General features: G+C 41.1%; 37 protein-coding genes (1 of these 37 running past the window's edge). 9 read left to right on the top strand and 28 right to left on the bottom strand.

What is annotated here, in order from left to right; all coding sequences use genetic code 11:
* The 9 genes from ACIQ0H_RS02870 to ACIQ0H_RS02830 all read right to left on the bottom strand — a co-directional run.
* On the bottom strand, positions 1-120 hold the start of the coding sequence (locus ACIQ0H_RS02870) for a Gfo/Idh/MocA family protein (protein WP_403410628.1). The gene continues 879 nt to the left of window position 1, outside the view; 120 of the gene's 999 nt are visible here — the first part of the coding sequence; the start codon lies at positions 118-120; its stop codon lies off the left edge, out of view.
* Positions 121-204: 84 nt separating this feature from the next.
* Positions 205-1,263 (bottom strand): Gfo/Idh/MocA family protein, encoded by a 1,059-nt coding sequence (locus ACIQ0H_RS02865; RefSeq protein WP_403410625.1) that lies wholly within the window; start codon positions 1,261-1,263, stop codon positions 205-207.
* 286 nt (positions 1,264-1,549) lie between these two features.
* On the bottom strand, positions 1,550-1,723 hold the full coding sequence (locus ACIQ0H_RS02860) for an S-layer homology domain-containing protein (protein WP_403410622.1): 174 nt from the start codon (positions 1,721-1,723) through the stop codon (positions 1,550-1,552).
* A 348-nt stretch (positions 1,724-2,071) separates the two neighbouring features.
* Positions 2,072-5,011 (bottom strand): endo-beta-N-acetylglucosaminidase, encoded by a 2,940-nt coding sequence (locus ACIQ0H_RS02855; RefSeq protein WP_403410619.1) that lies wholly within the window; start codon positions 5,009-5,011, stop codon positions 2,072-2,074.
* A gap of 147 nt (positions 5,012-5,158) precedes the next feature.
* A complete protein-coding gene (locus ACIQ0H_RS02850; RefSeq protein WP_403410616.1) occupies positions 5,159-6,262 on the bottom strand; it encodes a GntR family transcriptional regulator in 1,104 nt (367 codons plus the stop codon).
* A 528-nt stretch (positions 6,263-6,790) separates the two neighbouring features.
* Entirely contained in the window at positions 6,791-12,355 is a 5,565-nt protein-coding gene (locus ACIQ0H_RS02845; protein ID WP_403410613.1) for an S-layer homology domain-containing protein, read from the bottom strand.
* A 330-nt stretch (positions 12,356-12,685) separates the two neighbouring features.
* Positions 12,686-13,873 carry an MFS transporter gene (locus ACIQ0H_RS02840; protein WP_403410610.1) on the bottom strand — a complete coding sequence of 396 codons (1,188 nt, stop codon included), beginning with the start codon at positions 13,871-13,873 and terminating at the stop codon, positions 12,686-12,688.
* A complete protein-coding gene (locus tag ACIQ0H_RS02835) occupies positions 13,860-14,297 on the bottom strand; it encodes a MarR family winged helix-turn-helix transcriptional regulator (protein WP_403410607.1) in 438 nt (145 codons plus the stop codon). The genes ACIQ0H_RS02840 and ACIQ0H_RS02835 overlap by 14 nt, the downstream gene beginning before the upstream one ends.
* Before the next feature lie 248 nt (positions 14,298-14,545).
* Positions 14,546-15,103, bottom strand: a complete 558-nt coding sequence (locus tag ACIQ0H_RS02830) for a helix-turn-helix domain-containing protein (protein WP_403410604.1) — start codon at positions 15,101-15,103, stop codon at positions 14,546-14,548.
* Positions 15,104-15,248: 145 nt separating this feature from the next.
* On the opposite strand from ACIQ0H_RS02830, the gene ACIQ0H_RS02825 reads away from it, so the two are divergent.
* Positions 15,249-16,475, top strand: a complete 1,227-nt coding sequence (locus ACIQ0H_RS02825; protein ID WP_403410601.1) for an MFS transporter — start codon at positions 15,249-15,251, stop codon at positions 16,473-16,475.
* Between the two features lie 89 nt (positions 16,476-16,564).
* The gene (locus ACIQ0H_RS02820; RefSeq protein ID WP_403410599.1) at positions 16,565-17,788 is read left to right on the top strand and encodes an ABC transporter permease; all 1,224 of its coding nucleotides are present in this window, start codon (positions 16,565-16,567) and stop codon (positions 17,786-17,788) included.
* A 124-nt stretch (positions 17,789-17,912) separates the two neighbouring features.
* Here ACIQ0H_RS02820 and ACIQ0H_RS02815 read toward each other — a convergent pair whose 3' ends face one another.
* From ACIQ0H_RS02815 to ACIQ0H_RS02795, 5 genes are all read right to left on the bottom strand, one after another.
* Complete coding sequence (locus ACIQ0H_RS02815) at positions 17,913-18,290, bottom strand: SET domain-containing protein (protein ID WP_403410596.1); 378 nt, start codon at positions 18,288-18,290, stop codon at positions 17,913-17,915.
* 82 nt (positions 18,291-18,372) lie between these two features.
* The gene (locus ACIQ0H_RS02810) at positions 18,373-18,810 is read right to left on the bottom strand and encodes a disulfide oxidoreductase (RefSeq protein WP_403410593.1); all 438 of its coding nucleotides are present in this window, start codon (positions 18,808-18,810) and stop codon (positions 18,373-18,375) included.
* Positions 18,810-19,484 carry a DsbA family protein gene (locus ACIQ0H_RS02805; protein ID WP_403410590.1) on the bottom strand — a complete coding sequence of 225 codons (675 nt, stop codon included), beginning with the start codon at positions 19,482-19,484 and terminating at the stop codon, positions 18,810-18,812. Before ACIQ0H_RS02805 ends, ACIQ0H_RS02810 begins: the two co-directional genes overlap by 1 nt.
* Positions 19,485-19,517: 33 nt before the next feature.
* Positions 19,518-20,612 carry a copper resistance D family protein gene (locus ACIQ0H_RS02800; RefSeq protein WP_403410588.1) on the bottom strand — a complete coding sequence of 365 codons (1,095 nt, stop codon included), beginning with the start codon at positions 20,610-20,612 and terminating at the stop codon, positions 19,518-19,520.
* Positions 20,613-21,167: a copper resistance CopC family protein gene (locus ACIQ0H_RS02795; RefSeq protein WP_403410585.1), complete on the bottom strand. Its 555-nt coding sequence runs from the start codon at positions 21,165-21,167 to the stop codon at positions 20,613-20,615.
* 247 nt (positions 21,168-21,414) lie between these two features.
* Between ACIQ0H_RS02795 and ACIQ0H_RS02790 the strand changes: the two genes are divergently transcribed.
* Both ACIQ0H_RS02790 and ACIQ0H_RS02785 read left to right on the top strand, forming a co-directional pair.
* Entirely contained in the window at positions 21,415-21,735 is a 321-nt protein-coding gene (locus tag ACIQ0H_RS02790; RefSeq protein WP_403410582.1) for an ArsR/SmtB family transcription factor, read from the top strand.
* Between the two features lie 13 nt (positions 21,736-21,748).
* Complete coding sequence (locus ACIQ0H_RS02785) at positions 21,749-24,313, top strand: heavy metal translocating P-type ATPase (protein ID WP_403410579.1); 2,565 nt, start codon at positions 21,749-21,751, stop codon at positions 24,311-24,313.
* 339 nt (positions 24,314-24,652) lie between these two features.
* On the opposite strand, the gene ACIQ0H_RS02780 is transcribed toward ACIQ0H_RS02785, so the two are convergent.
* From ACIQ0H_RS02780 to ACIQ0H_RS02765, 4 genes are all read right to left on the bottom strand, one after another.
* A complete protein-coding gene (locus ACIQ0H_RS02780) occupies positions 24,653-25,375 on the bottom strand; it encodes an anti-sigma factor (protein WP_403410576.1) in 723 nt (240 codons plus the stop codon).
* Positions 25,372-25,917 carry an RNA polymerase sigma factor gene (locus ACIQ0H_RS02775; RefSeq protein ID WP_403410573.1) on the bottom strand — a complete coding sequence of 182 codons (546 nt, stop codon included), beginning with the start codon at positions 25,915-25,917 and terminating at the stop codon, positions 25,372-25,374. Before ACIQ0H_RS02775 ends, ACIQ0H_RS02780 begins: the two co-directional genes overlap by 4 nt.
* Positions 25,918-26,013: 96 nt before the next feature.
* Positions 26,014-26,487, bottom strand: a complete 474-nt coding sequence (locus tag ACIQ0H_RS02770) for a hypothetical protein (RefSeq protein ID WP_403410570.1) — start codon at positions 26,485-26,487, stop codon at positions 26,014-26,016.
* 38 nt (positions 26,488-26,525) lie between these two features.
* The gene (locus tag ACIQ0H_RS02765; RefSeq protein ID WP_403410567.1) at positions 26,526-27,329 is read right to left on the bottom strand and encodes a substrate-binding domain-containing protein; all 804 of its coding nucleotides are present in this window, start codon (positions 27,327-27,329) and stop codon (positions 26,526-26,528) included.
* 347 nt (positions 27,330-27,676) lie between these two features.
* On the opposite strand from ACIQ0H_RS02765, the gene ACIQ0H_RS02760 reads away from it, so the two are divergent.
* The gene (locus tag ACIQ0H_RS02760; RefSeq protein ID WP_403410564.1) at positions 27,677-29,044 is read left to right on the top strand and encodes an alkaline phosphatase; all 1,368 of its coding nucleotides are present in this window, start codon (positions 27,677-27,679) and stop codon (positions 29,042-29,044) included.
* A gap of 81 nt (positions 29,045-29,125) precedes the next feature.
* Positions 29,126-29,767 (top strand): DUF4352 domain-containing protein, encoded by a 642-nt coding sequence (locus ACIQ0H_RS02755; RefSeq protein WP_403410561.1) that lies wholly within the window; start codon positions 29,126-29,128, stop codon positions 29,765-29,767.
* Positions 29,768-30,001: 234 nt separating this feature from the next.
* On the opposite strand, the gene ACIQ0H_RS02750 is transcribed toward ACIQ0H_RS02755, so the two are convergent.
* From ACIQ0H_RS02750 to ACIQ0H_RS02725, 6 genes are all read right to left on the bottom strand, one after another.
* Complete coding sequence (locus ACIQ0H_RS02750) at positions 30,002-31,249, bottom strand: helix-turn-helix domain-containing protein (protein ID WP_403410558.1); 1,248 nt, start codon at positions 31,247-31,249, stop codon at positions 30,002-30,004.
* Between the two features lie 807 nt (positions 31,250-32,056).
* A complete protein-coding gene (locus tag ACIQ0H_RS02745) occupies positions 32,057-36,094 on the bottom strand; it encodes a S8 family serine peptidase (RefSeq protein ID WP_403410556.1) in 4,038 nt (1,345 codons plus the stop codon).
* Positions 36,095-36,542: 448 nt separating this feature from the next.
* Positions 36,543-40,586, bottom strand: coding sequence for a S8 family serine peptidase (locus ACIQ0H_RS02740; RefSeq protein ID WP_403410554.1), 4,044 nt, complete (start codon positions 40,584-40,586; stop codon positions 36,543-36,545).
* Between the two features lie 641 nt (positions 40,587-41,227).
* Entirely contained in the window at positions 41,228-45,250 is a 4,023-nt protein-coding gene (locus ACIQ0H_RS02735; protein ID WP_403410551.1) for a S8 family serine peptidase, read from the bottom strand.
* 624 nt (positions 45,251-45,874) lie between these two features.
* Positions 45,875-46,588, bottom strand: a complete 714-nt coding sequence (locus ACIQ0H_RS02730; protein WP_403410548.1) for a VCBS repeat-containing protein — start codon at positions 46,586-46,588, stop codon at positions 45,875-45,877.
* Positions 46,589-46,823: 235 nt separating this feature from the next.
* Positions 46,824-48,152 (bottom strand): S-layer homology domain-containing protein, encoded by a 1,329-nt coding sequence (locus tag ACIQ0H_RS02725; protein ID WP_403410545.1) that lies wholly within the window; start codon positions 48,150-48,152, stop codon positions 46,824-46,826.
* A gap of 378 nt (positions 48,153-48,530) precedes the next feature.
* Here ACIQ0H_RS02725 and ACIQ0H_RS02720 point away from each other — a divergent pair, with 378 nt between their 5' ends.
* The 3 genes from ACIQ0H_RS02720 (at position 48,531) to tatC (ending at position 50,807) form a co-directional block, all read left to right on the top strand.
* Complete coding sequence (locus ACIQ0H_RS02720) at positions 48,531-49,721, top strand: metallophosphoesterase family protein (protein ID WP_403410542.1); 1,191 nt, start codon at positions 48,531-48,533, stop codon at positions 49,719-49,721.
* Between the two features lie 96 nt (positions 49,722-49,817).
* Positions 49,818-49,997: a twin-arginine translocase TatA/TatE family subunit gene (gene tatA / locus ACIQ0H_RS02715; protein ID WP_403410539.1), complete on the top strand. Its 180-nt coding sequence runs from the start codon at positions 49,818-49,820 to the stop codon at positions 49,995-49,997.
* Between the two features lie 63 nt (positions 49,998-50,060).
* A complete protein-coding gene (tatC, locus tag ACIQ0H_RS02710) occupies positions 50,061-50,807 on the top strand; it encodes a twin-arginine translocase subunit TatC (protein WP_403410536.1) in 747 nt (248 codons plus the stop codon).
* A 150-nt stretch (positions 50,808-50,957) separates the two neighbouring features.
* Here the strand turns inward: tatC and ACIQ0H_RS02705 are convergent, their stop codons facing one another.
* From ACIQ0H_RS02705 to ACIQ0H_RS02690, 4 genes are all read right to left on the bottom strand, one after another.
* Complete coding sequence (locus ACIQ0H_RS02705) at positions 50,958-51,650, bottom strand: hypothetical protein (RefSeq protein WP_403410533.1); 693 nt, start codon at positions 51,648-51,650, stop codon at positions 50,958-50,960.
* Positions 51,651-51,815: 165 nt separating this feature from the next.
* Entirely contained in the window at positions 51,816-55,343 is a 3,528-nt protein-coding gene (locus ACIQ0H_RS02700; RefSeq protein WP_403410530.1) for a S8 family serine peptidase, read from the bottom strand.
* Positions 55,344-55,602: 259 nt separating this feature from the next.
* Positions 55,603-56,118, bottom strand: a complete 516-nt coding sequence (locus ACIQ0H_RS02695) for a hypothetical protein (protein ID WP_403410527.1) — start codon at positions 56,116-56,118, stop codon at positions 55,603-55,605.
* Between the two features lie 54 nt (positions 56,119-56,172).
* The gene (locus ACIQ0H_RS02690) at positions 56,173-57,561 is read right to left on the bottom strand and encodes an IS1096 element passenger TnpR family protein (RefSeq protein ID WP_403410525.1); all 1,389 of its coding nucleotides are present in this window, start codon (positions 57,559-57,561) and stop codon (positions 56,173-56,175) included.
* Between the last annotated feature and the right edge of the window lie 110 nt (positions 57,562-57,671).

Raw genomic sequence — 57,671 nt, 5'->3', positions numbered from 1 at the left:
TTCTTGCAATTTCCCTGGATCACGACCGACAATTCCTACGATTTCAACACCTTGTAGTTGCGACCAAATCGTCAAATGCCTTTGTCCCAACTTCCCTATCCCTATTACTGCAATCTTCACTTTTCCCATCCCCCTCATCATTCATAGCTATAAAAGAAAAGAAAGTCGACTAGCTGACTTTCTTTCTTTTACAACAGCTATTCGTTATTCAAACATGATTTCTTGTTGTTTCTCTGCAGATTCATAAATAGCTGTTAATATTTTCATCATTTCAACACCATCATCGATGCCACCAATCGGTTCTTCCCCCGTCAGACAGCAGTTGACAAAATGATTGATTTCATTTTGGAAACCTTCTGAAAAATCAAATGACGGGTGATCTACCTGCGGAGAGCTATTAAGAATAATATCATTCGCTTCATGAATGATTGTTAATTTCGGTTCTACTTCCGCCCCACCTTTATCACCAAAAACCGCCACACTACTTTGATCATTTTTTAAATGTAAAGCAAAACTGACGTCAACCATAAGTGATGCACCATTGTCAAAACGGATCAAAGCATTTGCTAAATCTTCTACATCATTTTCCGGGGAATAGTCGGCTGCTTTATAAAATGATAATGATTTAATGTTCGAGCGGTTTCCTAGCTTCGAGTATGTATTTGCACTCACTGACTTCACTTTTGGTCTACCCATCAAATACCATGATAAGTCAATGACATGCACACCGATATCAATCAAGGGTCCACCACCAGAACGTGACTTATCTGAGAACCAACCACCGGGATTTCCTAGTCTTCTTAAAATCGATGCTTTTGCATAATAGATGTCACCTAAAGTCCCTTTATCGATAAAGTCTTTTAATATGACTGCATTTGAAGCATGACGGCGAACATACCCTACCATAAACTTTTTATCACTGCGTTCTGTAGCCGCTTTAATTTCTAAAGCTTCCTCATGATTCATACATAGCGGCTTTTCGCAGAGAACATGTTTCCCAGCATCCAGCGCTGCTACAGAAATCTCTTTATGTGAATTATTCCAAGTAACAATGCTAATTGCATCTAACTCAGGATTTTTAAGCATTTCATGATAATCCGTATATACATGCCCAATATTGTAAGTTTCAGCCTTCGCTTTTGCTCGTTCCTCGATCAAATCACAAATAGCGACCAACTCTACATTAGGATTTTGCTGATAAGCTCCTAAATGACTTTCTGATAATGACCCTGCGCCGATGACACCGACTCTAAGTTTTTTCATTTCTTCCACTCCCATTAACTTTATTTTATGGTGCTTTCTAATCTCCTTCTAGTAACAAAGTAGATTGATTTATTATTATAAAGGAGAAGTATTTATAATAATAGTTAATAATTAAGAATTTATCGACTAACCATCTATTCTTAATAGAAAAATAAAGGAATTAGTATAAGCAAAGAAGTCAAATTTGTGATTATAAAATTAATCTCATACGGTACATTCAACGTAAGTAGGTTGACATACATTACAGCAAAAAGGCTTCCCCAATTGCAGAAGCCTTTTCACATTGTTATTTTTCAGCAGCGTCCAGTTTGTCCAACATGCGATAGAGCACAACCGCAGTTTCTACTCTTGTCGTATGCTTTTTAGGATCGAATGTTCCGTTTGATCTACCATGGAATAAGCCCAGTACGACTGCATTGTTTACTAGTTGTTTCGCATAATCGCTAATTTTTTGTGTCATCCTTAAATTTGTCTTGTTGAGGCAAATTCAAAGTTGAGAAATGTATCAGGTTCTAAGCAATTCGAAATTCAATAATAACCTGATACCCCCAAATATCATTATTCAGCTATTTCATAGCCATTGGTATTTTCAATTATATTATTTTTTTTGCAATACGCTCTTTCTTGCCGTGTAGGAAATAGTAAAGGACGGAACCTCACAATACCTGCACTAACAGTCAGCTCTACATTTCCGCCACTTACGGCATGTTAAGGACTTTCACCCGTTAGAAAAAAGCGCTGCCAAGCGCACAAGAGTCCAGCATTTAAAAACGCTGGACTCTCACATTAAACCAAGTTATTAAGCAAATTATTTCTCATCTTGATATTTCGCTATCAATTTTTTAGCCTGTTGTGTTAAAAGTTGGTGTGCCTTTTCTGAAATCTCTTCATTGTCCAACAGACCGTTCAACAGTACATTAAAACTATTCAAGTGCTTTATTACTTTATCCCACTTTTCTTGATTATCAAAATGTTCTATTGCGGTAACATGCAATTTCAAAGCCTGAACAGTCTTTCCATCAGCAATATCACCTTTTTCATTCAGTCCCTCTATCATTGGAATTAAATTCTTTAGCTTTACATTATCATCATGATACCCATGAATTTCAAATTCATATATTCTTGCGGCTTGGTCCCCACCTTGTGTAGGCTTGTCGAGCATTAATCTTACATAACGTGCATTAGTTAAGTTTATGCTGCGATCCGTAACCGCATCTGTATTATCAGTCACTTTGACAGCTTCTGACCAGTTTTCCCCGTCATCGCTTATTTCAATTCTAAATGCTCTTGTATTAAACGGTTGTGGCTCTCCACCAGCTTGTGCATGGTGAACTACAAATTTTGAAATTGCATATTTACCGCCAAGATCAACCTTTAACCAATGGGGGGCGTCTCCTAACGCACACCATTTACTATTTACGTTACCATCAACAGCATATTTTGCAGCTTCACCTGGGGCACATTGCCCGCTAGCGGTGGCAACCTTATTCAAAGCAACATTTTCAATATCTTTAACTGCTTCAGAAATGGTAATCATCGCATCTTTTGTAAGAACAGTTTCACCCTCACTGTTTTTTGCAATCAAGGTAACAGAGTAGACGCCTTCTTTTTCATACGTCACAATTGGATTGTTCTCATAGCTGATAGATGGAGTCCCACCTTCAAAACGCCACTCTACTTCCTCCGTTACCTCCGATGAATCATTGAAAAATTGAATTTCCCCACCAGGTGCAGCCACCGTTTGATCAGCACGGAAGTTAGCTACCGGTTTTGGATAGGCCGGCCAGTCAAAAGTAACCATGCCTGGCTTGCTTCGTTCAAACCCTGTATTTACTGCAACAATTTCCAAATTGGTACTGCTTTCTTTACCTTCTCGTTTTAAATCTGAAATATAGTAAACATGGTTTGGTGTAGCGCCAACAAACTCTTTTTTATCGTTTGATAATTTTCGGTAAATTTCATAGTGGCTTACCTCGGAATCAGATGGCTCCCAGGAAAGTGCTATGCCAGCGTTGATGCCTTCGGTAAATGTAACATCGCTTACCGCATTTTCCGGAGAATCAACGAAATTATCTTGCTCTTGTTTGTTGTAAACCATAATTTCTCCAATATTTGTCGTAAAATCCTTCACATCTTGTTCACTATCTACCAGTAGCGAGATGGCTGCAATTTTTTTATCACTGTACTCCTTCAGTTTAACCGAATCGGTTACCCACTGATGTTGGCCTTCGCTTTTCACATCGAAAAAGACAAATTGATCAGGGTTGTCTGTAAAGCTGACCCCAAGCTTCAGATTTGGATTTTCCAAATCTGTTTTGTATGTCAATGAGACTTCAGTATCCTCCTGAATTGGTAGATTGGTTTTATAAAGCTTAATATGCGTTGGATCATTTGCATCAATTCCACCAGAAAGCTTTAAAGAATTACCTCCGTAAAAAGCGTTTTCCCAATCAAAATCAACGTTTACAGCTTGTCCGCCCTCTATTAGCCAGCGCCAAGTTGGTAGAATATCCTGTAGGCTACGGTTATTCCAAGACTGTTCACTTACCACATTCCCATCAACAGAGAAAAACTCTCCGCTTCCGGTATTAAAGTGAGTGACGAAAGGCAGTTTCCCAATAGCCGTTTTGGCGGTGAAATAATGTGCCATTCCCTTCCAAGTACCATTTTCGTTTGTTTTTGCAGGGTTTCCGGACTTCCCAATCCAAAATTCATTTTCTTTTTGGTAAAACTGTTCCATGTTTTCAGAGGTTTTAAAGGCCCAATCCGGGCGGTAAATCCCTAAAGAAGCTAGTGGTTCTTCACCCTTAGGAAAGATCCCTTGCCAAGGAATATTTGTATTTATACCATTCGCCTCTACATCAATCCCAGCATATAAATCATATGGACTTCTGCCAAGTTCCTTAGCTTTGTTATAGGAAGATTGCTGATTGTTCCACCAAAAGTTTAAAAACATGCTATCAGAAACGCGTGTCCCATTGTCTTGTAAAAAACCTTTGTTTCTATCTGTCAAATGGTTTTGCCAACTGATATACCCATCATCCGTCATCGAATCGTACCACATGATCTCCATACCTTCCGGCTTATGTTGCTGAAGATAAACAAGGAAATCCTTCATCTTTTGGGCAGTTTGTTTATTTCCGCCTGCCGTTTCTTGGTTGATAAACCAACCATCAAACCCGTAATAGTCAGCTACTTCGAGGAGCTTGTCAGCCGCTGGAAAGGAACCGTCCTCTCGCTGGGTCAACATTTGATCTACCCACTCAAACTTACCTCCATAGGCAGCAGGAGGAAAGAAAATGTTTCCTACAATTGGGACGCCATTTTTATGAGAAGCATCAATCACATCTGCACTTGGCGGTACAATGATACCCTCACCTGCAGAACCTGCCCAATACACCATCAAATCAACGTATTGCCAATAGCTGAACGTGTTCGCATAAAAATCCTTCCCCCCCTGAGAAGGCACCCCACTTGTAGTTGGGTTAAGTGCGGACAATGCTACCAATTTACTCTTTGATTGTGCATTGTCATTTACTTTGTATAATACTTCCCGTTCGGCTAACGGGATTTGGCTACGGTTAAACACAGCGTTTGGATCGTTGTTTGGAGACCAGTTCAATAATTGCTCCGGGTACCAATAGGAAGATTCTGGTTGCTCCGCTGAACCGATACCTGGCCACAACAGCATAAAACACAAACCAAAAAAAACAGCCTTTAACCAGTGGTGCTTTTTCTCAACATTCATTTCCCCACTTCTCCTATTCTATTCTTTTATTTCAGGGCTTAATGCGTACTCCCTAATACTCTTTACGTCCGCATTTTTTTGTTACCCTATTAAAAAAAGGTTATAAATTTTGTTTTTGTGATTTTTAGTTTCGCGAATATATCCCCCTTAGTTATTTACTGATTCTTCTTGTATTCTTGAAACCTGAACAGGAAGAACCACTTTTCTCTGAAAATTATTCGGAGTATTTTGTGTCAATTGTGCATGTAAAAGTTCAACTGCTTTCTCTCCCAACAGACCTGCATCCTGCCTAGCTGTATAAATGGGATAAACGCCAAGCTCATGTTCCTCGTCAAAAGATGCAATTTCAAATTCATCCGGCATTCGCTTTCCAAGGTACTTTGAAGCTTGAAAAGCAATTTTTCCTGCGAAGGCATTCATTGCGAATATACCTGATATATCTGGATGTTCCTGCAAAAATCGGATCGCCCGTTCTAAGGGATTTTCATGCAGCAACTCCGTAAACCACAGCGACCGATCAATCGGAATATCTTCTTCATCATGAGCTTTCTCAAATCCCTTAATCCGGTCACATACCGTAATTGTTTCAAAATTAGGAGCGGTAAATAAAGCGACTCTTTTTCCTTTTTCTAATAAACATTTCGTTAATTGATAGGCCCCTTGCAAATTATCCGAATAGACAGCCGGCGTATCAATCCCACTCAAATAGCGATCAACTAAGACAATCGGAAAATGGTCTAGTGTTAGTCGAAGAATTTCTTCATTATAAGTCTCATCATCAACTGGAAAAATGATAAGACCTTTCGCTCCATCCTTGATCATGGTTTGTATTGCCTGCTTTTCTACGTCTATATAATGGTGAGATTGTTGCACCATTAGCGCATAACCGAGTTGGGTGGAAACGCTTTCAATTCTAGATAAAATTCGCGCTGTAAAATAATCCTCTATTTCTGGAACGATAAAACCTATGAAGGGTCTTCCTCCAGATAAAATGGATGCGCCAACTTCTTTAGAAAAATTAGCCTCATTTTGATCTGTGACAAATGTCCCCTTACCTGGTATTCGATAGACTTTACCTTCCTCTACCAGCTGAAGGATTGCATTCTTCGAGGTGATACGACTAACATCAAATTGTCTTGCTAATTCAACCTCTGAAGGTAATTGATCATGCGCCTTATAAGCACCCTTTTTAATCTCGCCCTCCAAAAACTGCTTCAACTGCAAATATAACGGTAGATTACTATCTTCCACATATCCCCCTCCTTAAAAATCCGCATATATCAGGATATATTTTATAATACTGGTTATATATCCAACATATCACTAATAAATAATTCAGTCAATAGAATCATTCGAATAGTACGACTTCACGAAAAAGGACTTTTCAAAGGAACCACTGGATTAAATGGGCGGGAGCAGAAATAGTTTTCGACCAACAGGTGAATCGGTTTTGGAAATTCTGGATACAGTGGATATCGTAAACTTTAATTTTCAGTACGAGTACGTTTTTTCGGACATGATTATACGTGTGTTAACGGTCTTCTTTCGTTCTATATACTCGATTATTAGGGGGGCATCTTCTTTCGTTTTTTATTAATCACGCGCTTTTTATCTATCGCGACTTTGAAAAGAGTACTAGTATTGTCTATTTTCAAAACCACTTTTTAGATGATTAACCTCGGAAGAAGTAACCGCCCTTTTTATGTGTAGGAATTGCCATAGTGTATGCCCAAAATCACAGAAAAAAGGCTTCCCAATTGCAGAAGCCTTTTCACATTGTTATTTTTCAGCAGCGTCCAGTTTGTCCAACATGCGATAGAGCACAACCGCAGTTTCTGCTCTTGTCGTATGCTTTTTAGGGTCGAATGTTCCGTTTGATCGACCATGGAGTAAGCCCAGTATGACTGCGTTGTTTACTGGTTGTTTCGCATAATCGCTAATTTTCGCGTCATCCTTGAATTTGTCTTGTTGAGGCAAATTCGACGTTAGTTTTGGATTTGCATAGTCAACAGCACGCATCATCATGGCTGCCATTTGCTCACGTGTAATGTCTGCATCCGGATCGAAAGACCCGTTTGCCTTTCCGCTTACGATACCTGTGCGATAAGCGGCTTCAATTTGTTGAGCTGCCCATTTTTTCGAAGCTGGGACATCCTTGAATGTTCCTTTATAGTCTTCCACAGGCACTTGCAGGGCTCTTACGAGAAGAACTGTGAATTCAGCGCGCGTCAATTTTTGTTCCGGTGCAAATAATTCAGTTGTTTTTCCTCCTGTGATAAAGCGTGCAGCTATGGAGTCAATCTCATTTTTAGCCCAGTGTTTAGTCGTATCCTTGAATGCAATATTGGCAGACATGACTGTAAATAGGGATGGATTTTTGGTCGAAACGATCCAATAACCATTTTCTTCTTTCCCACCTGCGTAAGTCCATGCATTCACCGTGTCATCGTAAAGAATTGCCGTCGTCATATGGTGATTAACCGTTTGCGTTAACTTCAGTTTTAGTTCGATTGGATAGTCGAGTGCTTGTATTTCTTTATCGTCTGCCCGTAATGAAATATCCACAATCTCACTATATCGGTTGCCAGCTGGAAGAGCGGATCCTTTTTCAGCCATCACATTTGAAACAATAGAGATGTTGTCTTGATGCTGTTGCTGCAATTGCTTCGCTGCATTCACTGGCAATACGATTTCATGACCATCCTTCGCTAAGAATCGAAGTGGTTTGTCCGCTACGATTGCCTGAGATAGTACTTGTTTTGGGATTACCCATTTCGTACTGTTGGAAGTCGGTGTTTGGTTAACCGTCCAAGATTCCTCGGATTTCGTTAGGAGACCATCCGTTACGTTAATGACTTGCTCCCCTGTAACTGGCGGAAGCGGAGCAGGCGGAATGACTTGCTCACCATCATTTCCAGTATTCCCTTCATTTCCTTCATTTCCTTCATTTCCTTCATTTCCTTCATTTCCACCGTTCTCAATTCCTTGGTTACCTGTAGTGAACACAGAAACATCAGAGCGCATTTCTCCCTCAAACGCGTCCTCCACTTGAACATACCATCCATATTTAGTGGAGCGCTCGAGATTTTTCCAGTTCACTTCCGCAACGGAACCATCCGTGATGTTTTCCACTTCCCCAATCTGATCATTTGAAAATACTTCAACTTTGAACATATCTGTCGCAACGACTTTTTCTTTCGGCGTCAAATCTGTTTCAATCGTGAATTCATCTTTTCCAGGATAGTCTACTGGATTGTAGTAGTTATACTGATCCAAATAGGGTGAGTAGGTTTGCATTTGGATGGTGTTTTCAACCGGCTTTACTTTCATAACGCGCAGGAAGCCTTGCCCGCCTTCTGGTCCCCCTTGGTAATCGGCTAACATTTGGTATACTTTCCGATCAGCTTTTCCGTCCATGTCATCGTCGATTTCGTCAACCAGTGTTTCAGCATCATGGTAATGACCCGACAGGACCGCTATCACATTTTTATTCGTCGTGACGACTTCTTGGAATATTTTTTCACCGATTGGACTTCTGTTACCCGATACCAACAAGTATTCATGGAAAGAAAGAATGGCTTTCTTTTCAGGATATTTGGCCAGGATTTCATTCATCCATGCGATATCCTCATCGTTCACTCCCCAACCCATATACATCATAATGAAATCATTACCGTTTGAACTGATGAGATCATAATGGCCACGATTGTTTTTATATGATTCACCATAATAATCTTTTTCGCTGAACCGTTGTTCCCCAAAATATTTACTATATTCATCATAGTCCCCTGTTTTGTGGCCGACATCATGATTTCCTGCCAATACGCCGTAAGGAATGGCTGCATTGTCAAGCGTCCCCATGAATGTGTCAGCACGTTCCCATTGAATCGATTGATCGGCTTTATCGACTAAATCGCCTGTATGGAAAACGTATTTCAAGTTCAGGTTTTCTTTCTCTTCAGCCATCCAAGTTGTCATTCTATCGAAGATATGTGGATAACTTTCGGAATAATATTGTGTATCCGACATCCAGATGAAGGAGTAGTCAAATTCCGTCGTGGATGCAATTTCATCCTGTACCATCACTTGCACTTTTCCGTCCTTGACAAACTCTTTTCCGCTGACAGTACCATGTAAAGTGAAGTTCTGATCGTCTTTTGCCACTTTCCATTCCTGTAGTTCCCATAACGCATTGACATGATTCCATACGTACATGGATACTTTACGGCCGATCAAAGATTTCCCTTCCCAGTTCAGTACAATTTGGTCATCTTCATTGACTTCTTCCCCGACTGCGACTTCAAATCTGTGATACGGGAATTTATCCAGCGAAGAAGTTTCAATATATTCGCCGTCCACTTTAGCCATTTTGGCTTTTTCTGTGACGATCGATTCACCTGCAGGAATCAGCTCTTTTGGCGGTTCCCGATCTGCGCTATTTTCAAATACCGTGATTTCTTCAGCATCTGCTTCAAACTTATAGCCTTTATAGAAAGAAACATTCAAGTCGTCTTTGGTTGGATCCGTCACTTTCACTAGTAGTTTCGCTTCATCCGGATGTACATTTTTCGCACCATCTACTGGAGAAATGATTTCTGGAATGTATGGTTTTTCTTCCAATACCGTAAAGTGAACGTCTTGTTGGACTTCATTCATGACAACATCTTTTGCCGTGAAGGATACCGTGTGTTCACCTGGTGTCAATTTGGCGGAAGACGTCTCAAAAGGCAATGTGATTTCTTTCCCATCCAGCAACGCGGTCAGGCTTTCGACTGAAGAGAATGTATCCTCGACCTCAGCTTGAATCGTAAAGGCTCCTTTGTACGCTTTTCCTTCTTCAATCGAAGGGGTGATGATGGGTGCACTGTTATCGACAATGACTTCCGCTTTTGTATCCAGCGCTTCAATCATATGTGTCCCTTCATTTACTGCCGCCGTATCCCATGCGAACGCTTTAGCGGTAAATTTCTCATCCGGCACACGGAAGTTGAAATCGATCACTGGTTTGGCACTCGCGCTGTCTCCAACTGAAAGCTCTTTTTCGATATGATTGTAGAGTGGATCGTAAAGAGTGGTGCCATCCGCCAATACCAACCGCATATTTTTGACATAGAAATCATCACGGTTCTCTTCAGAATCCGGATCGAAAGGCGATACTTTTGTACCTGCACGAATCGATATTTTTGTGTCGACCCCTTGCGTGAAATGTTCCGGGTCTACAGGTATCGTCAAGGTCGTATAGCTGTTGATGGTATCATCGAAAATGTGGAGCGTTTCATCTCCGATTGTGACGCCGTTTTTAAAGTAAAGATTGACATTTTTCACATCAAAGGCGAAATAGGCCTGTGTTGGGAGTGATGGTTTTGTTTCAGCCGTAACGTCCTGTTTATCGACCATTAGTCGAGCATCCTTGTCATAAGCCTTCAGCAAGACCGTTTTACTTAAATAGGATCCATCTTCCACGTTCAATCCTGTCAGACCTGAGTCGTCAGACATAATATCTATTTTCTTCACATCCGAAGTGACTTCATGAACGCCATCAGACACTTGAACATAATAACTCAAGTCATCCCTGCCAATTAAATCCGGTAAAGGAATTCGATGTGTATAAACAGTAGAATCGTAGGTTTTTGTTAAATCGACCATACGGTATTCATCGAGTTCATTTGTTTTGTAGAATAGACGTACCGTTTTAACGCCAGCCTCATCCGTTACATCGAATGAAAGATCCAGATTTTCGTGTCCTGACGTCGAGATGGCTTCCGTTAAATCGATCACTGACGGTGCTGTTTGATCCTTTGGAACTGTAACTTTTGCCTTTGGTATTTGAATCGGTGACAAGCTTCCTGGTGTTGCCTGTTCCACGCCACCACTGTATTTGATCATGACATTCGATTTGCCATCTGACGGGAACGTATATAAAATTCCTTTGTTGGCAACCGTGTCATCTACATTTGGCTGGTCGTAATAGTAAGCAGCTGAACTATCGAGACCTGTATTCGTTGCGATGGCTAGCCCACGATGACTCGAGTTGGCCATTCCACCTGATTGAATTTCCGTAATGTCTACATTTTTGGTCAAATCCACGTTATAGAATTTGTTAAAATCAGCCACTGTCTTTGATTGATTATCCGCATTTTTGATCCAATAAACGATGGTTTTTCCACTAGGTAGGATGATATCCTCTTGGTCCGCTTTCCATATCAAGTCCGCTTCCGGTCCTTCTGCTGGGTAACGGTAGCGAATCTTGTAATCTTTCAAGTTAATGGCTTCTGTAGAGTTGTTATATACTTCTATAAATTCATAGCCATCCAGTGATCCTACATTCGTCGAGTCAGGGACAAGTTCTGTCACGAGAAGGGCAGGAACATTTTGTGGATCATAGTCCATTCCTTCAATCTCCACTTCATATTCATCAGTAACGGCTGTTTGTTGTCCATCAAATGCTTCAATGCGGTAAATCACTTTTTCTGTCAGTAATTCCGCTCGGTCAATTTGGGCCTCAAACGTATTTTCTTCTGCAGAAGCAATCATATCTTTTTGAAGCCAGCTGCCGTTTTCCGTTAGTTTGTAGAACAACTTCACTGTTTCGAGTTTTGTTTCATCTGTTACCACGGACTTAATGTTGAAATTTTCACCGACCTTCACTTTTTCGATTGCTTGATGTACAATGACAGGCGCTTCCTTGTCTTCGACAATAGGTCCATCAGGGGCTTGTCCTTCGATCAACCTCCCCGGTGTTGGCGCTTCAGAAGCTGTCAGGATTTCCATCGCTTTCCCGTCTTCACCAACCTTGTATTGAATGCCCTGATTTGCAACGACATCATCTTTACCGTATTTTGCTGATGTAAAAATATTATTGGACGTATCTGCAACCGATAACGTTCGCTCAGCACTGTTTGTCATTCCATCCGACTCTATGTATGTAAATTGGTGATCCGTTAGCTGCGTATTAAACTCCGTATTGAAATCTGTCAGTGTCAGATTCGTATTTTCTTTATTTTTGATCCACACGACTAGGGTCTCTCCTGGAGCGATGGCTTTGTCTTCTTTAAAAGTCCAATCTACCATTTTCCCATCAGGATATCCGTAAACCAACTTGTAATTCTTTAAATTAATCATTTGACCGCTATTGTTATACAGTTCGATAAACTCAAAAGCATCCGTTGACGAACCAGCGACATTAGTACTATTAGGCAACAATTCCGTAATCAGGATTGGAGAAAATGTTGCAGCCTCCACATGTGTCGGGCCACTTGGCAATAACCCGGTAGGCGAATCGATTAACGTGGAAAACGTTAAACTACTCATCAACGCAAAAGGTACCATAAATTTCTTCTTCATAATTCGCAATTCCCCCCAAGTTAAATTATTCCTTTACTAGTATAAGGGAATACTATTTGAGTATTATGAAGTGCATGTTAACGTTATGTAAATTGAAAGATTTTACTAGATTGCGTTCAGATACATAAAAAAACACCCGTTCACCAATTTAAATGATCGGTGAACGGATGCTACATATTTTATTGATTGATTTTGTGTAATGAAAATAAAGTTGTCGTATGTTGTTCCTAGAAACACAATAAGTGAAAGATACCAGGCTCTAAAATAATTCAATATGAACCTGCCACCGCGAAATGTCGTTATTCAGCTATTACAAAGCCACTGATATTTTCAATTATATAATTCTGTTGCAGCATGCTCTTTCTTCCCATGTAGGAAATAGTAAAGGACAGTAGTTGCGAGGATCAGAATGCCCATAATGACATACATCATACTATATCCGGTTACCGGAATTAGGAATCCAAGGAGATAAGGACCGAAACCAAGACCAGCATCTAGAAAAATAAAGAATGTTGATGTTGCAAGTCCCAAGCGATGAGTTGGTGTCAATTTAACAGCGATTGCTTGAGTACTCGATTGCATATTCCCGAAGCCAAGACCGATAAAAGCACCTGCCACTAACAAGATGATGCCGCTATGTGCTGCACTGAGAAGCAGTATGCCGGCAGCAAAGAGAAGAAAAGCAGGATACATGATGAAGTTCGCACCTTTCAGGTCCATTAAGCGACCGGTGAATGGGCGTGAGACAAGTACCGCAATTGCGTAGACAAAGAAGAAAAAGCTTGAGATTTCAACCAAATCGATTTCAATCGCATAGAAATTAATAAAAGAAAGGACGCTGGAGTAACAGAAAGCAATCGCAAGTGTAACAAAGGCGATCGGCAATGCTTTCGGCTCAATGAAGTTGGAAAGTTTAAATCCTTTTCTTTCAGAAGCTTTAGTCGGTATTTCCATTGCAGGAACACGGAGGAAGAAGGCAATCAGTAAACAGATGACACCCAATGCAAGACAGAAAGCAAAAATCATTTGATAACTCGTATGCTGGCTCATAAATAGCCCGATGAATGGTCCGATTGCCGTAGCCAGTGTTGCACTCATACTATAGTAACCTATGCCTTCCCCCCTTCTTGTAGCTGGAATCGTCTGTGCAACAATCGTTCCTGTCGCCGTGCTCGCTACCCCCATTGCAACCCCATGGATTAACCGGTTAATCAATAGGAAAGTAAGACCCAGATTCACAAAATATAAAATGGCGGTCAATGTAAAAAAGAGTAAACCAATGAACAACGTTCTCTTGCGGCCAATCGAATCTATATATCGACCGATAAACAAACGTCCGATTAATGTCCCGATAATAAAGATTCCCGTTACAAGTCCCGCTTGGCTCGTAGAAGCATTGAATTTATCTACCGCATAAACAGCGATCGTCACCATTAATAAATAAAATATTAATGTAATCAAGAAATTGATCGAGGATACAACGATAAAATCCTTCGTCCATAATTTAGGCTTGTTCATTATTTCTACCTTCTTTAGTTAGAATGTTTTCCCGTATTTTAGGAAGCACTTGTAAAATAACAGATTGCTCTTCCATAGAAATCCCTTCCACAATACTCTTCTCTAAGTCCGTTATCCTTTTACGACACACTTGATACATCTCTTCCCCAGCTTCTGTTAGCTGAATGATCTTTTCACGTCTATCTGTACCAGGTATTTGCTTCACAATTTGAAGCTCTTCCAAACGGTGAACCCTTCTCGTAATGGTAGGTTTTTCAACTTCATAGTAAGTGGAAATATCGACAAGTGTCGAAGGTCCATTTTTTTTCACATAATAAATAACCTGCCACAACGAATAAGAAAGCTCGAATGGGCTTAATAGCTCATTCATCGAAGTAATCAATGGGCGATACAGACTTAAAAAATGCCGAAAAAAACCTTCCATTTCATTCATCCCCTCGAAATATAGTTATCATGGGTAACTGTTACTATAGATAACTATAACCTTTTCTCAGAAAATGTCAACTAGGATTTAAATATAGAATCACATGCATAAAAGATAAGCCGTCGATATTATCACGACGGCTTACACTTGAAATTACATTTAGTTCATTTTTTAGCAGATCGGTACCGATGAAATCAAAATAATAGCCGCAAGAAAGTTCTGTCTATAATTGAAGTCTCACTTTTGATTTACGGATTCATATAAGTTAAAGACAGCATTAAATATACTTTTTCATCTGAACGGTTTCTGTATGTATGAAGTTCATCACCTTTAAATTTCAGGACATCCCACTTGTTTAATTGATGGTTTTTACCTCCTACCTCCATCTCCAACTGACCATTTAAGACATGGACGATTTCTTCAGAACCCGCTAAATGATACTCACTGTACGCACTATTCGGTTCAATACATGCCCGATGCCATTCAACACTCCCGAATGTTTTACATAATGGCGTGATAAACCAATCATTATTCTGCCCTGCAAAATGATGATTGGATTCAAATCGATATATTTCGCTTTCTTCTTGGAAATCTACTAAGGAGGCGAGGGGTATATTTAACCCTCTGGCTATTTTCCAAAGAATATTAAGTGTCGGGTTTGCTTCCCCTCTTTCAATTTTTCCTAATGTTAATTTACTAACATCGCTAAAACTCGCTAATTCTTCGATGCTAATCCTTTTATTTTTTCGTATTTCTCTTAGGTTCATCCCTACTTGACTCGATAAGTCAATGTTTTCCTCACTCATATTCCCACACCTTTCCTATTGACCACACCACGATAGGTATATTATGATATACAAACAAGTTAATTATAGTTATATATAACACCAAAAAGTTAACTATAGTATATCAGTTAATCTTCATGATATACAAAAAGGAGTGTTCCTAACAATGAAAAAACCGAAAAATCTATATCTGATTTGGAGTGTTTTTGCTTTATTTATTATATCCATGAACTTACGGGCTTCGATTACGTCAATCTCACCCGTTTTAAAAAATATTCAAGCGGATTTGCATATGTCTAGCGTCTCGATTAGTTTACTTACTGCCCTTCCTGTTTTTTGTATGGGTATCTTCGCCCCTGTCGCTGGAAAGCTGAGTGAACGATGGGGACTTGAGATGACGATTGCATTATCAGTTTTAGTCATTGGTGCGTCCACAGCCTTGCGCCTCGTTGCAACCTTCCCTTTGCTGCTATTAATGACAGCTGTATTTGCCGGAATAGGGATTGCAATTACAGGACCACTTATCTCCGGATACATTAAAAAACATTTTCCTAAAGCGACATCTTCTATGATTGGGGTTTATTCGGCAGGTATGGGGGTTGGTGCGTCTTTAAGTGCTGGATTGGTCGTCCCTGTCATGCATACTTTCCATAATTCTTGGAACGTAGCCTTAGCAATATGGGCGTTATTGGCAGTCATCGGGATTATCGTATGGATTCCGATTCTTAAACGATCTACCAAAAAGAAAAACGAAGCAGGAAAAACTATCAATCAAAAGACGCATTTGCCTTGGAAAAATCGATATGCTTGGCTATTGATGATCATTTTCGCCCTTCAATCTGGCGTATACTATTCTCTTGCAACATGGTTAGCTCCCAAAGTACAAGAAATTGGTTTTAGTGCAGGGTATGCGGCAACAGTCGTCACTATTTTTTCCCTCATGCAGATGATTTGTAGTTTAATCATCCCCATTTTAATCAATAAAAGTGTGAATCGAAAGCCTTGGCTTATTCTCTCCGCTTCTTGTTCTGCCATCGGGATTATCTTATTACTCACTGGAAGCATTTCTCCGATGATTGGGGCTGTTTTAATGGGAATCGGCGCTGGAGGATTATTTCCATTAGCCATGATTCTCCCTTTAGACGAAACCACTACCGCAATCGATGCCAGTCAATGGACTGCGATGGTTCAATTTGGTGGTTATCTCATTAGTGGTGTAATACCTATGCTTGTAGGCGTCGTAAAAGATGTTACAAACACCTATAACTATGCGTTTATGGCATTGCTGTTTATTTTATTGATTATTATATTCTTATCGTTAATAGTTAGGAAAAAGCCGGAATTCAATCTTCCTGCAAATGAGCTAGGCACCTCTACCGGATCCGTCGAATAGAAATCATTCTCCGTACACATGCTGTAGGTATACCCTTATTGGTTTGGGTAATTGCTTCGCGCTATGCTAGGGTTAGGGGGAATTGCACCTTGAAAAGGTTATTAAAAGCCCATACTACTTGGACGCCTATATGGACGGTTGCTATACTCATGCTCTGCATGATTAGTATTTATCTGCCCGTATTTGGCGGGATAAGTACACGCTTAGCCAATTTTCCTCTCATTATCGTGGATGAAGATGAAGGCATGTCGTCTTCCAATACAGGTAAAGAAATTGTCAATAATCTTCTTGAAAAACAAGACGGGCATACATTTAGCTGGAGGGTGACTGCGACCAAGGAAGCTGCAGTAAATGAATTAAAGAACAACCAAGCATATGGAGCCTTAATCATTCCAGCTAGTTATTCTCGTGACATTTTAGAATTGCGAGATGTGCTGTTGACCGGAAAAGTGGAAGGAAAGCCCGCTCAGTTAGAAATACTTATTAATGAAGGTGGAGGCCAAACGACAACAACGATTGCGACAAACGCGCTAGAAACGATTGCCACTACCGCTTCAACTAAAATCAGCGACGATCTAAAAGAAGAATTGATCCACAAAAATATCGAATTGTCTCCCAAAACCGCAACACTGATGGACAATCCGATTCGCTACACGCTGACAAACGCATTGGGACTTTCTGAACACACCAATAACGGAATGACGCCTTTTATGATGGTTCTCATCACTTCCATTTCGGGTCTGATGGGTGTCAATATGATTAATACCTATCTTAAAAATAGTAGCGCAGGTATTAGAAGTGATGGACATCATCTAAGTAACACAAGTGTTCTTGGAACTGGAATGCTATTAGGGGTTATTTTATCTGCACTGGTGGCTGCCGTTTTGCAGATCGCTGTATTTGGTGTATTCGGAAGTTCCCACTCGACAAGCATCTGGCTCATTTTTCTATTCACCTTTTTGTGTTGCATGACAATGTACTTCCAATTTAAAATGATTTCGTTGTTTTTGGGACAATGGGGAATTCTAGTGATGTTCCCTTTAAATTTCTTAGGCATCTTCTCCAGCGGCGGTGCAGTTCCAATCGCAACATTACCATTTATCCACCACTTGTTCAGCAATTTCTTACCAACACGCCATATGGTGGATGGCTTGAGGGTCATGCTTTATTACAACGGCAAATTGCAAGCTGGACTTGGAATTTCTTTATTGATCATTTTGGTTTATTTTGTTATTTTCCTAGGAATCTGTTCGGTCGTCGCATACCGTACGCATCGCAAAGAACGTGCTACGAGTTATAATGGACTTTTATAACACAAAAATAGCCGGGTTCCTATACAATTGTGTACCTTCCATTCTCCTAAAGTTATTTCATTTTGTTCCTAAAAACACAATAACCCCCTATCAGACACTCTGATAGGGGGTTAGTAAAGATATTTTATTCCTGATTAAACCACAGTTCATCTTTGTCATCAACGTCGCCATTATAATTGATAAAAATTTCATCCCCTGCTTTGATATCTGTGTAAGCAAAGAAGTCGAATGTTTGATTTTTAAAATTAATGTCATACGTTGCATTCGGTTCATACGAATGATTAAACAACATGCCATAACCCAGGAGGATAGCAGATTTACCGATTCCATACTCAAAAGCGTAGTCACCTAGGATTGTTTTCTCAATGTATTGATGCTCGTCGTTAGGATAAGATATCACGGGTGCTTCATGTAAAAGCTCCCCTTTTTTGACATCACATGTCGCAAATATTCCTCTATTGAATTCTCCATCACTTATTGGAGATGTTTTTACCTCAATCATGTTTTTTTCTCCTACTCACATTTAAAATTTTCTTTCTAACTGTAACACTAAATTGACCTTTATGCTCTTCCGCCACTTTTCTTTATTCCATGGACTTCTTCGATTTGATAAAAATCATGGAACAAGCAATCATCACAAATGCGACTAACGCTAGAAATGGGATCGTCACAAACCCAAACCAATTTATATACTCGGTATTACAAGGTACACCACTCACACATGGCTTAATGCCACCAAAGCCCGGTATCTTCTGCTCTAAATAGTGCATGAGTGAAATGCTTCCTCCAATAAGCGCTAAGGGCAGCACGAACTTTTTAACGGAACTGTCATTCTGGAACGTTCCAATCCCTAAGATCAAAGTAAGGGGATACATAAGAATTCGCTGGTACCAACACAGTTCACATGGAATAAATCCTTTTATTTCACTAAAGTACAAGCTTCCAAACGTAGCCACTAATGAGACAACCCAAGCGCCGTATAATAAAAATCCTTGTGTAGATGTCGCTCTTTTATTCCCCATTAGTTTTTATCCTTCAATCCTTGTTCGATTGCTGCCTGAATGGCTTCATAATCAAATGGATCCTCGATCATTTCCCCGTTTATCACAATGGATGGGGTCATTGCAACACCGGCTTCTCTTACTAAATCTTCATCCTTTTTAACACTTTCCATAGTCGCCTGTTGTTCCATATCTTCTTTTAATAGAACCTGATCGATCTCAGGAAATCCACTTACAATTTCAAGAATTTTTTCAGGTGTTATCCATAATCCATCATGATTTTCAACTGGCTGTGCATCAAACAGTGCATGATGGAAGCTCCAATATGCATCTGGGTTACGCTCAAAAACAGATTCAGCGGCAATCGATCCTAACGTCGATTCTTTACCGTGGAATAATACGTTCACGAATGAAAATTGTACTTTACCTGTTTCGATATAGTCAGCCACCAATTTCGGATAAATCATTTCTCCCCACGCTTTACATGCAGGACATTTAAAATCACCGAATTCCACAATCTTCACGGGAGCATCTTGCTCGCCAAGTGATGGTTGTCCAGTGACATCAATTTGCTTGATGTCACTTGGTAGGGCTTCCTGTTTATTGCTAAATACAGCGATTACCGCCACCAGTACCGCGACTACGAGTGTCAAAACAACTGCTATTTTCATCGTTGAATTCTTTTTCTGGTTCATAAAATGCCTCTTCTCTATTATTTTTCTATACCATTATTGAATGCTAGCCATTAAGCCAAAATAGAGCGAAAGAATACAGAACATCCCCAAGAAAAATGGAACAACTGCAGGGACCTGTTTCTTAAAGCTGACTATGATCAGCCACATGAAGATCAATGCCACGATAAAAAACAATGTATTAATTGTATGTAACCCCAATTGTACATGCATCGAAGGATCAATCACCCCTGCATAAAAATAATCAAAGATTGCGGAAGGTCCAGTACCAGCAAGCGCCATTTCAATACTATGAGGGGGTTCCTGTTGCCCCAAGACGCCCGTTGCAACAAAAGTAAAGAACAGTAACAGGCTTTCGAATTTCAACCATGGTATAGGATTGATTTGCTCTTGTCGCTGCAATTTGCGCTTCATCCAAAATCCATTCATAAAAGCAAAAAACAACACAGGAATAATGGTCAAATGCTTTACTAATAAGGCTTGTCCATAAGTTAACATCCAGGCGTCGCCATACTCATTTACATCGACGACTAAGGTCATCAGAAAGAATCCCGTTCCCATAATCGTGAGAAAACAACCGATTGCCAAAGGTGTAAACCACCTCAAATAAGCAAGCCAATTGTCTTGACTTTTTGAAAACCAGCCGACGATAAGGAGTAGTCCGATCCAAACCGTAACAGCTAAAAAGTGCAAAGAGTGAACAACAAACCCGCTCCATTCAGTGAGTGATGCTGCGTGACTTGCCCATCCCAATGCCAACATAAGGATGAACGTGAAAACAAGTGAAATCCCAGACAGCACTTTGCTTTTCAATACCGGGAACAACGAAACAAATAGGTAAAAGAAAATTGCAAGTATGACAGTGACATTCCATGCCTTGCCAACTTCAAACCCGGTAAGAACATTTTGCAACGTCAACATCAGGCCGATGTCTTCATAAAGAAATAGGACGATTCGAATGACAGGTGCAGCCGAAAAGAACACAATACCTAACACCGCTAGTTGAATCAGTCGTTTCGAAATACGTATTTCCGGTTTCAGGCGATCCGGAATAAATTGAATGATAAATGCGCCCATTAAAAGTGAAAAACACAGATACAATAAACTTTCAGCAATATAAATCCAGACCATTTACTTCTGCCTTCTTCCTATAATCCAGCCAACAAACCCGCCAGCGATTGTAAATAAAACCACAAGAATAACAACGAGTACATCATTTGACGCTATTATTGATTTATCTTCTACTTGCTGCTCTATTGGTTTTTCTGCAGGCTTGTCATTCGAATCAGCGGGTGTTTCTGGTACTTCTTCATCTGCCACCTGATTCATCCCGTCTTGTTGATTAATCACAAAAGAATAGCTCCCCTGTATCGGATGCCCGTCCGCACCAATGATCTTCCAGTCCACAGTATATGTACCATTCTCCAATGGGGACATGAAGGCGCCTGTCATCACTTGACCATCTACTTGGATAGTATTAACGACGACTTCCTCTTCATTTTCGTTAAAGACTTTTACCGTACTCGTTGACTCGATTTTCGAATTAAATTCCAAAACAACTTCATGAACGTCCCCAGTTACGACTTCCCCATCAGCTGGCGAAGAACTCGTTATACCCGTATGCGCAGAAACAGTCGTTGCAAAGGCAAATAACAAAATCAGTGTTGCGCTCATAATTTTCTTCATTTTTTCATTTCCTTTCAAACGCAGTAAAATTAACGTCAATCACATTTATTGTACAAGAAACCCCACATATTAAAACTATTTTTATAGAGAAAACATGCTTAATTCACAACTTCTGTAGATGTAGACATAAAATCGACACACATATTAGTTTTCACTAATATGATAATAATTGACACACATATTAGCAATCGATAATATGATAATAACAAAACACATTAGTGCCGCCTAATATGAAAGGAGTAATTCCATGACTCAAATTGATTTAGATCTTAAAGTGAAGTTTTTACGTGCATTCGGAGATAAAACAAGGATTCAAATATTAGAGTGCATCAAATATGAAGAAAAGACTGTATCACAAATTGTTGAAAGTATAGAAGGTAATCAGTCCAATATTTCGCAACACCTAGCCTGTCTCAAGGGATGCGGAATCATTGTAGGAAGGCCAGAAGGAAAATACGTCTTTTATGGATTGCGAAACCAGCAAATTAAAGAGTTGTTAGACACATTTGATACCGTACTTGGTCAAATTGAAGACCAAGTTGCTTGTTGTGAAAATCATATAAGTTAAGGGTGTGCTTAAAATGGATAAAAAATGCTGTTCATCCAAAGTAGAATCCCCAAAAGTAGAGGAACAAACAACCTGTTGCAGTAGTAACCCGATAAATAAGGTAGTCAAAGATGATTGTTGTCAGTCGTCTTCAATGATTGAGAAAGAAAACACTACCATAACGACTTGCTGTAGCAATCAGGAATCCGGCAAGGACTCGAGTATTCAAAGCGATTGTTGCAGTGGTTCAGGAAAGACTCTAGATCCGGTTAACATAAACCTTGGTGGGGGAATAAGAGAGGAATTTCGAGTTTATGGCATGGATTGCCCAGCTTGTGCGGTGACCATTGACAAAAGTTTAAGCACTCAACCAAACATCAATGGTGTAAACGTGAACTATAGTACAGGAAAAATGCAGGTACATTCGACTGAAGAACTTGAATTTGAATCTATCCAAAAACATATGAAGAAGCTAGGCTTTGAAGTTGAACCTATTAAAGTGAATAGTAACTTGAAGCATTACGTTATCGAAGGTATGGATTGTGGATCTTGTGCGCTAACAATTGAAAACCACTTGAATACTAGTCCTTCCGTCAAACGCGTTCAGGTGAATTTTTCAACTGGCAAAATGAAAATCGAACATGAAAATAGCCCAGAAGACATTATTAAGGAAGTCTCTAAAGCTGGATTTAAAGCGTCACTCATTACGAACAATAAGCTGGCTCCCTCCTCCACACGTTCTAGTAATCCAAATGGGGCTGTCATTGTTTCAGGCATCTTCATTGCGCTAGGTTTTATTGGATCGTTTACAGGAATTTCTCCTTATCTATCCATAACAATGTATGCAGTTGCCATGATCATCAGCGGGTATAAACCAGTGAAGAGTGCTTATTATGCGATTAGAAGCCGTTCATTAGACATGAACGTCCTCATGTCGGCTGCTGCAATCGGAGCTGCCTTTCTAGGCGAATGGCTTGAAGGGGCCACCGTTGTTTGGCTGTTTGCACTAGGGCATAATTTGCAGAATCGTGCTATCGAAAAAACACGAAAATCAATTCGCGGTCTTATGGAGTTAACCCCTCCAGAGGCTTGGGTTAAAGTTGGCCATGAATTAATCAAAAAGCCCGTTGAAGAAATAGCCATTCACGACGTGATTGTCGTGAAACCTGGGGATCGAATCCCATTAGATGGCGAAGTGCTAGAAGGCGAATCCAGTGTCAATCAAGCGGCTATCACAGGTGAATCCATCCCTGTCGATAAAGGAATAGGGAGTTTCGTGTATGCAGGTTCTATCAATGAACATGGATCACTGAGCGTTCGTGTTACAAAACTAATCGAGGATACAACTATTTCTAAAATCATTCATTTAGTGGAAGAAGCACAAGAGAAAAAGGCGCCTACAGAAGCGTTTATTGATAAATTTGCTCGCATCTATACACCTGTTGTATTCCTACTTGCTCTTTTAGTCATGCTCATTCCCCCATTATTCGGATTTGGCACTTGGGATGAATGGATCTATAAAGGGTTAACGCTGTTAGTGATTGCCTGTCCTTGTGCACTAGTTATCTCAACGCCAGTGGCCATAGTCTCAGCCCTTGGAAATGCTGCCAAAAACGGCGTTCTGATTAAAGGTGGCACATTCTTAGAAAATGCGGGAACGATTAATGCCATCGCCTTTGACAAAACTGGAACACTGACAGAAGGAAAACCAAACGTTACTGATATCGTAGTCTTTAATAATACAGAAGAAAACCTGTTATCAATCGCTCGTACGTTAGAGGAATATTCCACACATCCCATCGCTAAAACAATCGTGGGTTACGCGAAAGATAAGAACATTCAAGCAAAGAATGGTGCAGCGTTTAAGAACATTGCGGGAAAAGGAATTCAAGCGACAATCGGTCATATCCCCTACTTCGCAGGAAACATCAAATTATTTGAAGAGGTTAACACCCCTATTGACCATCATCTTGACGAAATTCTAAGACTGCAAGATGAAGGAAAAACCATAATCATTATAGGGACAGCCGAACAGATCTTAGGGATCATTTGTGTGTCAGATACGATCCGAAAAGCAACGAAAGTGTCGCTTGCACATCTAGAAAAAATAGGCGTTGAGCAAGTTGTCATGCTGACAGGTGATAACGAAGGGACAGCCAAAGCAATCGCCCACGAAGCTGGTGTAAATCGCTATTTCTCTGAACTATTACCGGAAGAAAAAGTAGATACGATCAAACAATTGCAAGCAGAAGGCTATCGTGTAGCCATGGTTGGCGATGGCATAAACGACGCCCCTGCATTAGCAACTGCCGACCTTGGAATAGCAATGGGCGGTGCTGGTACAGATACGGCAATGGAAACTGCTGATATTGTTTTAATGGCTGACAACTTAGAGAAATTACCACATACAATGAAGCTAAGTCGAAAAGCATTGTCCATTATCAAACAAAATATATGGTTTTCGATAATCGTTAAAGTCGTCGCATTACTACTCATACTCCCAGGCTGGTTAACGCTATGGGTCGCTGTGTTAAGTGATACTGGCGCTGCACTGATCGTTATTTTAAATGCACTTCGGCTTTTAAGGGTCAAAGGGTAATTCACTATGAACCATGTAGTGGCGAGCCAAACCGTTTACGGTTTCAGGCTCTTTTTTTGTTCACATGAAAATAGTTCTTCTGAGTGGAGCTCTTCCCAGCATACTGTTTGATCAAATCATACCCGTTCATTTATAACGCATGAACCTACTTTATTGAGGCAAATTCAAAGAATCCATTTTGAAAAAATCAATCAAAATGGATTCTTCAGTATAGAATATAGATCGAATGTTCACGAAAAAATTTGATCTTAATCGGGTAATTTTCTTGAACATCAGTACCCGTTCGTAGTAATAGGTTAGCTAGAGATTTTAAATGGATCTGTCCTTTTCTGTTACCATCTATGACCCGACTATTTTTTCTCCCCTTGGCTGACTGCTGTTGGCGTCCGGTTCGACGGTGATGCCGATTTGCTCAAAAGTCTGCCCTTCGGCGAGCTGGTAGGTCAGTATACCGGATCCGTTTTCATCCGGCTTGAATATGCCGCTATTTTCCCTTGTCCCGTTTTTCAGCAGCCAAACCTGGTAAACCTGTGAACCTTCGACGCCGGGTAATTCGTGAACCTGCACCACCAAATTTTTCTCTGATCCCTGCTGGACAACATATGCGATGCCGTTTGTTCCTGGGCGGCTTTGATTGGCTGCTTTTAAGGGAATGGTCGTTAAAATCTCAATAGGTATATTTTTGGCATGGCGATTTTTTTCCTGAACATCCGCTATTCCTAGGCCAATAATCACGAGCAACAAGACGGCCACGATACTAGTTGAAACTGGAGTGAAATGGTTTTTGAGCATCATGGCAAGCTTGCTCATCTTAGCCATGAATGTTTCCGTACCGCTTTTCGTTTTGTGATCAAAAACAAACCCCAGTACCTCTCCTTTCAGCAATTCAGGTACCTCGATTTCTGTATAATCGAACGGCAAAGCATGCCAGGCCTGAGACAATTCCTGATGTTCTTTATTACACTCCGTACAATTCTTTAAATGTTCAACAAAGGCCATGCGTTCGCTCTCCTTGAGCTCATTTGCTATATATGGAATTAAATGATCACAATCCCTTCTCATTTTATATCCTCCAATTCCAGATGCTTCCTCAAACCTTTAAGTGCCTGGTGCAGCCTGCTTTTGATTGTGCCGAGCGGCTCTTGTTCCAGCTTAGCGATCTCTGAAAGAGAATACCCTTTCCAATAAAGCATATCGATTAATTTTTTTTGCGCCTTGGGCAATTTGTTTTTCGCCCTAACAATATCATTCGTATTTACCCGTTGCTCGATTGCATTGGCAAGGTCGGCGATCTCTTCGTGATCCTCTTGACAGTGTTGCGTATGCCTCTTCTCTTTGCGGTGGTAGTCAATGCAAATATTGCGAGTAATCGTGAGGAGCCAATTTACAAAGTTGCCTTGAGTGGGATCGTAATGGCTGTTTGTTGTCCATAGCCTCAAAAAGACTAACTGAATAATCTCTTTCGTCTTATCCTCATCCCCATTACAAAATTTCATAACGAAGCCGTAAACAAGCTTTATATATCGATCATATAGCTCCTCTAATGCGTGACCGTGTTTTTCGTTTACCAATTTCATTAATTCCGCATCGTCATTTTCTTTCATATGGCACTCCCTGCTATTGGATAAAAATATATTGCTATTATACTATTTTGAAAGTAAGGATGGGAACGACCACGACTGATCGTTCCCTAGGCCGGCTTATTCAAATACTGTTTCGCTGTTTACGACAAACCATACATCTTTTATTCCTTGTCCGTTTACATCCCCCGCTTGCTGGTCTTTTGCAAAATAATAGAGAGGAAAGCCTTTGTACGTGACCTGCTTCTCCCCGTTGTCTTCTCTTGTAATCATACTGAAATCCTTTTTATTAAAACCTTCCACGACATCGAAATCCTCCTGGGTAAATGCCGGCCAGCTTGCCAGGCAGTCTCCGCTGCAATTGCTTTTTCCTGCTTCGTCCTTTTTAAAGTAATACAGGGTCCTTCCCTGTGAATCCGCCAAGTACTCTCCAGCTTTTTCATTCTCCAAAAGCTGAAGGCTGTCAGTCGGGGCTTGTTCCGTTTGGGCTTGATCGGGTTGATCCGTCACTGTTTTTTCCTCAGCACTTTTTCCGCAGGCAGCCAAAGCAAAAATAATCGAAAGCATCGTGAGCATAAAAATTCCTTTTTTCATGGATGTTCCTCCCCGTTTTTTTAATTTAAGGCTCGCTCTTACTTCCAGCCCCATTTTTGAAAGATTTGGTGAGATTCTTCCGTTCTTAAATAATCAATAAATTGCTGTGCCTCTTTTTTCTGATCGGTGATTTTCGTCAGGACAATCGGCGTTCCACGATAGAGCTTTTCTTCTTCGGGCAGCTCGATCAGGTCGGTCACATCCTGGAGCCGGTAATGCCACGATTCATAGGTAATCCAGGCGTCCAGGCTGGAATTCGATTTCCATCTTTCAATGGCTTCAGCACTCGACTTTACAGAAAGGTTAATATTTTGGGAAATTCCTTCGATTAGCCCTTTTCTGCCTGCCAGGTCTTCCCACAGGCCAAGCTGGCCAGCCCCATTCACATCGATTATTTTAACTCCCTTTTTCGTTAAATCCTCCAGGCCTTCAATCTTCTTAGGGTTTCCTTTCCTCACCAATATTCCTGCAGCACGTGGGTAAAGCTCCGTACGTGATTTAGTGTCGATCATTTTGGGGTGGTTAAAGATGAAATCCTGCAGCATATATTCGGAGCCACCGTAAATAATATCTACATCTTGCTTTGCCTGGCTGATCCAATTGCTCTCTGGTCCAGCTGTTACTTCCACCTTGATTCCCGTTTCAGCTGAAAAATGTTCAGCTGCTTCCTTCACCGGTCCAAGTGGTCCGCCTGGTCCGTACACCCGGATGACATGATCACCTTGGCTTGAATTCGGTGTCGCTTGGGGCGCCGGCTTACGGTCCATTTTTGCATAGGCTGACAATCCGGTAACCGTAATGACAAAGAGCAGTAAAACTGATAGAAACACGGTCTTCTTCATGATTCTTCCTCCATTTCATACATGTTTTTTAATGGTACTATCAAAGGAAACGAAGGGAGGCTGTAAACGGTTTGATTTTAATTGCGGAATAGTTAGAAAGTTGTACAAATACATTGCAAATTAATCTGCTGAAGAATAAATAAAGGTGTACCTTCGCAAGTACCTAGCTTGCTCGATGGTCTGTTTACGAACAATGACGACTTCTTCGCCCAATAGTTCGACGGAATGTAAGGGAAATCCGGAATCCTAACAATTGTTTACAATCATTTACACTTCTTTCATACTGGTTTAACAATCTCTCTTTATACTAAGCATTGTTAGAATAAAAATAGCAGGAGGTTTTCTTAGTGTTTAAAAAGAAGATGTTAAAAAAAATTATTCCAGTTGCCGTACTTTCAACTGTAGCAATCGGAAGCGTGCTCGGAAATTCATCCGCCTTTGCGAAGGAAGAAAAAGGCAACAACGCAGAGATCAAAAATGTAATTTTCCTAATTGGTGATGGTATGGGTACTTCCTATACTTCTGCTTATCGTTATTTTAAAGATGACCCTACTACGCCTATTGTGGAAAAAACCGAGTTTGACAAGTACCTTGTCGGACAACAAATGACTTATCCATCAGATCCAAAAGAAAACATAACAGATTCTGCCTCTGCAGCTACTGCCATGTCAGCAGGCGTGAAAACCTATAATGCGGCAATTGCTGTCGATAACAAAAAAGAACGAGTAAAGACTGTTCTGGAAGCAGCAAAAGAAAAAGGGAAAGCTACTGGGCTAGTAGCTACCTCAGAAATTACGCATGCCACTCCAGCATCGTTCGGTGCTCACGATGAAAACCGTAAAAACATGAATGCCATTGCAGAAGACTATTACTTTGAGTTAATAAATGGCGAACATAAAGTGGACGTACTCCTTGGCGGAGGTAAATCGAATTTTGAACGTCCAGACCTAAATCTGGCCAAAGCCTTCAAAGAAGACGGATTCAGCTACGTAACCAATAAAGAACAACTTTTAAAGGATAAAAACGACCAAATTCTAGGATTGTTTGCTGATGGCGGTCTTCCGAAAACCATTGACCGTACAGACGCTATCCCATCTCTTGAAGAAATGACAACTTCAGCAATCGATCGCTTACAAAAAGATAAAGATGGGTTTTTCCTAATGGTTGAGGGTAGTCAAATTGACTGGGCTGGCCATGACAATGATATTGTAGGTGCTATGAGCGAAATGGAAGACTTTGAAAAAGCATTTAAAGCTGCCATTGATTTCGCAAAAAAAGACAAGCACACGCTCGTAATCGCAACTGCTGACCATTCAACTGGCGGATTTTCGATAGGTTCAGATGGTGTTTATAACTGGTTGACTGAACCGATTAAAGCTGCGAAACGTACTCCAGCCTTTATTGCGGATGAGATTGCCAAGGGTATGAATGCAGAGAAAACGTTAAAAACACATATTGATCAAAAATTGTTACCTTTGACAACTGCTGAAGTCCAGTCTGTAAAAAATGCCGGCAAAAAAGCCAGTGACATCACTGACGCAATCGAAGCCATTTTCGATAAGCGTTCTCAGACAGGCTGGACAACAGGCGGGCATACTGGTGAAGATGTGCCCGTATATGCATTTGGCCCTTCTAAAGAGCTTTTCGCAGGACAAGTAGATAATACAGATCACGCCAAAATCATTTTTGATATATTAAGCAAAGGGAAAAAGTAATAAATAATGTCGATAGGTCCCCGTTGCCTGAAAAAAGCAACGGGGACTTTTCTTCGTACTAGAAAAATGAGGAGGATTCCTTTGAGAAAATTGTATTTCATTCTATTATTTGTAGCACTAGCTGGATGCTCAACCGGAAACAATCCTGAGGAACAAGCGGCGGTAAGCAGGACACAAAAACCTCCCCTAGAAATGAATAAGGATGTCTTTGTTCCAAGCCCACACATAACCGATGACCGCAATCTTGTAAAAATAGGAGAATCAGTAACCGATTCAAAAGGTGGGCTCATCTTAAAACAATCCAAAATCGTTAATCAGGACATACAGGTAGGCCCTGTTAAGCTGAGCATTAATGATATTAAAGTGATGCAATTTACGCCAGCCCACAGCATGGTCGATTTTTTTCACGCGCAAACACACGAAAAAGTATTTGATTTTGTAAAAATCGAAGTAGAAGTCAACAATTCATCCAAAGAGCCCATCATATTCAACCCCATTGCTTTCCTAAACACGAATAGCGGGGAACACAAAACGTGGGAAGATGATATTTACGTCGAAGAATTACAAGGTGAGATCGCACCGAATGATGTCAAAAAAGGAAATATCGGTTTTATTCTTGAAAATACAGCTGACATTCAATCGATTGAGTTGTTAACAAGCGATGTTTTACATACTGATGAAGAAATTATTGCACAGGCACAAAGTATTAAAGTTGATTTTTAATAACCCATTCTCGAACGTAAGAAAAGGCCCATGGACAGTTTGATGACATAGCAAAATAACTCTCGATAAATTGCTATGAAACTCAAACAGCCCAAAGGCCTTTTTATATTCATCATTACATAATCACTCAATAATGAAGATTTGAATTAAAAGTTAAAGTGAAAAATTATATATGAATACAGCTCCAAGTGTAAAACAACAAGTAAATAGAGCACCTTCCCAAAACCTGTATATTCATTCGAAATCAATATAACTGATTTCACTCATCATCTTATCGGATGATAGTAAGAAGGCTTTTTCTTGTTGATTCGACTTCATATAATACAAAAACAACTTTTTTTCATAATGTTGTTTCATAATCTGGTCTCCGCAGGCACTGAAAAAGGGCAAAGCTTTTTTTTCAATATACTGATAAAATCCCTTTTCATTTTGCCGGATCTTTTGAAGTTGCATTTCAAAATAGATCTGTCCTCTAAGATATTTATTTTGTTGTGCTAGTTCTAACCCTTTTATCGAAAGATTGATAAGTTCTGCTTTGGAAAGGAATTTCCCTTCATAACAACTTGAAATATACCCGTCAAGAACTCGATAATAATCGGCATCCCCTTCCTTTGCAATTTCCAATGCCCTTTCATATGCCTGTTTGGCCTCTACGTATCTTTTTCTTCTAAAATATTCAAATGCTAGATTACCGTAAATTATGGATTCTCTTTCAACTGCGTTAATGGATTTACAGACATTCAGTAGCTTCTCATACTGCTGTTTGATCTCATCCATACTATTAGGTTCTTTCAAATGTAGTAGGGTTAAAATTATGTTTTCTATATCAACGATTCTTATAAGATTTAACGTTTTTTGGAAGTATTTCAGAGCTTTTTGTCCATAATAATACGCTTTGATATCTGAGTTAATTAAGAAGTAAGCGACTGCCAAATGATAATTATATTCTAAATTCGGGTAATTTTCATCGATTTTCTTTAGCGTTTCAAGGCAAGAATTGTAGCTTCCGATTCCAAACAGGTAGATTCCATCTACATGCCTATAAAGATTTTTCTCATAATCGTTCAAAGAATAATACCGTGCCTTAATGATTGCTAAATTTTTTTTTGCTTTGGGATAATCTTTTAGAAATATGTAATATCTCGCCAATAGCAGATGGTATTGCATGTTAAAATCAGCTAGATTCCGTAAAGAATCTTTTTCTATCTCACTTTTAAGTCGATGAATTTCATTTGAATCATTCATAATGATGGAATTGTTCCAATCTGCTAGCTTTTCTTGTAAGAGATAATAGCGAGATCGTTCATCTTCCATAATTATTCCCATTTTCTCAGCAAGTAAATCGATAATGTCATGAGAATACTCAGTAATATTACGTTCTATTTTACTAAGGTGAGTGACAGAACAAATCCCTTTAACCAGTTGTCCTTGGGTTAATTCTAATTCTTCGCGATAGAATTTAATCAATTTTCCTTCAATCATAATACACCTCTGATTTTCTAGTTACTTTAGAGTAGTCAGGCAACATTAGTGATACTCCTGCATAATGAAGCGATCTATGCTATTAATTTTTTTATGTAACTTTTACCTGAAAATATTCAAGTCATTGTCGAACTTATATGCTACCCCAATTTTATGGAGCATTATTGTACCACTATACCATAAACTGAATTTCGCCAACACTCAATAAATATCAGTGAGATGAAGGTCATTTGTACAATGACAAAGGATTTCGGAAATTCCACATTTAACGGACATGAACTGGACGCCAAGCAACTGCCACGAGTAAGAAATATCAGTCCCAGAACTTTGATGCTCAATTTGCCCACATCACAACAGCTTATATGCTGCATACCTTTTTATCCTATTGTCGTGTAATGAGCAACTATGGACCTTGCTCGAAGAGCCAATTCGGGGGAAACTGTAGCTTGTAACTTCTGTTTTTAGGGGCAAACAGCAACAAAGCAAAAACCAAGCATAGTAACAGTCGAGGAATTTCACTTCACAAGAAAACTCGACAATGTAGGATTCGTTGTATCCGAATTTACGCCTGTGGAGTGTCAAACCAAATGCGAGTAGCCAGTGCAAAAGCAGGCACGATGAAGCAGGAAGCAAACAAGGCATATAGATTTTTATAGTTTTTTGGCTACGGTGCGAAACGTAAGTAAGAATCACTATCTCGACTCGCTAAATGTCTAAGCCTGATGCGACGAGATAGGATCTATTGTCGATGAATATTTAAAAATCCCCTGTGACAAAGTACATTTGCCACAGGGGATTGTACACACCTTATTTCAAGTTCTTAATCATTTCATCAGCACTAGCCATTAACTCATTATACGCCTTATCAGAAATCAACTTACTTTCTTTCTGCTGATCAAGTAATACCTTAAAGCCTTTCATATGCTTCATAACCTTATCGCCTGCTTCTTGCTTTTCATACTGAGCTACTGCTGTCAAATGCGTTTTCAATGCACGTGCCGCCTGAGCGTTCTTGAATTCGCCTTCTCTTTCAAAACGTTCAACAAGTGCACGGATGATCGCCGAATCAACTACTACAGAATCCGAAATCCCGAATGCCTTTATAACATCCTGATCTATGCGATTTCCTAAATCATCCCATGCACTTGCACGAAGGGAGACATAAGTTCCACTCTTTCTAGGATTAGGAATATCAGCTGTCCAGCCTGTCCCTTCACGAACCACGTCTACCTTCTCCCATGTCTCGCCTTCGTTATACGAAACTTCAAGAGCAGCACCTTCCATTTTTCCTTTTCCAACCGCACCATCTATCTGTGACGCGGACAACCCTAACGTAATCGTGTCGCCTGCAGGTGCCTTGCCCAACATATCAGTATCCACTTTATAATCAAGTGAAATCATCGGCAATTCCGCCTCATATCGCGCTGTCTTTTCAGACCAAATTGTCCATGCTGTATGTGTGCGAACAGATGTATTCCAACGCTCCGAATCACGCGCCACAACACTTTCTAACCGATACTGCGTTTTTGCCTCTGGAGCATCATCATAAAGAAGCATCTGTCCTTGTGCCTGTTCAACAAGTTCAGTTCCTTTATAAAGCTTCAGTTGTTGCTTTTCAATACGGGAAATCTCTGCCCCCGTGTGCCCAACGCCCGAATCAGCTATTGCAGGAACATTGAATTGGAAATCATTACCGAAACGTGCAGGTACCCAGAAGTTATCAGCACCGAAGCGAGGACGCACAACTGGTGCAAACCATTTCTCATTCAATCGCTGACCCGGCTGATAAATCACTGCGGGTTGTCGAACTTCCCATTCGTTCAGTACTCTAGCCTGGTGGTACCAGGTTGTACCACCTTTCGTAGCTGACACCCACTCGGTGCGGACAGAAGGGAGTGGAAGTTTATACTGCACCCCAATTCCAAACCCAGCGTATGGTGGAATATCATAGCGGAACTCTGATCCTGCCGCATCGTGGTCTGAGTAATATTGAGCATCAATTTTTACAAGCTCTTTCTCAGTAGGCGAATAGCTCAAATCCTTCGGAATAACATTTTGATGATCATCGACAAGATCATATACATAAGGCGAATGAGGTGTACCTTCAATGTTTAACGTTATTTCACCAGAACCGGCAGCTTTAATCAGCTTTTCACCCTCTGTTCCACTTACTGCTACAACTGCAATCGGAATATCACCTGAACCATCTTCTTTTCCAACCCATTCGTTAAATTCTGTTGGGCTATCGTTAACTGTTATGACTAGTTTTGCACCTGCTGCATAGGCTGCTTCCGCACGTGCAGAGCCCGAGAATTTATCACTACGTTTAACCAAAACAACCTTATCTTTTACATCGAGGCCATCATAATCTTTAGGTGCCCCATAACCAACATAAACTGCAGCCAACTGGTGTTTCCCTTCTAAAAACGTGCTTCCTGGCTGAGTGATAATATCTAGCTCAGTTTCACCGTGGGTAATGGTCGTTATTGGTTTGACCAGGCGCCAGCGAGTATTTACATCCAGCTTCCCTTTGGTTATAGCTGCAGTTGGCTCTGCATACATTTTATCTATCGTTGGTGGCACTTGGTACTGACCAACGATAGAACCTGGACTCATGTTGCGGTAAAATTCCAGTTTTCTGTAATTCGCTTCGGTCTTATCTGGTACATTCGCTGTAATTTCTTGTGCATTACGCGCATCAAGTTCAATCGTTGTTGGTGCATCCAGATTAAATTCAGGGTTGCCAAGGATTGCAACACCTGTGTGATCCGTATTCTTATCCACATCCATGAATGACATGACTGAATAAGTACCTGGTGGAAGTCTTAATTCCTCTTTACCTACAACATACAAGTATTCCGCTAGTCCATTCGGACCAACTAAAGTAACAACAGCTTCAGCGGGAGTTCCATCACGATCTGTTGCATTAATTACAAGTGGGTATCGCTCCACTTCCTTGCCCATAACCATTGCCGTATGTGCAACGGTTTGTCCACCTACAATGGCAGTAAGCTGTCCTTGGTAGCGACTTCCGACAACACCTGACTCTGGGTCAACGGTTACGAACACTTCAGCACTTCCTTTAGCCGGTACCGTAACCTCATTTGACGATAACTCAACTAAACCATCAGGCGCATCTGCACCACTAGCATCTTTAAAAGTTGTTGACAGTTCCAATGTGACAGGACTATCGCTTTCGTTCGTATACGTGACGGTCTTTTCAACTGGATCGTCTCCATCATGCGGCCAGGTATAGAGGCCAAAATCCAAAGAACCACCTGCAAATATAGTATTTGATGTTGCAGCTGCAACGTCAAGACGACCAGAACCACCCTCGTAAGGTTTAATGTGATCTAACTTCTTTGTTGAACTCATCAAGGCATTCTTCAGTTGCTCCCCTGTCCATTCCGGATAGCGCTGCGAAAGAATCGCTGCCGCACCAGCTACATGGGGCGCCGCCATAGACGTACCAGTCATCGAGATATAAGAACCCGTACCTTGACTCGAATATTGGGAGCGAGCCGCTGTAATAAATTGGCCAGGCGCAACAAGATCTGGTTTTAAACCTGAATCCATAAAGCGAGGTCCTTTAGTTGAGGTACTATTAAGCTTGTCAGACTTGTCTACATTACCAACTGTAAGTGCAGCATCTGCAGCTCCAGGTGCACCAATCCCCTCACCACCTGAGTTTCCAGAAGAGATGACAAACAATGCTCCTGTCTGTTCACTTAGTTCATTTACCGCCTGAGATAGCGGGTCAGTTCCATCACTTGGAGTAGGATTGCCTAAACTCATATTGACAACTTTTGCATTTTCAGCAGCCCATTCCATCCCTTCAATCACCCAGGAATCCTGACCAATACCATATGAATTAAGAACTTTCCCTACAAGTAGGTCTGCTCCCGGAGCCACCCCTTTATTGCGACCTTGAGAAGCAGCACCTGTACCAAGTGCTGTGGCCGCAACATGCGTACCGTGCCCACTATAGTCGAGTACATCTTCCCCAGGAACGAAACTCACTGCCTTTTCTAACCGATCAGCCACATCCGGATGTTCTGCATCTATCCCCGAGTCGAGTACGGCTATTTTAACGCCTTCTCCATCTAAACCAGCATCCCATGCAGTTGGGGCACCGATCTGTGGAACACTTTGTTCAAGGTTCGCTTCAACACGGCCATCGAGCCAGACTTTCTCAATCACACCATTCGATTGAGCGCCCGCTTTTTGCGTAGAAGCTGCCGTTACATTTTGCGTAATATCATCCCAGAAAGAAGTAACTTGCTCCTTGTCTGCTGTTAATGCCACACCACTAATACTTTCCAATACATTGGTGCGTTCAGATCCGCTAAGCGTAGCAGGCAAAGCTTCCTCGAAACTGGCCTTTGTTGGCGCGTACTGTACAATCACCGGTAGGCCAGACTGTGCCCCGTCATCATACCCAGCGGCAATTAAAGCAGTGACATTGAACAGGTTGTCATCCAAAAGGCCCGAAGCTAAATAAGGCATCGCTTGAGTGGGAATGACATACGTATCCTCGCCAAGTGTTAGGATCTGCGCTCCGCTATCCACTTGATTAGCATATTCGATACTGATGACACTCTTTCCATCCGCAACGCTCGACACAGTTACAACATCCCCTGTAATCAGCGTAATGACATGGTCTCCTGTAGTCTTTTTAGAACTTTCACCCTTACTTTCTATCTCTACTGCCTTTTCTGGATTAATATCAAAGTCTTTTTGTTTATCTAAAAATGAATCCTTCGCAATTGCATCAACCGCAGGAACGCTTAACATTGCCGTCGCCATTATAGCTGCAATATACTTATTTGTATTTCTATTCTTCATTAGACACTCTCCTATCCATTTGTATTATGAATTTACGTACATATTGAAAAATTTAAGTGCTCTATAACTTTATTAAAGTTAAAACATCATCTAAATATTCACAATACACGCAACAATCATATCCATAGATTACCATGTCAGTTATAAACCTACTATAGGGGTAATTCTGATGAAAGAGTTTATAAATTCAAATAAATCAAAAGCATTTCCGATTTCGTCTGACAAAAATTAACAACGAATAATAAATTATCCAATGCATTTACAAGGTAAAATTGGGGTAATTTTTCGTTGCGTAAAATAAATGTATTTTGGTGGAGGAAACAGGGGGATTTGGTCGGTCTGTATCAAGATACACCCGGTTCCCCAACTTATTACCAACATCCTCCTCTACAAATAATTAAAAATCCCTTTCGACAAAGTAATCTTGTCAAAAGGGATTTTCCAAAGCTTATTTCAAGTTCTTCATCATTTCATCAGCACTAGCCACTAAAGCATTATAAGCCTTATCAGAAATCAACTTACTTCCTTTCTGTTGGTCAAGTAACACCTTAAAGCCTTTCATATGCTTCATAACCTTGTCACCTGCTTCTTGCTTTTCATACTGTGCTACTGCCGTCAAATGCGTTTTCAAAGCACGTGCCGCCTGAGCGTTCTTGAATTCGCCTTCTTTTTCAAAACGTTCAACAAGTGCACGGATGATCGCCGAATCCACTACCGCAGGAGCTGAATCTGAAATCCCGAAAGCCTTGATAACATCCTGATCTATGCGGTTGCCTACATCATCCCACGCACTCGCACGAAGGGAGACATAAGTTCCACTCTTTTTAGGATTACGAATTTCGGCTGTCCAGCCTTTCCCTTCACGAACCACGTTTACTTTTTCCCATGTCTCGCCTTCGTTATACGAAACTTCAAGAGAAGCACCTTCTATGTTTCCGTTTCCAGACGCATAATCTATCTGTGACGCGGACAAGCCTAACTTAATCGTGTCGCCTGCAGGTGCATTGCCCAACATATCAGTATCCACTTTATAATCAAGTGAAATCATCGGAAGAAATGTATGGAATTCTTTTTGCTTTACAGACCAAATTGTCCATGCTGTATGTGTGTTAACAGATGTATTCCATCTCGCCGGATCACGGGAAATATCACTCTCTAACCGATACTGCGTTTTTCCCGCTGGAGCATCATTGAGAAAAATCATCTCCCCTGGTGCCTCTTCAACAAGTTCAGATCCTTGATAAAGCTTCAGTGTTTGCGTTCCACTACGAGACATATCCGCCCCCGTGTGCCCATCGCCTGAATCAGCCAATGGAGGAACATTGAATTGAAGGTCATTTTCAAAACGTTCAGGTACCCAGAAGCCATCACCGAAGCGAGGACGCACAACTGGTGCAAACCAGTCCTCATTCAACCGCTGTCCCGGCTGATAGATCACTGCTGGTTGTCGAACTTCCCATTCGCCAAGTACTCTAGCCGAATGGTACCAGATTGTACCGCCTTTCGAAGCTGACACCCACTCGGTGCGGACAGAAGGGAGTGAAAGTTTATATTGGTTACCAACTCCATATTCGGCGTATGTTGGAATATCATAGCGGAACTCTGATGCTGGTGCCGGGCGGTCTGATTTATATTGAGCATCAATTTTTACAAGCTCATTCTCAGAAGGTGAATAGCTCAAATCCTCCGGAATATGCTTTTGGTAGTCATCGACAAGATCATATACATAAGGCGAGTCAATTGTCCCTTCAATGTTTAACATTACTTCACCAGAACTGACAGCCTTAATCAGCTGTTCTCCCTCTGTTCCGCTAACGGATACCGCTGCAATAGGCGTATCACCTGTATAATCTTCTTTTCCGACCCATTCGATAAGCTCTGTTGGGCTATCGTTTACGGTAATGACTAGTTTAGCACCTGCTGCATAGGCTGCTGCAGCACGTGCAGGGCCTGAGATTTTAGCGCTGCGTTTAACCACTACAACCTTATCTTTTACATCGAGGCCAACATAATCTTTAGCTGCCCCATAACCTGCATAAACAGCAGCCAACTGGTGTTTCCCTTCAAGCAATGTGCTGCCTGATTGAGCAAGAACGTCTAGCTCGGTTTCACCATCATTAATGGTGATTAATGGCTTAATAAGGCGCCAGCGTGTATTCATATCAAGCTCTCCGTTGGTTACGGCTACAGCTGGTTCCGCATACATTTTATCCATCGTTGGTGGCAACTGGTACTGGCCAATGACAACATTCGGTTCGCCAAAGCTACGGTGAAATTCCATTTTTCTGAAACTCGCTTCAGTCTTTTCTGGAACATTCGCTGTAATTTCTTGTGCATTACGCGCATCAAGTTCAAGCGTTTGTGGACCATCCAGCTTAATTTCAGGGTTACCGAGGAGTGCAACACCTGCGTGATCCGTATCCATATCAACATCCATGAGTGACATGACTGAATAGACGCCCGGTGGAAGTCGTAATTCCTTTGTTCCCACCACTGCCAAGAATTCCGGCTCTTTATTCGGACCAACTATGGAAATAAGCGTTTGGGCGGGAGATCCATCACGATCAGTTGCATTGATTGTAAGTGCATATTTCTCCTCTTCCTTGCCCATAACCATTGCCGTATGTGCAACGGTTTGGCCATCTACAATGGCAGAAAGCTGTCCTTGATAGCGATTTCCGGCGACACCTGATTCTGGGTCAACCGTCACGAAGACATCAGCACTTCCTTTAGCTGGTACCGTAACCTCATTTGACGATAACGTAACTAAACCATCAGGCGCTTCTGAACCATTATTATCTTTAAAAGTTGTTGATAGTTCCAATGTCACAGGGCTATCGCTTTCGTTCGTATACGTAACGGTTTTTTCAACCGAATCGTCTCCATCATGTGGCCAGGTGTAGTGGCCAAAATCCAAAGAACCTCCTGCAAAAATAGTATTCGATGTTGCAGCTGCAACGTCCAGACGACCAGAACCACCCTCGTAAGGTTTAATGTGATCCAACTTCTTTGTTGAACTCATCAAAGCATTCTTCAGTTGTTCCCCTGTCCATTCGGGATAGCGCTGCGAAAGAATGGCTGCCGCTCCAGCTACATGGGGCGCCGCCATAGACGTACCGCTCAATGTAATATAAGAACCCATGCCTTGTTTCGCTAGATGAGAGCGAGCCGCTGTAATATCTGTACCAGGTGCAACAAGATCTGGTTTTAATCCTGATTCCATATAGCGAGGTCCTCTAGTAGAGGTTGCCGCAAGATTGTCAGACTTGTCTACATTACCAACTGTAAGTGCAGCATCTGCAGCTCCAGGTGAACCAATCCCTTCAGTACCCGCGTTTCCGGAAGCAATAACAAACAATGCTCCTGTCTCTTTACTTAGTGAATTTACCGCCTGAGACATTGGGTCAGTTCCATCACTTGGAGTAGGATCTCCCAAACTCATATTGACAACTTTTGCATTTTCAGCGGCCCATTCCATCCCTTCAATCACCCAGGAATCCTGACCAAAACCATTTGAAGCAAGAACTTTTCCTGTAAGCAGGTTTGCTCCCGGGGCTACCCCTTTATTGCGACCTTCAGAAGCAGCACCTGTACCAAGAACAGTGGATGCTACATGCGTACCGTGTCCATGATAATCGAGTGCATCTTCCCCAGGAACGAAGCTCACTGCCTTATCTATCTGTCCAGCCACATCCGGATGTTCTGTATCTATCCCCGAGTCAAGTACGGCTATTTTAACGCCCGCTCCATCTAAACCAGCATCCCATGCAGTTGGAGCACCAATCATTGGAACACTTTGTGCAAGGTTCGCTTCAACCCGGCCATCCAGCCAAATTTTCTCAATAACACCATTCAATTGAACGCCTGCTTTTTGAGATGAAGCCGCTGCTACATTTTGCGTAATATCATCCCAGAATGAAGTAACCTGTTCCTTATCTGCCGATACCGCCACACCGCCAATACTTTCTAACACATTAGTCCGTTCAGATCCGGCAAGAGCAGCAGGTAAAGCTGCCTCGAAGCGAGCCTTTGTTGGCGCGTATTGTACGATCACCGGTAAGGTAGATTGTTCCCCATCATCATAGCCATCAGCGATTAAAGCTGTGATATTGAACAATTCTTCATCTAGAAGGCCCGAAGCTAAATAAGGCATCGCTTGATTCGGAACGACATACGTATCCTTGCCTAGTGTCAGAAACTGTGCTCCGCCATCGACTTGATCAGCATATTCGACACTTATGACACTCTTTCCACCTTCCACGCCTGTCACAGTTACAACATCCCCTGTAATCAGCGTAATGACATGGTTGCTTGTACTCGCCTTAGAACTTTCACCATTACTTTTACTATCTAACGCCTTTACCGGATTTATATCGAAGGTTTTTTGTTTATCTAAAAATGAATCATTCGCAAATGCATCAACGGCAGGAACGCTTAACATTGCCGTCGCCATCATAGCCGCAATATATTTATTTGCATTTTTATTTTTCATTACGCATTCTCCTATCATATTGTATTATGAATTTACGTACATATTTATGATATATTTAAGTGCATTGAATCTTTATAGACTTCACTTTCAGGTTATTTTGGTTACCTACTTATTCACTTGAAAGCGGATGGACCTAAGGTGATATACGGTAAAATTAAGCACATAAAATCCATACCAGTGCCCACTTAAATCTAATGCGCTATTAAAATATTCATAATAAACGCAATCATCATGTTAGTCATAGAATACCATTCACCCTATTCACTGACGATGGGGGGAATTTTGATGAAAAACCCCGATATTTTTTACAAAATTATGCAATAACAATGCATTATTGGTGGCATCCGACAAAACTTAACAACAATCGACAAATTAACCAACAAATTGACAGAGTGAATTTGGGGTTATTTTTAGTTGTGTGAAATAATTGTATTTTGATAGAGGTAACGCGGGGATTTGGGTGGTCTTTTTGGGGATATGGTCGGTCTCCCTCAAGTTACGGTCAGTATCCACGTTCATTAGACACCCAAACTTGTTACCAGCACCCTTTTCCGCCCCCAACTATAATATCCACGTATTTCCTGACAATAGTTAAAATCCCCTTTGACAAAGTAAACTTGTCAAAAGGGATTTCCCAAAGCTTATTTCCAGTTCTTAATCATTTCATCAGTACTAGCCATTAACGCGTTATACGCCTTATCAGAGATCAACTTACTTTCTTTCTGCTGATCAAGTAATACTTTAAAGCCCTTCATATGCTTCATTACCTTGTCGCCCGCTTCTTGCTTTTCATATTGGGCCACAGCCTTCAAATGAGTTTTCAAAGCGCGTACCGCTTGAGCGTTCTTGAATTCGCCTTCTTTTTCAAAGCGTTCAACGAGTGCATAAATCACTGCTGAATCAACCACTACAGGATCTGCATCTGACACTCCAAATGCCTTCATAATATCTTGGTCTATGCGGTTGCCTTCATCGTCCCATGCACTTGCACGAAGAGAGACAAAGGTTCCACTCTTTTTAGGATTATGAATTTCCGCTGTCCAGCCTTCCCCTTCACGAACCACGTTTACCTTTTCCCACGATTCACCTTCGTTATACGAAACTTCAAGAGAGGCACCCTCTATTTTGCCATTGCCAGATGCTTCAGCTATCTGAGACGTGCTTAATCCTAACTTAATCGTGTTGCCTGCAATTGCATTGCCCTTCATGTCAGTAGCCACTTTAAAATCAAGTGAAATCAGTGGAAGTGCTTTCTTATCTACTCGCGCTTTAGACCAAAACGTCCACTCTGTATGTGTGCTCACAGATGTAACCCACCGTTCGGCATCACGAGAAACATCAGCCACCAAGCGATACTGCATATTTTCCACTGGCAAACTATTATTAGATACATAAAGCGCCTGTCCATTTGCCTCACGAAGAAGCGTAGACCCTTGATATAATTTCATTGTTTGCTCTTTAGTTGTATGAATCCCTGTGCGTCCAACTCCTGAATCAGCCCAGGCAGGAACATTTATTTGTACGTTATTTCCTTGTCGAAAAGGTGGCCAGAAGCCCTCACCGAACCTAGGACGTACAACCGGAGCAAACCATTCCTGTTCCATGCGTTGACCCGGTTTATAAGTCACTGTTTCATCTCTTACTTGCCAAATTTTCTCATTCGAATTCTCAGAAAGCACGTTAGCCTCATGGTACCAAGATACACCACCTTGAGTTGACACCCACTCGGTGCGTTTAGAAGGGAGCGCAAGTTTTTGAAGGAAACCTACTGCATGTGTGCTGTATGGTTGAATATCATAGCGGAATTCTCCGCCTGGTGCCGGGCGGTCCGATTTATACTGCGTATCAATTTTCACAAGCTCATTCTCTGTAGGAGAATAGTTCAAATCCTCCGGAACAGCGTTTTTATGGGCATCGACAAGATCATATACATATGGTGAATTAGGTGTCCCTTCAACGTTTAACATTACTTTTCCAGAACGAACAGCCTCAATCAGCTCTTCCCCCTCTGTTCCGCTAACGGATACCACTGCAATAGGAGTATCCGCTGAACGATCTTCTTTTCCAACCCATTCGATATATTCTTCGGGGCTATCATTGACGGTAATGACTAGTTTAGCACCTGCTGCATAAGCGGCTGCAGCACGTTGAGGACCTGTGATTTTTGTACTGCGTTTAACCACAACAACCTTATCCTTTACATCGAGACCATCATAATCCCTAGCCGCCCCATAACCCGCATAAACAGCAGCCAACTCATGTTTCCCTTCAAACAACGTACTTCCCGCTTGCGCAATAACATCTAGCGTGGTTTCACCGTGGTTAACGGTCATGAATGGCTTGATAAGGCGCCAGCGAGTGGACATATAAAAATCACCAGTATTAACAGCCATAGTTGGTTCCGCGTATAATTTATCGACTTTTGCTGGCAGCATGATTCCACCAGTTACTGCATTTTCTCCACCAAAGGTGCGGTGATATTCTAATTTTGTAAAACTCGCCTCATTCTCTTCTGGGATGTCTACTGTATATTCGTGCGCTTTACGAGCGTCAAGATCAACGGTTTTTGGACCATCCAGTTGAACTTCTGGATTCCCCAGTAATGCAACCCCTGCTTGATCCGTATTTGCATCCACATCCATCAGTGTCATGACTGAGTAGGTTCCGGCTGGAAGTCGCACTTCCTTCTTCCCTTCCACTATCATGAAACCAGGATAATAATTCGGCCCAACGAGGGAAACTTGAGTTCTCGCAGGAGATCCGTCCCGATCTACTGCATTAATGGTAAGCGTATACCTCTCATCTTCTTTACTCATACCCAATGTCGTATGCGCAACCGTTTGGCCGCCTACAATCGCTGAAAGTTGTCCTTGATAGCGATTTCCGATAACGGCTGATTCTGGGTCAACGGTTACGATCACTTCAGCACTACCTTTAGCTGGTACCGTCACTTGATTAGCCGACAATTTTAATAGACCTTCTGGTGTCTCAGATTTACTGTTATCTGTAAAGGTTGATGAGAGATCCAATGTAACAGGCTCGTCTCCTTCATTGGTATACGTAACGGTCTTTTCAACCGGAACGTCTCCTTCATGTGGCCAATCGAAGAAACCAAAATCCAAAGCACCTGTCGCACGTACAGTTCCTAATGTTGCGGCTGCTACGTCAAGACGACCCGTTCCTCCTTCAAACGGTTTAATGGAATCTAACTTCTTCGTCGTACTCATCAAGGCATCCTTCAGTTGTACTGCTGTCCAATCGGGGTAGCGCTGCACAAGAATGGCTGCAGCTCCAGCTACATGAGGTGTTGCCATGGACGTACCATCAAGCGTGAGATAAGAACCTGAACCCTGCCTTGAGTACTGGGACCGGGCCGCTACAATTCCGGCACCAGGAGCGACCAAATCCGGCTTTAGTCCCGAAATCGCTGAGCCCCTGGAAGAGAACCAAGAAAGCCTATCCGACTTGTCCACAGAACCAACTGTAAGTGCAGCCTCAGCAGCCCCAGGTGCACCAATGCCTTCAGCTCCAGTATTGCCTGCAGCGATAACAAACAATGCACCTGTCTCTTTACTTATTTCATTTACAGCCTGAGACATCGGATCCGTCCCATCGCTTGGGATAGAGTCGCCTAAACTCATATTGACAACTTTGGCATGTTCAGCTGCCCATTCCATCCCCTCGATCACCCAGGATTCCTGACCAAAACCATTATTAGCAAGTACCTTCCCTACAAGTAGGCGTGCACCTGGAGCTACCCCTTTATTGCGGCCATCAGATGCAGCACCTGTTCCAAGTACTGTGGATGCTACATGTGTACCGTGATGATGATAGTCGAGTGAATCTTCTCCAGGAACAAAACTCACTGCCTCATCCAGTTGACCAGACAAATCTGGATGATCTTTGTCTATGCCGGTGTCAAGTACAGCCACCGTAACGCCTGTCCCATCGTAACCAGATTCCCATGTCTCTGGTGCCTTCACCTGTGGAACACTTTTTTCAAGGTTCGCTTCAACACGACCGTCAAGCCAAATTTTCTCAATAACACCATTCAATTGAACGCCTGCTTTTTGAGAAGAAGCTGCGGTTACATTTTGCGTAATTTCTTCCCAGAAAGAAGTAGCCTGCTCCTTGTCTGCCGATACCGCTACACCGCCAATACTTTCCAACACATTCGTGCGTTCAGATCCGGCAAGAGTTGCAGGCAAAGCAGCCTCGAAACGTGCCTTCGTTGGCGCGTACTGCACGATCACTGGTAAGGTGGATTGTTTCTCATCATCATAGCCATCGGCAATTAAAGCTGTGATATTGAACAGATTTTCATCTAGCAGACCGGAAGCTAGATAGGGCATCGCTTGAGCGGGAATGACAAACGTATTCTCGCCTAGTGTCATAATCTGTGCCCCACCATCAGTTCCATCAGCATTTTCTACACTTATGCCATTCTTTCCATCCGCAATGTCTGTCACAGTTACAACATCGCCTGTAATCAGCGTAATGACATGGTTTGTAGTGGCCTCTGAGATTCCGCCACCATCTTTTAGATCGAGGGCTTTTTCTTTGTCCAAAACCGGATCATTTGCAAATGCATCAACAGCAGGAACGCTTATCATAGCCGTTGCCATCATAGCCGCAATATACTTATTTACATTGTTATTTTTCATTTGGTATTCTCCCATCCAATTGTAGTATAAACGTTCGTGCATATTCACGATAAAATTTAGTGCAATGGTACTTTATAGATTCCCCTCCTTAAAAATTTGTGTTAACTACTTTTCAAATTAAAGCGGACCAGCCAACGGTGCGATAGGGTGATCAATATACACATGCGCTCCCGTACATCTTATAGCCAATCAAATAATCCTAAAAATTTTAATTACGTCCAAACATTCGTGATAGGCGTAATCATTATGATAATTACAAAGTATCATTTTCATAATTTACTAGCAATGGGGGTTTTGTCTCGAGAAAACTCTTATAAGTTTTATAAAAATATAAAAAAACAAACATTCCAATTGTCTTTTATCATTATTTAACAAAGTTTTATTTGAAACTCTACATATCGACAGAATAAGTTTGGGGTTTCTATTTGTCATGCAAAAAAGGTATTTTATCGGCGTAAATAGAGGGATATTGAAGAATACAGCAGCGGAAAAAAGTGAATGAACACAAAGACATGATCGGTATACTGGCAAATAGGTTCGGTCTACCGCTAGCCATTCAATTAATCGAAAAAAAACACAAAAAACAGACACTCGTCATGAAGATGTCTGTTTTTCATTCTATTATTAAAGGCTAGTGGCGACAGACAGCCGGTTTGAAATAAATCGACCGTCTTCCCACGTCAAAAGATTTTCAACAACCCCTAAAGTATCTGCATTGACGGTGCCAATAATGCGCTGGGAGGCGAGTAGATCATAATAGTTGTTTTTGTTTGTTGTCACTATTGGATATAAAGCACCCAAGGCAAGAACCCCGCCCTGGACTGGTTGTTTGAGTAAACCCTGTTTGTCGTAATACTGCGATAAATAATCAGGGTCTTTGTTGCTAATGTCTATGATGAACGACGCATTCAGCTGAGAACTTTCCACGCGTACTTTATAAAAATCCTCATAATGGGCTTGGAATATGTGTTTGTCATTGTAGTCATCTACGTCAAACAGTTGATGTAAACGATTATCTTTGAAGGAATAGATATAAAAGATGCCATATCCCCCACTCCCACCCGTGTCGATACTCACCATGATGTCGAGTATTGAATCTTTGTTAAAATCGCCGAGAAACAGCCTCGCATTATAGCCCGCATTGTTTTTGAACTGGACAGTTGTACTTTTGAAGGTTCGACCATCTTGAATGACAAGTATAATATGATCAGCAAAGATACCAGGTGATCCATCAACTTGACCGTATAAATAGACGGTGTCTGCCACACCATCGCCGTTTACATCCCCGGTCCTCCAATCCAACAATGTATAATGTCCTTTAAATGTAATCCCTCCCACTTCAATTAGTGTTTCTTGTACTATATGCCTTCATCCGTCAATTATGGCGAATAAATTGTTCTATCCGATGTCCAGCGTAGGCATCCGGGGAAGGATGTAGTTCAATCCTTTCTTAAGCGCCAAGCGTTGTTGGTAAGATTCTTTATTTCAACCGACATAATAAAAGGCAACCACATGTTGATAGGGTTGCCTTCCGTTGTTTTATATAATTTCAGTTCATGATCTGGGTAGTAACTTACTCCAGTTCCAAACCTGCTTTAATCCTCTGCCACATCACTTCATAGCCTGCTTCAATAGGGTGTGGGCTATTCGTTTGCATCAAATCCTCATAAGTTACATCACCATGTTCAGCAAGATAGTCATTCATGCCATCAAAGTGTGAAATAAAGGGATACCCCTTTTCCTTACTTATTTTCTTCAACACTGCATCGATGTCTTTTGGTGAAAATTGATAAGGATAAATCGTATTGATCGAAGGTGGAGGTGACATCACGACCATATAGTTCGAGCGTTTGTCCACGAGTTCGAGCAGTTTTCTACTGGTCACTTCGTACTCTTTTAAACTGCTGTCGATTCTATCATTTGTACCCATCATAACAAAAACGACATCTTCTTGTTGCTTGAGTAGGTAGTCAATATTTTCGAGTGTCCATTTCGCCGTTTTCCCACTGATTCCACTATTCATGACATCTACTTGGCCAAACGCTGTGTTTTTTGTATACGTTCGTAATTGGTTGGCCCATGTTTCGGCAGTGTGAGCAGCTTCCCTGTAAACCTGACCTTTGCCATCATTAAAAATGACGCGGCCGTCTTGAGCGATGTAGTAGCTTTTCACACCTACACCTGCTGTAATGCTATCCCCAAGCAATTTAATTGTAGACACATCTTTGGCCATCAACCTCTTATGCAATGCACTATAGGAATCTGGAAGCGTGTTTTCCTTGCCAATCATTTCAGCCTTATAGATAAAAATAGCATATTCACCTCGCTTGATAGGATCGTCCGTCCCAAAACGGTGCTCAGTCTTCCCATTCGTCACTCCATTTTCAACTAAGCCAGCAACGGCTTCACGATATCGCGCATTGACGTCAGCGAATGTAGGTGTTTCCTGGTTGCCTTTCAAGTTATATGAGGAAGCATTCGCGAGCATGAGTGCCACTTCTCCACGTTTTAACAACTCATCAAATCCAAATTTCGTTGCACTCTTTCCACCAATAATGCCCTTTTCTTTCAATGCATTGATAGCAGCCATCCCCCGTTTGGGCACATCTACAAATCCAGACGCCGGGGCATCCCCGTTCGATATGCCAAGTGCATTTGCCAAAATGATGGCAGCACTCCCACGTGTGATGGAAAGATTTGTTCCAAATTGCGATGGAGAAATGCCATTGGAAAACTGGTTAGCCACAAGATAATCTACTGATTGCGAATATCTCTTGGAGACATCTGTAAAGACAGTCGATGACGGGACCGCTGCCTTCACTGGGATTACCATTGATAACACAAGCATCGTCGCTGCCGTAGTGACCATGCATTTTCGTCGAAAATTTGATAATAAAAACATGTAGCCAATTCCCCCAATTCTATGCTGTGCTTTTTAGTATCCCATAGAAATGAAACCAGGTAAACATCATGTAGATGCTCCGTTTACAACGAACGAAACACTATGACTCTCTCACATTTTACCTACAATTAACAATTCTATAATAATTGGTTAATAGTAGCATGCTAAGATTTTAGTGTGGCTGACAGAGATACTAGTACTACTCCCTGTTAATGAATAGACATTACTTATCTTTGTCTCCCATTCGATTACTTTTTATTGTTTAGCTCTATGGTTCATCAGCCAAAAGGACAAACCGTTATCGAACACATACAATGGGTGTACCTTTGGGGATTAACCAGCTCTTTCAAGTAAAAATAAAAATTTGGAGGTTATCTAATGAGTAATCAGTTTCCGGAAAAAGGGTTAGACAGAAGGAGTTTTCTCAAAATAGGTGGCATGAGTACACTTGCGTTAACACTCGCGAGTACTGGATTGCCTGGAGATTTACTGACAAATACTGCACAAGCAAAAAAAGAAGTAGTAGCAGACTCTAAGCTTCAATTCAATCCCGATGGAAAGTTTAAAATTGTACAATTTAACGATACGCAAGACGATGAACGAATTGATCGTCGGACACTTGAACTGATGGAGAAAGTGCTCGACTCAGAGAAGCCGGATTTTGTTGTTTTGAACGGCGATAATATTACAGATGGTTGTAATTCGGAATTAGAGATGCAACAAGCCCTCAATAACGTGGCTCAACCAATGGAAAGAAGAAAAATTAAATGGGCAGTGACATTCGGTAATCATGATGAAGACTCGACACCCAAAAGCGGGATGAATGAGAAGGATATGCTGAATTTTTATATGACGTATAAATATAATGTCAACGAACCTGGAGAAAAGGAAATAGCCGGGACAGGAAACATGAATCTCACGATTAAACAATCCAAAGGGAATAAAGCCGCTTTCAATCTTTGGCTACTGGATAGCGGGAGATATGCGCCGACTACAATTGCTGGACAAGATCTAAAGGGATACCCGACATGGGACTGGCTTCGATTCAGTCAAGTAAATTGGTATGCGGAGCAATCAAAAAAACTGGAGCAGCAGAACGGCTATAAAGTACCTTCACTGATGTTCATCCATATCCCACTATGGGAATATCGTTTTATGTGGCATGGTAGCGTGGATAGTCGAACCGCTGCAGGCCATGATCTTGCAGTGAAAAGGCATAATATCGTAGGGGAAAGAAACGAAGATGAATGTCCAGGGCCGTTCAACAGCGGTTTGTTTTCAGCCATGTTAGACCGAGGTGATGTGAAAGGCGTTTTTTGCGGACATGACCACATAAACACCTACGTGGGTAGTTATTATGGCATTCTGCTTGGCTATTCCGGGAATACAGGCTTTGGTACATATGGCCTTTCAGGTGCAGAGCGAAATAGACTTCGTGGGGCAAGGGTCTTCAATTTAGATGAAACGAAGGAAGGTGTCCTTGAAGAAACCCATATGGTATTCGCTAAGAACTATGGCATTGATTTAACTGCAAACGATCAAAGTATTGATCCATTACCATTTTGCTAATTGTAATCAGGTATAAACGGAAAACCACTTATAAGGAAATGGGCGATTTCCTGCCCATCCCAATGACACAAAAATTAGCATAATGGAGGGGTCAGCATGTTACAAAATATAGGGATACCTGGTTTAATTCTCATATTAATCATTGCACTCATTGTATTTGGACCATCTAAGTTGCCTGAAATCGGACGTGCATTTGGCAATACATTGAGAGAATTTAAAAACTCGACAAAAGATTTAATGTCAGAGGAAAAAGAAGATAGTAATACTTCAAAGTAAGCGTTTTGGAGATGTAAACTCGCGTTTACATCTTCTTTTTATTTTCAAAAGGGAGATGCTTCTATGAAAAGTCAGGAACTCCGTTTTGTGACACATCTTGGGGAATTAAGGAAACGGTTAATCATTACATTAGTTGCTTTTATCATTTTTTTATGTGGATCATTCCTATACGTACCGCGCATTTACGAGTGGCTGATTCGTGATTTCGAACGTGATTTAGTCGTATTAGGACCAAGTGAAATTCTCTGGGTCTATTTTAGTATTTCTGGCGTGATTGCGATTGCGCTGACCATTCCAATTGCTGCTTATCAGACGTGGATATTTGTCAAACCAGCACTCACCGACAAAGAACGAAAAACAACACTCGTCTATATTCCCGGACTGTTTACGATGTTCATCACCGGGCTATCTTTTGGTTATTTCATTGTGTATCCGATGGTTCTAAACTTTTTATTAGCTTTGTCTAAAGGTCAGTTTGAAGCTATGTTTACGGCCGAAAAGTATTTCAAATTCATGATGAACTTAACACTGCCGTTTGGATTTTTATTTGAAATACCACTCGTCGTCATGTTCCTTACTTCGATTGGCGTCATCAATCCGACGCTGCTCTCTAAGGCTAGAAAAATGTCTTACTTTTTACTGACCCTTGTGGCTATTTTCATCACACCACCAGATATTATGTCGGATATATTGGTGATCCTTCCCTTATTCGTTTTATATGAATGTAGCGTCCTACTGTCCAAATTTGTCTATCGAAAAAACCAGAAAAAACAATCCGCAACGATTATTCCTATGAAAAAAGCAGCATAACGAACAACAAGGCCAGCAGGTATTCATACATACCTGCTGGCCTTGTTTGTTCATATATTTTTTTAGTTTCATATTTTCGACTTCCAGGCGCAAGATAAAGGCAGCCTTCGAAAAGACTGCCTTTTTCTTTACAAATCATATACTATTTTTTTAGTATTGGGCACCGTCATCCGTTTGTTTAGCGTTGACTTTGAATGTGGCGTTGTATTTTGCACCTTGATAGTCATTACCTGCGTCTTCACCTAGTTTGATTCCTACCATTACATCAATATATTGACCCTCATTTAATGACCAGAACGAATCTCCTTCTCCGCCTTCACCAATCACAAATTCTCTTGATTTATCGGCGGTAGCCATCATTGCTTTTGCTTGGTCACCTTTCAATATACCGCTAACAAGCTCAACGCCTGCTGGTAATGCAGTGGAAAGAGATCTTTCATTTGTCGTTCCTTCAAACAAATTAGCCAATTGGATCTTAGCGTCTTCATAAATATCCTCATTCGGTGCTGTCGTGTATTTCATCGCAATATAACCAATTTCATATTCCTCTAATGATGCTTTATCGACTGAGTGAGAAAACGTTGCTTTTAAATGAGTGTCTAAATCACCACTGTTGTTAAGCGTAATCCAATTTCCATATTGTAACTGTGAGGGCGCGAAATTCTTTCCTGAGAAGATTGGTGTTTCGATATCGCTGCCATTATTGATTTGTAATACACCATTCTCCATATCTCCCTGTGCATGTGTTTCGGAAGTGAACCAAGAATAAGTACCTAATCCAGTTGATGCTACCAATGCAACTGCTAATGTTGTTCCTAATAAAAACTTCTTTGTTTTTTTCATAGGATTCATTGCTCCCTTTGATAGTATTTTCATTCTATATGGTCATAATTTTGAATATAGACCTGTTTGTATACCAATAATTATCCGGCGTTACCGTTGAAGCATCTAGCGGTTTGGAACTAGTGCTACCAAGTGAATTACCTTTACTTGGTAGCATTCAGTTTATTATTGGTGAACCGTTACTTGTTTAGCTGTAGATGTCACCTTAAAGCCGTCTTTTGTTTCAACATCTAATGAAATCGTATACGTACCACTTGGAAGGTCTTTATCAGGTGTCCATTTTGTTCTTAATGAATGTTCATCTTTCACTGTAGATGAATCTACAATCTCCCCACTTGCATCTCTAACATTAATTGTCCAATCTACTTTGCTATAAGCAAAAGCAACTATATTTGCTGGCTTGTTTTGGTTAAGGCCAGTACCCGAAGTTATCCCCCATGTTTGAATGGCCATACCTTGTTTGTTATAGCTTTGATCTCCCCACGTAGTCCAAGATATATTTCCTGCATAATCCACTGCTAAGATAACCATACCTTTCGGCTCTGTGTTGACAATTAGAGATTGTCGCTCAAACGGTACTTCATTGTATTGACCGTTTACATAAACAATAGCAGAATTGTAGTCACTCGCATTGTCTTGCGCATTGAAGGTAATTTCATATTTTCCATTCTGTGGTGTTACCTTAATATCTGAAACAGTCGGATTGACAGAGTCTATCGTAATTGGCATTTTATCAATTTGTGGTTTTGCGTTTGGATAATCTAATGTTGTTTTGACAACATATTGATAGACACCATCAGGTACATACTGTCCCGATGAATCTTTCCCATCCCATTTATATCCATCATACTGTGTATCTCCATATGGCATTATATTTTTTCTGAATTTCCATGGAGTACCCGTATATTCACTAAAATCACCTAACTCTTTTATGAGATTTCCAGATTGATCTTCAATAAACATTTCAACTTTGTCTAAATTACGTAAGGCTTGAAATGTCGGATGAATCCCACTGAGTATATAGTTCTTCGAGAATGCAATTCGGTTAAGACTGAATCTCCCGGTTTGTGGGTTATATCCTAATGGATAACTTTCTGAATGCTCATCCCAAAGCGCTGTATACCCTAGAAAAGCTTCCTTCTCCCATGCAGGTGCATCAATATTTCGTAGCTCATCCCATTCTCCATAGAAGCCCATATATGGAACTGTTATTGGAACTGCTGCATTACTATTTTTTTCAGTTGGGACTAAGCGAACATACCCCTCAACAAATGAACCATTCTTTAATTTCCTTGGTAATATAAGCGTTACATTCAGGTCTTTTTCTTGTCCCGGTTTAATTTTTATATTCGTTCCTTGTGTATGAGTGACTACATTCCCGTTCACTAATGAGGTAGCCCCTTCTACACGCTTACTTGTTAAAGTTAAATACTCTTTGGAGTCCAACGCTCCATCATTGTCTAAGTCAAATTCTTTTGTTTCTGTTTCATCCGTCAAAACGTCTACATACACTGTGTACTCCAATTCTTTTACATCTAGATTTTTAAGGGCTTCCACATTCAACTTGAAGTGCGTATTGTTACCCTTAATCTCTTTTAACGCAACTGCCCCTGCTTGCTCTAGAGGAGTATCTTTGCTGGTGACAATAACAGGTGTCTTAATCGCATTTTGAATTTGCATTAATCCCGATCCTTGGACACGAGGTGAGTACGGTACCTTATTATGCGGATTTTCTACTACTTGTGCTGTATTCATCAATGCAATTTTTGCCTTTAACGCTGTGTCCTTTGAATACGATAAACCTTTTTCATATAAGGCTTGCAGTAACAACGCTGAACCGCCTGCCACATGCGGCGTTGCCATGGATGTTCCGCTCATCACTTCATACTCATTTCCCGGTATAGTTGAAAAAATCTTTCCTCCAGGGGCCGAGATTTCCGGTTTAAAATCTAATGTATGCGTAGTACCCATTGATGAAAAATCGGACATCATATCTTTCGCTGGATTATCTGCCCAAGTATCACCTGTAAATTTCATACTTACATATTGACCGTTTTGCTGGTGCATCATTTTTCTCAGTAATGCTTCACCTGCAGCTTTACTTGTTGACGCGGTTGGTGTTGCAGTTGGCGTTACTGGTAAAGTAGTATAGTCTGACCAATTTGCAGGTGGTATCATAATAATCGCCTTTGCTCCTGCACTCTTAGCTGTGAACTGAATAGATGAAACAGTACTATATGAATTTAATAGTTTAACGACAGCAATATAGTCCGTCTTGCCTTTCGGATAATTTGCTGCATTCTTTCCTTCCCCAACATACACCAAATCATAAGGGACCTCTGGTGAAAAAAGCTTAGAGACTTTAAAATTATACGATGCTGGAAATTGCGTTTGATCTTTGAATGGAACCGAAAAACCCTTTGCATCTGTTAATGTATTTAAATGAAGTTTAGTATTTTCATAAGAAGCAACCGATAACGCATATGGACTTACACCCGGTGCACCGACTGTTCCAATATCAGGATTTTCTGCATAGGGTCTTAATGAAGATTGAATGATATTATTCTTCGTACTGTAGGCTGAATTACCAGCTGCCGTTACAACAAGGGTACCTTGTTCTGTCGCAACTCGAATTGCTTTTTGTATCGGATCAAATTCTTCATTTACATAGCCTGCATCAATACCTAAGCTCATGTTGATAACATCTGCACCCATTGTGACTGCATGCTCAATTCCTGCGATAATATCATCCTCATAGGCACCGCCGCCCTTATCGGAAAATACCTTCTCCGCTAGTAGTTGAACACCTGGTGCAACACCCTCGACACCGCCTTTCGTTTCGTCACCATTTGCTCCAATGGTTCCAGCAACATGGGTACCATGCGGATCGCCGTTTGGTCCAGGAATGACATTCGTATCGTTGTCCGCCCAGTCATACCCTGTTGGGACTTTATCGGAATACCAAATTTCGTTTACATCGGTCTCCCCAAGTTTTTGTTTAATATTATCTTGAGTCCATTTCTCTTTTGCTTTGGCTGCATCACTTAATGTCATATCTTTGTGCGTGTAATCAATCCCGGAATCTATAACTGCGACTAATAGTCCTTCCCCTTTATAACCATATTGCTCCCATACTTTTTGCGCTTGTACTAATTCTTTACTTGCTGCCATATTCTCCTGGAAGGTTCTGGCGATATGGACATTCGTAACCCCCGGAATAGACTGGATATCTTTTATATTTTGGAACTCTGTTTCTATACTGAATCCGTTAAACCCTTTGAAAAAACGATGCTTCACTTGAATAGCAGCTTTTAAGTTAGAATTTTTTCCTTTTGACATTTGCTCGATTACTTTTTCTTGCTTTTGTATATATAAAGCTTTTTTGCTTTTGGCTGTTTGCTCATTTTCTGTTGGCTGTTCAACTTCAACGATTAAACGGACAGTATCATTGGGTTTATATGCTTTTGCCAAACCCTCTTTTTCAATGTCTTTATATAGTGAATCATCTTGACTTGTTTCGATCTTATCCCTATCAAAAAAAAATGGTTCTCGTTGTTCCAAAAAATCTTCAGCTACTTGCGACTCAGGTGGAGTAACGTCATCTTCTGCAAAAACGGTAAGTGATGAAAATAATAAAGAAGTAACCGCCGCTGTGGTCATGACTTTCCATGCCTTCATTTTTCTATTTTTCATGGACTTATCTCCTTTTCCTAATAAAATGATGGATGAAACAAGTTAACTTTAAAGCTATTTTTATCATCCCACGTTTTAACTTTTCTGGAAATTAACAAAAAGTTATAATTGCTACAACATTTGGTTCTATGCCAACATACATCAAAGGTACTATCCGCAACGATTATTCCGATGGAAAAAAGCAGCCTAAACAAAAATAAGGCCTGCAGGTATTCATACATACCTGCAGGCCTTGTTTGTTCATATTAATATGGGTGCCTCAAATTCGATTCAGTACAGCCAATGATTCTAACACATGATCTAGAAAATCAGCAATATCCCCCATATGGTCCTCATTCATTTTCACTGTGAACTTCACGTCAATCATGTCTAGATAACTTGACGCTTCTTGCGCATAAACAAAGCTCAGTGTTTGCGTCAACTGGAATTCAGTTTCCCAAATGGCATGTAGTGCTTGCTCAATTTGCTTGCACTGGATCGCGATATCGTCCACATGTTTGTGAAAGCGAACCGACAAGGAACAACCTGGATTTTTTCCGGGTAGCTCCAATATCTCCTCCGCTAACTCTTTTATAGATGCCTGTAACACAATCTCTGCTGTAACATCTGGTTGATCGGCTAGCGAAAATTGAATCGCAAACTCTCTTGCCAGTACGGCAAAATCCATTCGATCCACCCGATTGGTAATGTCAATTTCTCGCTCTATATTATCAAGGTCATAGACTTGATTTTCGAACGCTACTTTTAAATTTTCAAAGATGGTTGGATCATACAAATCGGCGTCCTCCTAACAAGGTTCCCACTTACAGACTACGTCGGGGTCATGATTTTATTTCCCACAACACTTCTTATACTTCTTCCCACTTCCACATGGACAAGGTTCGTTCCGCCCCGTCTTGCCCTCATCGATCGCGTTAATCGGCGCGTTCGGTTGCGGCATGACATGCGATTTTTCCATTTCAAATAGTTCATGCGGCGTATGGCCTCTATTTTCCCAAATGCGTGTGGTGTTCGCAATCACGGTAACTACCTGTCCATAAAGATTTAGTTGCGTGCGATCTTTCCAGTCAAAACGTGCTAAGAATTCGCGCAATACGCTTTGGAAATCAATTCCTACACCTTGTAATTGACCAATCAATTCATCGATTTCGCCCTTGATCATGAATGTACTACCACCAAAAAAGTCTTTCGCCAACATATTTGTAAGCATTTCGTGATGGTTTGTCGTTTCATAGTACAGAGCATCTACGTAGCGTAATAGTTCTTCTTTTGCGGGTACATAAAACGGCTTGCCCTTGACCGCTTGTAAAAATGTCACATGGTGCGTACCCTTATTAAAGGCAGCATGAACCAACGCGCTATTACGCGAAAATACACCTGCTTTTTCTAGCATTTTTGCAGTATCGGAGTCTGTTACGAGTGTGCGTAACTCACTACTCGATAGCGCTGGCTCATTTTGAGCATTATAAATCTCTAGAAACTTCGGATATTCGATCCATCCATATAAATTCGTACAAGCAATCGCATACTGCATGATTAACTCTTTGTTTGGCAATTCGACAAGTTCCACCGAATCAGCACCGCGATACTTATCAGAAATCACGTGATAGCGTTCATGATTTATGTTTTCCCATTCTGTCTTTTTGTATTTCACATACTTTAAACGTTCATTCACCTCGACCATGTCTAGTGGCAAATAGTCCTGCCTCTCAGCCCATGCACGGGTCGATAAATAATCAGGGTGTGTCGGATCCTGATACACTTTTTTAAACGCTTCGTACTCTGATGGACCACCAACATCCTCAGGCGGCGCCGTCCCTTCACCAGCCAGTAAAGTGGGATAGCCAAAATAATAATCCTCCACCGTGTCTTCAAGTTCTACCCGAATCCGCCAATCATCACCGAAGTCATAGGTATATAAGATATGGCCATGTTTTTCAAGATATGTATCAATTTTAATACGCGCGGGTTGCTTAACCGTCTTCCCAGCATATTCCTTCCCTTTGTACTCCTCTAGAATCAGTCCATTATCCGTAATAAAATAATCGTCAATCCTCACGCCAAAGGAATGGTACGGAGAAAGTCTGCTTTGAAAGTTTGTGATGTTCTGAATGGTTTCATGCAAACGGTTAAATGTTGCGCCGGCAGGTACAATCACACGCCTCCAAATAAGTGGTGTAATGCCTTCAAATGATACGTTTAGAATATATGCTTTCATAAGGTCACCTTCGTCTTTTCTTTTTATTATACGTTAGCCATCGACTTCCATTATTAAATATTTTAACCCATATACGCCAAAACCACGAAGAAAAGACCTTTCGTATGTTC

The organism is Sporosarcina sp. NPDC096371, assembly GCF_044762865.1.
GTDB lineage: Bacteria > Bacillota > Bacilli > Bacillales_A > Planococcaceae > Sporosarcina.
Note: the sequence above shows the minus strand (reverse complement) of the source record. Positions and strands in the feature narration are given on the sequence as shown.

Bases quoted from the DNA above. Each gene is read 5' to 3' on its own strand.
- ACIQ0H_RS02865 (WP_403410625.1), bottom strand. From the start codon at position 1,263: ATGAAAAAACTTAGAGTCGGTGTCATCGGCGCAGGGTCATTATCAGAA.
- ACIQ0H_RS02860 (WP_403410622.1), bottom strand. From the start codon at position 1,723: ATGACACAAAAAATTAGCGATTATGCGAAACAACTAGTAAACAATGCA.
- ACIQ0H_RS02855 (WP_403410619.1), bottom strand. From the start codon at position 5,011: ATGAATGTTGAGAAAAAGCACCACTGGTTAAAGGCTGTTTTTTTTGGT.
- ACIQ0H_RS02845 (WP_403410613.1), bottom strand. From the start codon at position 12,355: ATGAAGAAGAAATTTATGGTACCTTTTGCGTTGATGAGTAGTTTAACG.
- ACIQ0H_RS02840 (WP_403410610.1), bottom strand. From the start codon at position 13,873: ATGAACAAGCCTAAATTATGGACGAAGGATTTTATCGTTGTATCCTCG.
- ACIQ0H_RS02835 (WP_403410607.1), bottom strand. From the start codon at position 14,297: ATGGAAGGTTTTTTTCGGCATTTTTTAAGTCTGTATCGCCCATTGATT.
- ACIQ0H_RS02830 (WP_403410604.1), bottom strand. From the start codon at position 15,103: ATGAGTGAGGAAAACATTGACTTATCGAGTCAAGTAGGGATGAACCTA.
- ACIQ0H_RS02825 (WP_403410601.1), top strand. From the start codon at position 15,249: ATGAAAAAACCGAAAAATCTATATCTGATTTGGAGTGTTTTTGCTTTA.
- ACIQ0H_RS02815 (WP_403410596.1), bottom strand. From the start codon at position 18,290: ATGATTGAGGTAAAAACATCTCCAATAAGTGATGGAGAATTCAATAGA.
- ACIQ0H_RS02810 (WP_403410593.1), bottom strand. From the start codon at position 18,810: ATGGGGAATAAAAGAGCGACATCTACACAAGGATTTTTATTATACGGC.
- ACIQ0H_RS02805 (WP_403410590.1), bottom strand. From the start codon at position 19,484: ATGAACCAGAAAAAGAATTCAACGATGAAAATAGCAGTTGTTTTGACA.
- ACIQ0H_RS02800 (WP_403410588.1), bottom strand. From the start codon at position 20,612: ATGGTCTGGATTTATATTGCTGAAAGTTTATTGTATCTGTGTTTTTCA.
- ACIQ0H_RS02795 (WP_403410585.1), bottom strand. From the start codon at position 21,167: ATGAAGAAAATTATGAGCGCAACACTGATTTTGTTATTTGCCTTTGCA.
- ACIQ0H_RS02790 (WP_403410582.1), top strand. From the start codon at position 21,415: ATGACTCAAATTGATTTAGATCTTAAAGTGAAGTTTTTACGTGCATTC.
- ACIQ0H_RS02785 (WP_403410579.1), top strand. From the start codon at position 21,749: ATGGATAAAAAATGCTGTTCATCCAAAGTAGAATCCCCAAAAGTAGAG.
- ACIQ0H_RS02780 (WP_403410576.1), bottom strand. From the start codon at position 25,375: ATGAGAAGGGATTGTGATCATTTAATTCCATATATAGCAAATGAGCTC.
- ACIQ0H_RS02775 (WP_403410573.1), bottom strand. From the start codon at position 25,917: ATGAAAGAAAATGACGATGCGGAATTAATGAAATTGGTAAACGAAAAA.
- ACIQ0H_RS02770 (WP_403410570.1), bottom strand. From the start codon at position 26,487: ATGAAAAAAGGAATTTTTATGCTCACGATGCTTTCGATTATTTTTGCT.
- ACIQ0H_RS02765 (WP_403410567.1), bottom strand. From the start codon at position 27,329: ATGAAGAAGACCGTGTTTCTATCAGTTTTACTGCTCTTTGTCATTACG.
- ACIQ0H_RS02750 (WP_403410558.1), bottom strand. From the start codon at position 31,249: ATGATTGAAGGAAAATTGATTAAATTCTATCGCGAAGAATTAGAATTA.
- ACIQ0H_RS02745 (WP_403410556.1), bottom strand. From the start codon at position 36,094: ATGAAGAATAGAAATACAAATAAGTATATTGCAGCTATAATGGCGACG.
- ACIQ0H_RS02740 (WP_403410554.1), bottom strand. From the start codon at position 40,586: ATGAAAAATAAAAATGCAAATAAATATATTGCGGCTATGATGGCGACG.
- ACIQ0H_RS02735 (WP_403410551.1), bottom strand. From the start codon at position 45,250: ATGAAAAATAACAATGTAAATAAGTATATTGCGGCTATGATGGCAACG.
- ACIQ0H_RS02725 (WP_403410545.1), bottom strand. From the start codon at position 48,152: ATGTTTTTATTATCAAATTTTCGACGAAAATGCATGGTCACTACGGCA.
- ACIQ0H_RS02720 (WP_403410542.1), top strand. From the start codon at position 48,531: ATGAGTAATCAGTTTCCGGAAAAAGGGTTAGACAGAAGGAGTTTTCTC.
- tatA (WP_403410539.1), top strand. From the start codon at position 49,818: ATGTTACAAAATATAGGGATACCTGGTTTAATTCTCATATTAATCATT.
- tatC (WP_403410536.1), top strand. From the start codon at position 50,061: ATGAAAAGTCAGGAACTCCGTTTTGTGACACATCTTGGGGAATTAAGG.
- ACIQ0H_RS02705 (WP_403410533.1), bottom strand. From the start codon at position 51,650: ATGAAAAAAACAAAGAAGTTTTTATTAGGAACAACATTAGCAGTTGCA.
- ACIQ0H_RS02700 (WP_403410530.1), bottom strand. From the start codon at position 55,343: ATGAAAAATAGAAAAATGAAGGCATGGAAAGTCATGACCACAGCGGCG.
- ACIQ0H_RS02690 (WP_403410525.1), bottom strand. From the start codon at position 57,561: ATGAAAGCATATATTCTAAACGTATCATTTGAAGGCATTACACCACTT.